Origin of the sequence: Enterobacter cloacae complex sp. S2 (assembly GCF_015159675.1) — a bacterium.
GTDB classification, from domain to species: domain Bacteria; phylum Pseudomonadota; class Gammaproteobacteria; order Enterobacterales; family Enterobacteriaceae; genus Enterobacter; species Enterobacter intestinihominis.
Genome location: NZ_JADDTS010000041.1, coordinates 57,672 through 101,925, shown reverse-complemented (window position 1 = coordinate 101,925; position 44,254 = coordinate 57,672). Strand labels below are relative to the sequence as shown.

Sequence of the window (44,254 nt, the reverse complement as noted above, 5' to 3'; positions counted from 1 at the left end):
CTTGGTATTCATTTTTCGTCTTGCGACGTTAAGAATCCATGTCACTTTGAGTGCCCACACAGATTGTCTGATAAATTGTTAAAGAGCAGTGCCGCTACGTTTTCGCTGCGGCTCGGGGTGTGCATATTACGCTTTCCCGCTTCAGAGTCAAGCGTTTATTTTGCTTTTCTCTGCTGACCCGGCGGCTTGCGTGCCGTTGTTCCGTGTCAGTGGAGGCGCATTATAGGGAGTTATTCTGAGGCTGCAAGTGCAAAGTGAAAATTATTTACTGACTGCTCACTTTCCAGGCAAAACACATCTCAGACCTTAATTCTTGCCTGGTTTTTAAACAAAAACGAGCCGCAAGCGGCCCGTTTTTGCGTTTTGTGACTTACTGCACTGCCACAATTCGGTCTTCGTTGGCTTCCAGACGGATAACTTTGCCCGGAACCAGCTCCCCGGAAAGGATTTGCTGCGCCAGCGGGTTTTCGATCTGCTGCTGGATTGCACGTTTTAACGGACGCGCGCCATAAACAGGATCGTAACCATTCTCGCTCAGCAGTTTCAGCGCATCATCCGAGATGTGGATTTCATACCCACGCTCTTCCAGACGCTTGTACAGACGCTGCAACTGGATCTGCGCAATCGACGCAATGTGTTTCTCACCCAGCGGATGGAACACGACTACTTCATCAATACGGTTGATGAACTCCGGACGGAAGTTTTGGCTGACCACACCCAGCACCAGATCTTTCATATGGCTGTAATCCAGCTCACCGAAGCGTTCCTGAATCAAATCGGAACCCAGGTTCGAGGTCATGATCACCACCGTGTTACGGAAATCGACCGTTCTTCCCTGCCCGTCCGTCAGGCGTCCATCATCCAGCACCTGCAACAGAATGTTAAACACGTCAGGATGAGCCTTTTCCACTTCATCCAGCAGGATGACGGAATAAGGACGACGACGAACCGCTTCCGTCAGGTAACCGCCCTCTTCATAACCGACATATCCCGGAGGCGCACCGACCAGACGCGAGACAGAGTGTTTCTCCATAAACTCGGACATATCGATACGCACCATCGCGTCATCGCTGTCGAACATAAAGTTAGCCAGCGCTTTACACAGCTCGGTTTTACCGACACCGGTTGGCCCCAGGAACAGGAACGAGCCGATGGGACGATTCGGATCGGACAGCCCCGCACGGCTACGACGAATGGCGTTAGATACCGCTTCGACCGCTTCGTTCTGGCCAATGACGCGCTGATGCAGATCCTGCTCCATACGCAGCAGTTTTTCGCGTTCACTTTCCATCATGCGAGCTACAGGAATCCCCGTCCAGCGCGCCAGCACTTCGGCAATCTCGGCGTCCGTCACTTTATTACGCAACAGACGCATGGTTTTGCCTTCCGACTGCGTGGCGATCTCAAGCTGTTTTTCCAGCTCAGGGATCTTGCCGTACTGTAGCTCGGACATCCGCGCCAGGTCCCCTACGCGACGCGCCTGCTCAATGGCAATTTTCGCCTGCTCCAGCTCCGCCTTGATTGTCTGGGTGCCAGAGAGGGAGGCTTTCTCTGCTTTCCACTCTTCTTCCAGCTCAGAATACTGACGCTCTTTCTCATCCAGCTCTTCGTTGAGCATATCGAGGCGTTTCTTACTCGCTTCATCAGACTCTTTGTTCAATGCCTGCTGTTCCAGCTTGAGCTGAATAATGCGGCGATCGAGTCGGTCCAGCTCTTCCGGTTTCGAGTCAATCTGCATACGGATGCTGGACGCCGCTTCATCGATAAGGTCGATGGCTTTATCCGGCAACTGACGGTCGGCAATGTAACGATGCGAAAGCGTCGCCGCCGCAACGATGGCCGGGTCAGTGATCTGCACATGATGGTGCAGCTCATAACGCTCTTTCAGACCACGCAAAATCGCGATGGTATCTTCAACGCTTGGTTCTGCGACAAACACCTTCTGGAAGCGTCGCTCCAGCGCGGCATCTTTTTCAATGTACTGACGATACTCGTCCAGCGTAGTGGCACCGACGCAGTGAAGTTCACCACGTGCCAGCGCAGGTTTCAGCATGTTCCCTGCATCCATTGCGCCGTCAGCTTTACCTGCCCCCACCATAGTGTGCAGTTCGTCAATAAACAGGATGACGTTGCCTTCCTGTTTCGCCAGATCGTTCAGCACGCCTTTCAGACGCTCTTCAAATTCACCGCGGTATTTCGCCCCGGCCACCAGCGCGCCCATATCCAGCGCCAGTACGCGACGGCCTTTCAGCCCTTCGGGCACTTCGCCATTAACGATACGCTGCGCCAGCCCTTCAACGATGGCGGTTTTACCGACGCCAGGCTCACCAATCAGCACCGGGTTGTTTTTGGTACGGCGTTGCAGTACCTGAATAGTCCGGCGAATTTCTTCGTCGCGACCGATTACCGGGTCAAGTTTGCCCTGCTCGGCACGTTCGGTCAGATCGACCGTAAATTTTTTCAAAGCCTGACGTTGGTCTTCGGCTCCCTGGTCGTTCACGCTTTCACCTCCGCGCATTTTCTCAATCGCCTGGGTCACATTAGCGGTGGTTGCACCGGCGGATTTCAGCAGGTCGGTTAAGGTACCGCGTGATTCAAGCGCCGACAGAACAAACAGCTCTGACGAAATAAAGTTGTCCCCACGTTTTTGCGCCAGCTTGTCGCAAAGGTTCAGTACACGCACCAGATCCTGTGACGGCTGTACGTCGCCACCGGTACCTTCTACCTGCGGTAAACGACTCAGCGCCTGATCGATGGCGGTGCGTAACTGGCCGGCATTAATGCCAGCGGACGTTAACAAAGGACGTATCGATCCCCCTTCCTGATTCAGCAAGGCGCTCATTAAATGAAGAGGTTCGATAAATTGGTTGTCGTGCCCCAGTGCGAGGGACTGGGCATCGGCGAGAGCAAGCTGGAATTTATTAGTAAGACGATCCAGACGCATAACTCCTCCCATAACAGGTCAAATTTGCTACTGGAGATTAAATGAGGTCATCCCTCAATTATTCAAGGTTAATAACCTGAATTATGTGAAAAGAAAACGGCGCGTACCGGATCGTCTTGATTCTTTAGGTTATATCAGCCAAATGAAACTTGCCATACGGCCTGTCGTCTTGTCACGGCGCCAGGAGAAAAAATCACCCTTTTCGGTGAATGTACAGCGATCGCCGCCGAAGATCTGGGTCACGCCGACATTATTAAGGCGCTGGCGGGCAAGCTGATAAATATCGGCCAGATATTTATCGCCGGATGCCACAAACGCATTAACCGCCTGAGGATCTTTTTCCATAAAAGCTTGCCGAACCTCAGGCCCCACTTCAAATGCCTGCGGGCCAATCGCCGGGCCAAGCCAGGCGATGAGATTTGCAGAATCGTCCTGGAAGCAGGCAACGGTCTCTTCAAGTACGCCTTCACACAGGCCACGCCAGCCCGCATGCGCTGCTGCAATCTCCGTACCGGCACGGTTACAAAACAACACCGGCAGGCAATCAGCGGTCATCACCGCGCAAACCGTTCCCGGCGTATTGCTGTACGAAGCATCGGCGCGTTTAGACGCATAGGGCTCACCCGTAAGCTTCAGCACCGCTTTACCGTGCACCTGCTCAAGCCAGACCGGTTTTGAAGGAAGGTTTCCCGCAGCAAAGAGGCGTTTACGGTTCTCTTCGACGTGCTCCAGGTTATCGCCACAGTGCGCACCGAGGTTCAAAGACGCCCACGCACCCTGGCTCACGCCACCGATACGGGTCGAGCTACAGGCGGCCACGCCTTCAGGCAGCGGCCACTCCGGGACAATCAGTTTGGTCATAACCAGTCCACGTGATCCTTATGTTCTTCGAAATCTGCGCGCATCGCGTCGATAAGTTCCACCATATCCTGTGGGATAGGCGCATGCCATTCCATCTGAATTCCGGTGATTGGGTGGTAAAGACGGAGCATCGTCGCATGCAGCGCCTGGCGATCGAATTTACGCAGTACGGAGATGAATTCATCCGATGCGCCCTTTGGTGGACGCGGACGACCGCCGTAAACAGGGTCACCCACCAGTGGATGGGTAATATGCGCCATGTGCACGCGGATCTGGTGAGTACGCCCGGTTTCCAGACGCAGACGCAGGCGTGTATGAATACGGAAATGTTCCATGATGCGGTAGTGGGTCACCGCCGGTTTACCCATCGGGTGCACGGACATATGCGTACGCTTGGTTGGATGACGACTAATCGGCTCTTCCACCGTGCCGCCAGAGGTCATATGACCAATGGCCACCGCTTCATACTCACGGGTGATTTCGCGCAGCTGCAAAGATTCCACCAGTCGAGTCTGGGCGGGGATCGTCTTCGCCACCACCATCAGACCCGTGGTGTCTTTATCCAGACGGTGAACGATACCGGCACGCGGTACGTCAGCTATCGGCGGGTAATAATGAAGGAGTGCGTTAAGTACCGTACCGTCAGGATTACCCGCGCCCGGATGGACGACAAAGTCACGCGGTTTGTTGATGACCAGAATATCGTCATCTTCGTAGACGATATCCAGCGGGATATCCTGCGGCTCGAAGCGGACTTCCTCTTCGATTTCAGCATTGATGGCGACAGCTTCCCCACCAAACACTTTCTCTTTTGGTTTGTCCCAGATCTTGCCGTTTACCAGCACGCGCTGGTCAAGGATCCATTCTTTTATACGTGAACGCGAATAATCAGGGAACAATTCGGCCAAAGCCTGATCTAAGCGTTGACCGAGCTGATTTTCGGAGACTGTTGCGGTGAGTTCTACTCGTTGTGCCATAAACTGCTTCTTCGTTTAACGTTGGGTTTTACGGCTTTGCCGTTTAATATAGTGTGCTATTGTAGCTGGTCTTAATCGGGAGCAGGAACTGAGTTTCTCCCGGACAAACATTTGAGGAAAGTCAAAACGTCATGACGCGCATGAAATATCTGGTGGCAGCGGCCACGTTGAGCCTGGCTTTGGTGGGCTGCTCCGGTTCGAATGAACAGGTCCCTGACAATCCGCCGAATGAAATCTATGCGACTGCACAACAAAAGTTGCAGGACGGTAACTGGAAACAGGCGATAACGCAACTGGAAGCGTTGGATAATCGCTATCCGTTTGGTCCGTATTCACAGCAGGTACAGTTAGATCTGATCTACGCCTACTATAAAAATGCCGATCTGCCGCTGGCTCAGGCAACGATCGATCGTTTCATGCGTCTGAACCCTACCCATCCTAACATCGATTACGTGATGTACATGCGCGGCCTGACTAACATGGCGCTGGATGACAGTGCATTGCAGGGCTTCTTCGGGGTGGATCGTTCTGACCGTGACCCGCAACATGCGCGTGATGCTTTCAATGACTTCTCCAAACTGGTGCGTAGCTACCCGAACAGCCAGTACATTACCGATGCCACTAAGCGTCTGGTGTTCCTGAAAGATCGTCTGGCGAAATACGAGTACTCCGTCGCGGAATACTACACTCGCCGTGGCGCATGGGTTGCCGTGGTTAACCGTGTAGAAGGCATGCTGCGTGATTATCCGGATACCCAGGCCACGCGTGATGGCCTGAAGCTGATGGAGAATGCGTATCGCCAGATGCAGATGACGGCTCAGGCTGACAAAGTGGCGAAAATCATTGCCGCGAACAGCAGCAATACCTGATACCGCTACAACGCATAACGGCAGCCCGCAGGCTGCCGTTTTTTTGTTCTTTCAGACTTACGCTGAAGCGGTTTAGCTTCAACACATCCAGTCAACTATGACCGCAATTGCTGGCTTCGACAAGGTAAATCTCACCTCTTCCTGCCCTGCCTCACAAAAAAGATTCCCTGACAAAAACCGACAAAATAACGTGATCTAAATCACACATTTTGACATTAGGTCGGGTATGCTGGAATCACCAAGACGGAAAGACAAGAGGTAAAATTTATGACAATGAACATTACCAGTAAACAAATGGAAATTACTCCGGCAATCCGCCAGCACGTCGCAGACCGTCTCGCCAAACTGGATAAATGGCAAACACATTTGATTAATCCACATATCATCCTGTCCAAGGAGCCGCAGGGTTTCGTCGCTGATGCAACTATCAATACTCCAAACGGCCATCTGGTCGCCAGCGCTAAACACGAGGATATGTACACTGCAATTAACGATTTGATCAACAAGCTGGAACGGCAGCTCAATAAAGTGCAACACAAAGGTGAAGCCCGTCGCGCCACAACATCGGTGAAAGACGCCAGCTTCGCGGAAGAAGTTGAAGAAGAGTAATCCTTTAAATTGAGTGTACCGACAACGCGCCTTCGGGCGCGTTTTTTATTGACAGGATCAAAACAGTACAGGTACTTTAACCCTATCAATTTCAGGATGACCTAATGAAACAGACGCCGTTTTTCTTCGCATTCTTTTTTACCTTCCCCTGACTGGGAGGCGTTTCGTCGTGTGATAAAGAATGCGAAGACGAACAACAAGGCCTCCCACACCGGGAGGCCTTTTTTATTGATAACGATAAAATGAGACAGACAACACTATGACACCGGAAAACCCGCTCCTGGATTTACGCGTAAAAATCAGTGCACTCGACGAAAAGTTACTGGCCCTGCTGGCAGAACGCCGCGCGCTCGCCATTGAAGTGGGCAAAGCCAAGCTGGATTCTCATCGGCCGGTGCGCGATATCGATCGCGAGCGTGATTTACTGGAACGGTTGATACAGCTCGGCAAAGCGCATCATCTTGATGCCCACTACATCACCCGCCTGTTCCAGCTCATCATTGAAGATTCCGTTCTGACGCAACAGGCCCTGCTCCAGCAGCATCTGAACAAAACCAACCCGCACTCTGCTCGGATCGCTTTCCTCGGCCCGAAAGGTTCTTATTCTCACCTGGCGGCTCGCCAGTACGCAGCCCGTCATTTCGAAGAGTTCATTGAGAGCGGTTGTGCAAAATTTGCAGACATCTTCAACCAGGTCGAAACCGGCCAGGCAGATTACGCCGTGGTGCCTATTGAGAACACCAGTTCCGGCGCCATCAACGATGTTTACGATCTGCTCCAGCACACCAGCCTGTCGCTGGTCGGTGAGCTGACTATTCCTATCGATCACTGCGTGCTGGTCTCTGGCTCAACCGATCTGAGTCAGATCGAAACGGTGTACAGCCACCCGCAGCCGTTCCAGCAGTGCAGCCAGTTCCTGAACCGTTATCCGCACTGGAAAATTGAGTACACCGAAAGCACCTCGGCGGCGATGGAAAAAGTGGCGCAGGCAAACTCTCCTGCCGTCGCGGCACTCGGTAGCGAAGCGGGCGGCGCGCTGTATGGCTTACAGGTGCTGGAACGCAATCTGGCCAACCAGACGCAAAATATCACCCGTTTCGTGGTTCTTGCCCGCAAGGCCATCAACGTGTCGGACCAGGTCCCGGCGAAAACCACCCTGCTGATGGCGACCGGCCAGCAGGCGGGTGCGCTGGTTGAAGCGCTGCTGGTGCTGCGTAATCACAACCTGATCATGACGAAGCTGGAATCCCGCCCAATACATGGCAACCCGTGGGAAGAGATGTTCTATCTCGACGTTCAGGCCAACCTGGAGTCTGCATCCATGCAGAAAGCCCTGCGCGAACTGGGCGAGATCACACGCTCCATGAAAGTACTGGGCTGCTATCCGAGCGAAAACGTGGTCCCGGTCGATCCGGCTTAATGTTCGATAAAGCGGCTTTTCTTCATCCCTGCCACATTTACAGGCAGGGTGAAGATGGCACCGGAAAGCGGGTATTTCGCCAGCTCCTCCGCCTCCATATTTTCCCGCGTGGTGGTGATAAACAGCGTTTTCATATCGTCGCCGCCAAAGCAGACCATTGTCGGGCAGCGTACCGGCAGCCGGTATTCTTCCAGCTGTACGCCTTGCGGTGAAAACCGTGCGATACGCCAGCCGTCAAACAGTGCGCTCCAGTAGCAGCCTTCCTCATCCATTGCCGCTCCGTCGGGTATACCCTCTCCCTCACTAAAACGGCGAAACTCTTCGCGCTTACCGGGTTCCCCCTGCTTATCAAGCGGCGTACGGTAGATCACACCGTTCGGCGTATCAGAAGTAAACATCCACCGTTTGTCAGGACTAAACGCTAAACCGTTATGCCCCTGAATATCGCACTGGATCACTTTCGGTGTCAGGTCGTTGTCGATACGCATCAACATGGCGCCGTTATAATCTCCCGGCCCCCAGAACGTGCCCGCATAAAACCGTCCCTGATGGTCGGTGCCTCCATCGTTAAAGCGTGCAAGCTGCGGGTTGGACGGGTTATCGCAAACCTTACGCTGGAGCAGGCCGTGTTTATCGGTCAGCCAGATGGCGTTTCGCATCGCGACGATAAATCCGCCGCGTTCACGCAGGGCAAAACACCCAACTTCTTCATGGAATGAGAGCACCGAGTGTTCCGCGGTGGGCAGATGGTACCGATGAATCTCCCCTTCCAGAATATCCGCCCAGTAGAGCGCCTTCTCTTCAGCACTCCACGTCGGGCATTCGGGCAGATGCCCGGTATAGTTCAACAGCAGCTGTGGTTCAGCCATGACAGTTCCCCAAAATGAAAAAAGCCAGCATTGCTGGCTTTCAGTATATACATCATCAGATTACTGGCGACTGTCATTTGCCTGGCGCAACAGCGTGCGGCTTTCACTCTGGAATCGCGTGGCGTAATCACCGAACCAGTGCTCCACTTTACGGAAACTGTCGATAAACGCTTGTTTATCGCCGTGTTCCAGCAAGGTGATCGCTTCGCCAAAACGCTGATAGTAGCGCTTGATCAGCGCCAGGTTATTTTCAGACGACATGATGATGTCGGCGTAAAGCTGTGGATCCTGGGCAAACAGTCGCCCGACCATCGCCAGCTCCAGACGATAAATTGGCGAGGAAAGCGCCAGCAATTGTTCAAGCTGAACGTTCTCTTCCGCCAGGTGCAGACCATAGGCGAAGGTTGCAAAGTGGCGCAGCGCCTGAATAAACGCCATGTTCTGATCGTGCTCAACCGCACTGATACGGTGCAAACGTGCCCCCCAGACCTGAATCTGTTCCAGGAACCACTGATACGCTTCCGGCTGACGACCGTCGCAGTAAACCACTACCTGCTTCGCCAGGCTGCCGCTGTCCGGGCCAAACATCGGGTGTAACCCAAGCACGGGCCCGGTGTGCGCCGCCAGCATTGCCTGTAGAGGGCCATTTTTAACGGACGCCAGATCCACCAGAATGCAATCTTCCGGCAGCGGAGGAAGTTTCGCGATAATCTGCTCCGTCACATGAATCGGTACGCTGACGATAACCATTCCGGCATCCTTAATGAGCTCCGGCGCATGCGGCCAGTCCTCTTTTTCCAGGATGCGCACCTGATAGCCAGAAAGCGTCAGCATTTTTTCAAACAGACGCCCCATCTGGCCGCCGCCACCGACAATCACCACCGGACGCAGCGACGGACAGAGAGTTTTGAAGCCCTTGTCGTTTTCGCTGGAATAGGATTCCCGCATCACACGACGCAGGACATCTTCAATTAAGTCCGGTGAAACGCCCAGCGCCTGTGCCTCTTTACGGCGGGAGGCGAGCATAGAGGCCTCACGCTCCGGAACGTAAATTGGCAGGCCGTATTTGCTTTTAACTTCGCCGACCTCAGCAACCAGTGCCATGCGGCGCGCCAGCAGGTCCAGCAACGCCTTATCCACTTCATCAATTTGATCGCGTAATGCGGTCAATTCAGCAACCATAACTATCCTCTTATGCCAGACGCGTCGCCAGCTGGCCGTTCAAATCTTTGTGGATCTCACGCAGTAGCGCATCAGTGGTTTCCCAGCTGATGCAAGCATCCGTGACCGAGACGCCGGGCTTCATCGCGCTACGCGGCTGTTCCGATGACTGATTGCCTTCATGAATATTACTTTCAATCATCAGGCCGATAATTGAACGGTTACCATCTTTAATCTGTGCAATCACAGATTCTGCAACCGCAGGCTGGCGACGGTAATCTTTATTCGAATTACCATGACTGCAATCTACCATCAGCGCCGGACGCAGTCCCGCCTGTTCCATCTCTTTTTCACACTGCGCGACATCCGCCGGGCTGTAGTTTGGCGCTTTACCACCGCGCAGGATCACATGCCCGTCCGGATTGCCCTGCGTTTGCAGCAGGCATACCTGGCCCGCCTGGTTGATCCCGACAAAACGATGGGGCATAGCGGCGGCGCGCATGGCGTTAATCGCCGTGGCCAAGCTGCCGTCGGTACCGTTTTTAAAACCAACCGGCATAGACAGGCCAGACGCCATCTCGCGGTGGGTTTGTGACTCGGTGGTGCGCGCCCCAATCGCAGACCAGCTAAACAGATCGCCGAGGTACTGCGGGCTGTTCGGATCCAGCGCTTCGGTTGCCAGCGGCAGCCCCATGCTGACCAGCTCCACCAGCAGGCGACGCGCAATCTTCAGGCCCGCTTCCACATCAAACGAGCCATCCATGTGCGGATCGTTAATCAACCCTTTCCAGCCAACCGTTGTACGTGGCTTTTCAAAATAGACGCGCATCACCAGATAGAGGCTATCGCTGACCTCCTCCGCTAATGCTTTAAATCGACGAGCGTACTCAATGGCGGTTTCAGGATCGTGAATGGAGCAAGGACCACATACCACCAGCAGGCGCGGATCGCGGCCTGCGATAATGTCAGAAATGGTCTGGCGAGAGTGCTCAATCTGAGCTTCCTGCGCGACGCTCAGCGGGAATTCCGCCTTCAGTTGATCCGGGGTGATTAACACCTGTTCGTCAGTGATATGTACGTTGTTCAGCGCGTCTTTTTGCATGATTGCGATCCTGTAAAACTCGTTTGCGATAGTGGTTTTCCTCGAAGAGGTGACACAACGATAACACATCAAGTAAAGATTTCAATCCAAAATACGTACAGATTATTTTACAGCAGCCATTTAAATGCCAAATCACAGGTTAAAATCGTAAACATAAAATTACACATACGCTTTTAACGCCAGTCTACGCTCACACCAGGCACGCTATCCCGGCGCTGGCCGTTAGCTTAATTATCCTCGGGTGAATTGAGGGAAAGTTGCGTGGCTACATAAATCCTGGCAACAAAAAATGAATAAAAGTATGAATTCCAGCAGACTTAATTGAGCCTGCCTAAATTACTTTGAATATCGTGCTCTGTAAGATTTAGCTTAGGTCAAGACAGGGATATTTCTGACATAATGACGGCTTTGAGAAAGAATGGTATTCTGCCGGAAATTCATAAGGGCATCTATTTCCGGGGCGGTTTGGCGGATTCTGATGAGAAATACATTCTTGATCGCTTTGCTTCACCTCCCCCTGGCGCTAATGCTGTTCATTTTGGTGAGCCCTGCAAGGGCAGGCTCGCTCACGGAAACGGATAAATCGGTACGTTCGATTGTTTCTGGTATTGTGAGCTACACCCGATGGCCAGCACTTTTCGGCCAGCCTAAGCTCTGTATTTATGCCTCTTCCCGTTACAGACAGGCGCTCAGCAGTGAAGATGTAAATAACCCGTTGCCCTATAGTCCTGTCATTGTGCATAGCGATCGGGAAGCACTCACAGCAAGGTGCGATGCCCTCTATTTCGGGAGCGAATCACCGGCAAAACAACAGGAAATAATAAATCAATATCAGGGCCAGGCGTTGCTATTAATGTCAGAGCAAAATCCTGAATGCGTTATTGGCAGCGCATTTTGTCTGATAATAGAGCACAATAAGGTCAGGTTTTCCGTAAATCTGGATGCGCTGACGCGCAGTGGCGTAAGAGTCAATCCGGATGTATTAATGCTCGCACGGAATAAGAAGCATGAATAAGGAAGTCACACCAACACCGCGTCCGACGTTTAAAAGAACGTTGCGGCGAATCAGCATGATAAGCGTCATTATAACGATGACGTTTATATGGTTGCTGCTGTGTTTCGCTTCCGTGGTGACATTAAAGCAATACGCGCAAAAAAAACTCGAACTCACCGGCGCCACCATGAGCCACAGCCTTGAGGCCTCTCTGGTGTTCAACGATGCCGTGGCGGCAAATGAAACGCTGGCGACCCTCGGCAAGCAGGGGCAATTTGCCGTGGCGGAAGTGCTTAATGCACATCATAAACGGTTTGCCTGGTGGTCGTGGAACCCGGCGGATAATACCGACACGCTGGGCGCGCTGGTCAACCGGTGGTTGTTCCCTGTTCCTGTCGCACAGCCCATCATACATAACGGTAATGTGATTGGCGAAATTCGTCTGACCGCACGAGACAGCCTGATTAGCCACTTTATCTGGCTCTCATTTGCGGTCCTCACCGGCTGCATTCTTTTTGCCTCTGCCGTCGCATTGACCATCACCCGCTCGCTACATCATGGCATGGTTGTTGAAATGCAAAACATCACTGACGTTGTGCATGACGTCCGTACCAACCGCAACTTCTCTCGCCGGGTAACGGAAGGCCGCATTGAAGAGTTCCACCAGTTTGGTGAAGACTTCAACAGCCTGCTGGATGAAATGGAAGAGTGGCAGCTCAAGCTACAGGCGAAAAACGCTCAACTGTTGCGTACCGCCATGCACGATCCGCTCACGGGGCTTGCAAACCGCGCCGCGTTTCGCAACAACATTGCGGCCTTAATGAATGACGCTTCGGCAAAGACCAATTCTGCCCTGCTCTTCCTGGACGGTGATAACTTCAAGTTTATTAACGACACCTGGGGCCATGCCGCGGGCGACTGCGTACTGATCGAAGCCGCAAAAAGGATGGTCGAATTTGGCGAAAAACGTCATCAGTCTTACCGTCTTGGCGGCGACGAGTTTGCCATGATCCTTTATGGCGTCCACACCGCGCGTGAGGTCGAATATATTTGCGCTGCGCTGTCGCAGCAATTTATCCGTCCGTTTGATCTGCATAACGGACACACAGCATCAATGTCACTCAGCATTGGCTTTGCTCTGGCGTGGGAAAATGCCTCCGTCGAGGCATTGCTTGAGCAAGCCGATCGCAATATGTACCTGGTCAAAAACCAGCGTTCGAAAACAATACCCTGAAAGGAAGACGATATGTTGAAGCGATACTTCGCGCCGTTGTTACTGGCATCTCTGTTTATGTCCGGGTGCCAGACGCCGGAGGGTAAATTCACACCAGAGCAAATCGCGGCCATGAAGTCCTACGGCTTTAACGAACTGAATGGCGACTGGTCCCTGGGCCTGTCGGATAAGATCCTGTTTGATAAAAATGACGCCAGACTGCGTCCGGAAAGTGAAACGCAGATCCAGACTATGGCCTCACGTCTGGCGGCAACCGGTCTGAATCATGCCCGGATGGACGGCCATACTGATAACTATGGCGAAGAGAGCTACAACGAAGCGCTTTCGTTAAAACGTGCCAATGTTGTAGCGGATGCCTGGGCGAAGGGCGCGAACATCCCGCGCAGCAACCTCACTACGCGGGGTTTAGGCAAAAAATATCCTGTCAGCAGCAACCGTACTGCGCAAGGGCGCGCTGAAAACCGCCGTGTTGCGGTAGTTATCAGTACGCCTTAAGGCTATTTAGCGGATGTGCCGGCGAGCGACACGCCTGAAGCCGCTCGCCAGCGCAGCCAGTCAATCACGATAAATACCGCCAGACTGACGCCCATTACCGGCAACGCCAGCCCCAGCAGGAGGCTTATCATGAACGTCACTCCCCTTCCCCACAGCGGCAATGCCAGCCAGCTTTGACAGAGCGTCTGTACCGGGTTCGCGGCTGACATCGCAGGACGACGCATCCACCACATCCGGTATCCCCAGATAATCAGCACGCACAGCGCAACGCCAAACGCGATGAGCAGCAGCTGATTTGCCAGACCAAACAGGATCCCCATATGGAAATCCACGCCCCAGCGGGTGAGTTTAGCCATCAGCGGGAAATCCCCAAAGCGAGTCCTGTCCAGCACATTCAGAGATTGAGGGTCCACGGCAACGGCATCAACCTGCGTCGGCCAGCGGCGATCGATTTCCGTCACCGTCCAGGCCTGGTCGACCCTGCTTGCCGGACGGATCTCAACGTTGTTCGCATCAATTCCTGACTGGCGGGCGGCCTGCAATACGCTGTCAAAAAGCGACAGTTCAACAGGCATTTCAGGCATCGACATTCCGCCGTGATGACCACGATGTTCGGCGTGTTCATCCATCATTTCCGGCGCACCGGAAAGGGTGGTGTTTACCTGCGGCGTCAGCCAGTTCATCTCTGCACGCAGCTTATCGACGTTGCCACCGGCCCATTGTGACCAGGTTAACCCGGTGACTGAGAACAGCAGCATTCCCGCCAGTAACGTCCAGCCTAAGATCACATGCAGGCGACGACGATTCTGGAAACGATTGTTAATACGGCGCTTCGGTCGGGTATAGAACCACAGCGCGATCCCGCCCAGGGCAGCAACCCACATCCACGAGGCGGCTAACTCGCTATAGAGGCGCCCGAGGTTGCCCAGCATCAGCGAGGTATGCAGATAATCGATAGTCTGACGCAGCGGTAAAATCCCGCTGGTGCCGTATACGGTCATATCCCCTCGAACCTCAAGGCTGGCGGGATCAATAAAAATAGCCCGATGCTCGGAGGGACCCAGCGCCGGGTCGGCAAACATCACGCGGGTCGTTTCGCCCTCTTCCAGCCCCGGACGAACGGCATGCAGACGCAGATCTGATTCTACGGCCTTTTCGGCCGCGGCAATTTGTGCAGCAAGAGGCTGCGCCTCACCCACGGCATCCGTGTGGAGTGCATGATGGTACAGCGCATTTTCAAGCTGCGGCGTGGCGACATACAGCGTACCGGTCAGCGCTGCGAAGAAAATAAACGGACCAACAAACAGCCCGATATAGAAATGGAGGCGACGCAGCAGGTTTCCCCATGCCGCGCGCGGAGTGCAGGTAGTCATACTTTTCCTTTTTAAGGCAAAAAGTGAGTGATTTTGTTTTAAAGGGAGAAAGCAGACCGACGCGGCGGCGCGCGGGTATCGGGGTAAAGCCAGGGGAAAAAGTGCCAGTGGCTGACCGCCTGACGAGGCGGCTTCATGCGCAACCGCTGCAACACCACGCTGAGCAGAACGATAAGCGCCAGCATCACGCCCGGCACATGCGCTAACAGCACGCAGTAGCCGCAGGCTTCCGCATGGTCAACTGGTGGCATGGAATGCGGCATATCCCCATGATGCTCGTCCATCGACATCATGCTCATGTCATGGTGCATGCCCGGCATGGCGCTCATGGGATCTTTTTGCAGCGAGACGGAGATCAGCGGCGCCACGACGATCAGCAGGATCGCAAACAGCGCGGTCAATGCCGCTGCGCGTTTCCAGCTATGCTGATGCAGTACGTTATCCACTTACCCTCCCCCCAAGAGGCGAACATTGTAAATGATTTATGACGGAAGGGTTAACGCGAGAGGTGCGATGGGATAAAAAAAGGGCCAGCCTTTCGGCCAGCCCTTTCTGACAGGATGTCGCTTAAGCGAATCTTAGTTCAGACGCTCTTTAATACGAGCAGACTTACCAGTACGCTCACGCAGGTAGTACAGTTTAGCTTTACGTACAGCACCACGACGTTTAACAGCAATGCTGTCAACTACCGGAGAGTGAGTCTGGAAGACACGCTCAACGCCTTCGCCGTTGGAAATTTTACGAACAGTGAATGCAGAGTGCAGACCGCGGTTACGAATAGCGATAACCACGCCCTCGAATGCCTGCAGACGTTTTTTGGAACCTTCAACAACCCATACTTTCACTTCCACGGTGTCACCTGGACGGAAGGAAGGTACGTCCTGCTTCATCTGCTCTTGTTCAAGTTGCTTAATAATGTTGCTCATAATTTAATCTCTTATCCTGGGTAAACTGATATTCGGGAGCGTATTACGCTTTCCCATCATGTTCATGCTGCTGATGCGCGTGTTCGGTTTTGAACTCGGCCAGCAACTTTGCTTGCTCTTCAGTCAGAGCCAGGTTTTCCAGAAGTTCAGGTCTTCTAAGCCAGGTCCGGCCCAGCGACTGCTTCAAACGCCAGCGACGTATCTCGGCATGGTTTCCAGACAGTAACACTGCCGGGACTTCCATCCCTTCTAACACTTCAGGACGAGTATAGTGTGGACAGTCCAGCAATCCATCGGCAAAGGAATCTTCCGTTGCCGAAGCTTCATGGCCCAGAACCCCCGGAATAAACCGGGCGACGGAGTCAATCAACGTCATTGCTGGTAGCTCACCACCGCTGAGAACGTAATCGCCGATAGACCATTCTTCGTCAATCTCGGTTTGAATTACGCGCTCATCTATCCCTTCGTAGCGACCACAGACCAGAATCAGCTTTTGATTCGTCGCCAGTTCGCTCACGCCCGCTTGATCAAGCTTGCGTCCCTGAGGTGACAGATAAATCACCTTCGCGCCTTCACCTGCCGCGGCTTTTGCTGTGTGAATGGCGTCCCGTAAGGGTTGCACCATCATCAACATCCCCGGTCCGCCGCCGTAAGGACGATCGTCCACGGTACGGTGCCGGTCATGCGTGAAGTCACGAGGACTCCAGCTCTGGATGCTCAGCAGGCCATTCTTTACTGCCCGGCCAGTTACCCCGTAATCGGTAATCGCGCGGAACATTTCAGGAAACAGGCTAATTATGCCAATCCACATAGCGCCGTCTTTTACCGTTTATCCGGAGAATTTAAAAACCAGGATCCCAATCTACTTCAATGGTTTGAGTAGTGAGATCGACTTTCTTGATAACCTGTCCATCGAGGAACGGGACCAACCGCTCCTTGATGCCAAATGCATCTTTCAGGTTTGCCTTAATGACGAGAACGTCATTTGACCCGGTTTCCATCATGTCGATGACTTTCCCCAGGCTGTAGCCTTCAGTGGTCACTACCTGGCAACCCATAAGGTCTTTCCAGTAGTAGTCACCCTCTTCCAGTTGCGGCAACTGCGACGAATCCACGACAATTTCACAATTAGTCAGCGCATTCGCGGCATCTCGATCGTCAATGCCTTTCAGCTTGATGATGATGTCCTGATTGTGGTGACGCCAGCTTTCCAGCTCGACCTCTTCCCACTTACCGGCTTTCTGGATAAACCAGGGCTGGTAATCAAAAATGCTATCAGCGTCTTCAGTGGAGGAAAACACTCTGAGCCAACCACGGATACCGTAGCAAGAACCCATTTTTCCCAATACGATCGGTTCAACAGGTGCTTTATTGCTCATCATGACCACCGTGACAGATTAAGCTGCTTTGTTTGCTGCTTTGATCAGCGTAGCAACGCGATCGGAAACAGTAGCGCCCTGGCCAACCCAGTGAGCGATACGATCCAGATCCAGACGAGTTTCTTCTTCTGCGCCAGAGGCCAGTGGGTTGAAGAAACCAACGCGCTCAATGAAGCGACCGTTGCGTGCATTACGGCTGTCAGTCACAACAACCTGGTAGAACGGACGCTTTTTAGCGCCGTGACGTGCTAAACGAATAGTTACCATAACATCCTCTTGTGTGAATAAAACAACCGGGCCCCATCGAGGAACGGAGCCCGGGTGTCATATTAAAAGCCCGAAAATTTTACTCATTTTCGGGCAAAAAGCAATCTCAAAAGCGATTATCGCCCAGGAAAACCGGGCGGCATCATGCCTTTCATGCCGCGCATCATCTTCGCCATGCCGCCTTTCTTCATTTTCTTCATCATGCGCTGCATGTCGTCGAACTGTTTCAGAAGGCGGTTAACGTCCTGGACCTGCATGCCGCAACCGGCTGCGATACGGCGCTTGCGGGAACCTTTGATGATTTCTGGCTTCGCGCGCTCTTTCAGCGTCATCGAGTTGATGATTGCCTCCATACGCACCAGCACTTTGTCATCCATCTGGGATTTGACGTTGTCCGGGATCTGCCCCATACCCGGCAGTTTACCCATCAGGCTTGCCATACCGCCCATGTTTTTCATCTGACGCAGTTGCTCAAGGAAGTCGGTCAGATCGAAACCGTCACCTTTTTTCAGCTTGCTGGCGAGTTTTTCAGCCTGCGCGCGGTCAACCTTGCTTTCGATATCTTCGATCAGCGACAGCACGTCGCCCATGCCGAGGATACGGGAGGCAATACGATCCGGGTGGAACGGCTCCAGCGCTTCGGTTTTCTCGCCCACGCCGAGGAACTTAATTGGCTTACCAGTAATATGACGAATAGACAGCGCCGCACCGCCGCGAGCGTCACCGTCGACTTTGGTCAGCACCACGCCGGTTAACGGCAGGGCTTCGTTAAACGCTTTCGCGGTGTTCGCCGCATCCTGACCGGTCATGGCGTCGACAACAAACAGGGTCTCTACCGGATTGATAGAAGCATGAACCTGCTTGATTTCGTCCATCATCGCTTCGTCAACGTGCAGTCGACCGGCGGTATCCACCAGCAGCACGTCGTAGAATTTCAGCTTCGCCTCTTTCAGCGCCGCATTAACGATGTCAACAGGCTTCTGCGCCACGTCGGACGGGAAGAAGTCTACGCCAACCTGCTCGGCCAGCGTTTCCAGCTGTTTGATCGCCGCCGGGCGATACACGTCCGCCGAAACCACCAGCACTTTTTTCTTGTGCTTTTCGCGCAGGAATTTCCCCAGCTTACCGACGCTGGTGGTTTTACCCGCACCTTGCAGACCCGCCATCAGCACGACGGCCGGTGGCTGAGCCGCCAGGTTAAGCACCTGATTCTCTTCGCCCATCGCCGAAACCAGCTCGTTACGGACGATTTTGACGAACTCCTGACCCGGAGTCAGGCTCTTGTTAACTTCATGACCAACCGCTTTCTCTTTCACGCGGTTGATAAAATCACGCACGACCGGCAACGCAACGTCTGCTTCCAGCAGCGCCATGCGCACTTCGCGCAGCGTTTCCTTGATGTTCTCTTCGGTGAGGCGTCCACGGCCGCTGATGTTGCGCAGCGTGCGCGACAAACGATCGGTTAAATTATCAAACATTGTCTCTCGCCTGGGGTAGAAACGTTAGGTCGCCTGGGCGACACATACACAGAATTTTGCCGGAGTATAACATGAAGGCGCCTTTGTTGTTATGCAACGGTTGGAGCAGGCGTCACGTAACGTTATACTGCTTCTCTTTCTTATTAAGACAACTGTCGACGCCTATATGCCTGTTTTCGCACTGATCGCCCTTGTTGCCTACTCTGTCAGCCTCGCGCTGATCATTCCTGGCCTGCTGCAAAAAAACAGCGGCTGGCGGCGCATGGCTATTCTTTCGGCAGTGATCGCACTGATTAGCCATGCGTTTGCGCTGGAATCACGCATCATTCCCGGCGACGGCAGCGTGCAAAATCTAAGCGTGCTGAACGTCGGCTCGCTGGTCAGCCTGATGATCTGTACGGTCATGACCATTGTCGCGTCTAAAAATCGTGGCTGGCTGCTGCTGCCGATAGTCTACGCCTTTGCGCTGATCAACCTGGCGTTAGCCACGTTCATGCCCAATGAGTTTATTACCCATCTGGAAGCCACGCCGGGGATGCTGGTGCATATCGGCCTGTCTCTATTCTCCTACGCGACGCTGATCATCGCCGCCCTTTACGCCATGCAGCTCGCCTGGATCGACTACCAGCTGAAAAATAAAAAGCTGGCGTTTAACCATGAAATGCCGCCGCTGATGGTGATTGAGCGTAAGATGTTCCACATCACCCAGGTCGGCGTGGTTTTGCTGACGCTGACGCTGTGCACGGGCTTGTTTTATATGAAGAACCTGTTCAGCGTGGAGAATATCGATAAAGCGGTCCTCTCCATCATCGCGTGGTTTGTCTATATTGTCCTGTTATGGGGCCATTATCATGAAGGCTGGCGCGGTCGTCGCGTGGTCTGGTTCAACGTTGCGGGTGCGGGCATTCTCACGCTTGCCTATTTTGGTAGCCGCTTCATACAGCAATTTGCTGGCTAAGTAACAAAAGGAGTTCCCCCTGGAACACATCTCTACCACCACGCTGATCGTCATTCTGGTCATCATGGTGGTCATCTCCGCTTATTTCTCTGGCTCTGAAACCGGCATGATGACGCTGAACCGCTACCGGTTACGTCATCGCGCCAAGCAGGGTAACCGTGCCGCGCGTCGTGTCGAAAAGCTTCTGCGTAAGCCGGACCGTCTGATTAGCCTGGTGCTTATCGGTAACAACCTGGTCAATATTCTCGCCTCTGCACTGGGCACCATCGTCGGGATGCGTCTGTACGGCAACGCAGGCGTGGCGATTGCCACAGGTGTGCTCACGTTTGTGGTGCTGGTGTTTGCGGAAGTGCTGCCCAAAACCATCGCGGCGCTTTACCCGGAAAAAGTCGCCTACCCGAGCAGCTTCCTGTTAGCACCGCTGCTTATTCTGATGATGCCGCTGGTCTGGCTGCTGAATATGGTGACACGGGTGCTGATGCGCATGGTTGGTATAAAGGCAGACGTCACCATCAGTAGCGCGCTCAGCAAAGACGAACTGCGTACCATCGTGAACGAATCCCGCTCGCAGATCTCCCGTCGCAATCAGGACATGCTCCTGTCGGTGCTGGATCTGGAAAAGGTCAGCGTTGACGACATCATGGTGCCGCGCAATGAAATCGTCGGGATTGATATTAACGACGACTGGAAGGCCATTGTCCGCCAGCTGACGCACTCCCCGCACGGGCGTATCGTCCTCTATCGCGATTCTCTCGACGATGCCATCAGCATGCTGCGCGTGCGCGAGGCCTATCGTCTGATGACTGAGAAAAACGAGTTCACCAAAGAGGTGATGCTGCGCGCCGCCGACGAAATTTACTACGTGCCGGAAGGCACCCCACTGAGCACGCAGCTGGTGAAGTTCCAGCGAAACAAGAAGAAAGTCGGTCTGGTGGTGGATGAATACGGCGACATACAGGGGCTGGTGACGGTCGAAGATATTCTGGAAGAGATTGTCGGGGACTTTACCACGTCAATGTCGCCTTCCCTTGCAGAAGAAGTCACCCCGCAAAACGACGGGTCAGTGCTTATCGACGGCAGCGCCAACATTCGTGAAATCAATAAAGCGTTTAACTGGCATTTGCCGGAAGACGAAGCGCGGACGATGAACGGAATGATCCTGGAAGCGCTGGAAGAGATCCCGGCGGCAGGCACGCGCGTGCGCATTGAGCAGTATGATATTGATATTCTGGACGTTCAGGACAACATGATTAAGCAGGTGAAGGTCCTGCCCGTTAAACCTTTACGCGAAAGTATCGCCGAGTAATGTTGTAGGCCGGGTAAGGCGAAGCCGCCACCCGGCACTACGGGTCGGCAAATTACGCTTTCGCTTTCGCCACGGTCACCATCGCAGCGCGAATAGTACGACCGTTCAGGGTATACCCTTTCTGCATCACGCCCAGCACGTTACCCGCGGCAACGTCTTCGGATTCCACCATCGCAATGGCCTGGTGAACGTTTGGATCCAGTGGTACATCCGTATCGGCAATCACTTCAACACCGAACTTACGCACCACATCCAGCATGGATTTCAGCGTCAGCTCGATGCCTTCAATCATCGCCGCATTATCCGGATTAGCTTTATCCGCCACTTCCAGCGCGCGATCCAGGCTGTCGATCACCGGAAGCAGTTCGTTGACGAATTTCTCCAGCGCAAATTTGTGCGCCTTTTCAACGTCCAGCTCGGTACGACGGCGCAGGTTTTCCATTTCCGCTTTGATACGCAGTACGCCATCGCGTTCGCGATTCTGCGCTTCTACCAACTGAGCTTCCAGATTGGCAATTTTTTCATCGCGCGGGTCCACCTGCTCAGCAGACGTGTCTGGCTCTACTGCCTCAACTTCATCGTGCTGTTCCGTGATAATTTCTTCAGGGGCTTGCCCCTCAGGCGTTTTCTGTTCTTTACTACTCATGAATTTCTCCGCGTTTTTCTGCATTCATCTCGCTAACTTCGCTTATTATGGGGATCAGTTTCCTGGATTCAAGGGAACAAGGCAGATTGTCATCATTCATCAGGCACAAGGACCTCCAGAAAATGAATAATCATTTCAGGTGTATTGGGATCGTCGGCCATCCGCGTCACCCTACCGCATTGACGACACATGAAATGTTGTATCGCTGGCTGTGTGGTAAAGGCTATGAAGTGATGGTCGAGCAGCAGATCGCCCAGGAGTTGCAGCTTAAAAGCGTCAGAACCGGCACGCTGGCGGAAATTGGCCAGCAGGCGGATCTCGCCGTGGTGGTCGGCGGCGACGGCAATATGCTGGGCGCGGCGCGAACGCTGGCTCGCTATGATATTAAGGTTATTGGTATTAACCGTGGCAATCTTGGTTTCCTGACCGACCTCGACCCGGACAATGCGCAACAGCAGCTGGCGGACGTGCTGGAAGGTCACTATATCAGTGAAAAACGGTTTTTACTTGAAGCCCAGGTCTGCCAGCAGGACTGCCAGAAGCGCATCAGCACCGCTATTAACGAGGTGGTTCTCCACCCTGGTAAAGTGGCGCACATGATCGAGTTCGAAGTCTATATCGACGAAATCTTCGCTTTCTCGCAGCGCTCTGACGGGCTGATTATTTCAACCCCGACGGGGTCAACTGCCTACTCGCTTTCAGCCGGAGGCCCAATCCTGACGCCCTCGCTGGATGCGATCACCCTGGTGCCGATGTTCCCGCATACGCTCTCGGCGCGTCCGCTGGTGATAAACGGCGACAGCACCATCCGCCTGCGTTTTTCACATCGCCGCAGCGACCTGGAGATCAGCTGCGACAGCCAGATTGCGCTTCCCATTCAGGAAGGAGAAGATGTCCTCATTCGCCGCTGCGATTATCACCTGAACCTTATCCATCCAAAAGATTACAGTTATTTCAATACATTAAGCTCAAAACTCGGCTGGTCAAAAAAATTGTTCTGATTTTACATCCAGCGCTTTACTGTATATAAAACCAGTTTATACTGTATACAAACACAGTTATGGTTTTTCATACAGGAAAACAATTATGCTGGCACAACTGACCATCAGCAACTTTGCCATTGTTCGTGAGCTTGAGATCGACTTCCATAGCGGAATGACGGCGATTACCGGTGAAACCGGTGCAGGTAAATCCATTGCCATTGATGCCCTCGGCTTGTGCCTCGGCGGTCGTGCAGAGGGTGATATGGTGCGCACAGGTGCGGCCCGTGCCGATCTCTGCGCCCGCTTCTCGTTAAAAGACACGCCTGCCGCCCTGCGCTGGCTGGAAGCGAACCAGCTGGAAGATGGACGTGAGTGTTTACTTCGTCGCGTCATCAGCAGTGATGGCCGCTCCCGCGGTTTTATCAATGGTACAGCGGTTCCCCTTTCCCAGCTTCGCGAGCTGGGCCAGCTGCTCATCCAGATCCATGGTCAGCACGCGCACCAGCAGCTAATCAAACCCGAGCAGCAGAAAGCCTTGCTCGATGGCTACGCGGGTGAGTACGCGCTTACTCAACTCATGGCTGAGCACTATCGTCAGTGGCATCAAAGCTGCCGCGAACTTGCGCAGCATCAACAGCAAAGCCAGGAGCGTACCGCGCGCGCCGAGCTGCTGGAATATCAGTTGAAAGAGCTGAACGAATTTAACCCTCAGGCGGGTGAATTTGAGCAAATCGACGAGGAGTACAAGCGTCTGGCCAACAGCGGTCAGCTGCTTTCCATCAGTCAGAATGCCCTGAACATGCTGGCGGATGGCGAAGACGTGAATTTGCAGAGCCAACTATATACCGTGCGTCAGCTTGTGACCGAACTGACCGGCATGGACAATAAGCTTTCTGGCGTACTGGAAATGCTGGAAGAGGCCGCAATTCAGATTTCAGAAGCCGGGGATGAGCTACGCCACTACTGTGAACGTCTGGATCTCGACCCGAACCGTCTGTTCGAGCTTGAGCAACGCATCTCCCGTCAGATTTCACTGGCGCGTAAGCATCAAGTTACCCCGGAAGAGCTGCCGAATTACTATCAGTCTCTGCTGGAGGAACAGCAGCAGCTGGACGATCAAGCCGATTCCCTCGAAACCTTGTCTCTGGCGGTTAATCTGCATCATCAGCAGGCGCTGGAAACGGCGAAACGGCTGCACGACGTGCGACAGCACTATGCTCTGGAGCTTAGCCAGCATATTACCGACAGCATGCATACGCTGGCGATGCCGCATGGGGTGTTCACTATTGATGTTCGCTTTGAAGAGCATCACCTGACGGCGGAAGGCGCAGACCGCGTAGAATTCCGCGTCACCACCAACCCAGGCCAGCCTTTACAGGCGATTTCGAAAGTGGCTTCCGGCGGTGAACTGTCGCGTATCGCCCTGGCCATTCAGGTGATTACCGCCCGTAAAATGGAAACCCCGGCGTTGATTTTCGATGAAGTGGATGTGGGTATCAGCGGCCCGACCGCGGCCGTTGTCGGCAAACTGCTGCGTCAGTTGGGTGAATCGACGCAGGTTATGTGTGTGACTCACCTGCCGCAGGTCGCCGGCTGTGGTCATCACCACTTTATCGTTAGCAAGGAAACCGATGGCGAAATGACGGAAACGCACATGAAGCCGCTGGATAAACGCTCACGCTTGCAGGAGCTGGCACGCCTGCTGGGGGGCAGTGAAGTCACCCGTAATACGCTCGCGAATGCGAAAGAACTGCTGGCGGCATAAACTTTTTCGGGATCTCAGGGTCATACAGAACAACAAAAACGCCGCCAGACCAGTTTCAAAGTGGGGCAAGGTCTATTATCATCGGCATATTACATATGAGCCGCGTACTGCTCGGGCCCGAAAAGGAATCAAATCACTATGCGCTGTAAAACGCTGACCGCTGCCGCAGCGGTTCTTCTGATGTTGACCGCAGGCTGTTCCACTCTGGAGAAAGTGGTTTACCGTCCTGACATCAACCAGGGGAACTACCTTACTCCTAACGATGTGTCCAAAATCCGCGTAGGTATGACACAACAGCAGGTCGCTTATGCCCTGGGAACCCCGATGATGTCCGATCCGTTCGGCACAAACACCTGGTTCTATGTATTCCGCCAGCAGCCTGGTCATGAAGATGTGACCCAGCAAACCCTGACGCTGACCTTCAGCAGTGCCGGAGTGCTGACCAACATCGACAACAAGCCTGCCCTGACCAAATAATCAGGCGTCAGCAACGCAAAAAGGTGCTCAATGAGCACCTTTTTTGTGTATGTTTATTTGGCTACTTACCGGATTTCTCTGCTCGCTGACGGCGCAACTCTTTCGGGTCGGCAATCAGCGGACGATAGATTTCAACCCTGTCGCCCTCTTTCAGCACATCACCGAGCTTAACCGGACGGCTATAAATGCCGACTTTATTCTTCGCCAGGTCAATATCACGGCGAAGTTCAAGGATGCCGGAGGCCCGGATAGCCGCCTCAACGGTGGCGCCCTCTTCAAGCGTCACGCGCTGCAAATACTGCCTCTCCGGCAGCGCATACACCACCTCAACAGCAATCTTATGCGACACTGTAAACCTCTTTGGCGCGCGTGGTGAACGCCTGAACCATATTCGAGGCCAGCTCTTTAAATATTCGACCAAACGCCAGTTCGATCAGCTTATTGGTAAATTCAAAATCCAGATGAAACTCAATGCGGCAGGCGTCAGCGCTCAGTGGCGTAAACTTCCACCCTCCCATCAGTTTTTTAAACGGACCATCCACCAGATGCATCAAAATACTCTGATTGCTCGTCAGGGTATTGCGCGTGGTGAACGTTTTGCTGATCCCCGCTTTGGAGACATCCACGGCCGCAGTCATCTGAGTCGGGCCGGATTCCAGCACCCGGCTACCGGTGCATCCTGGAATAAATTCCGGATAGGACTGAACGTCGTTCACTAACTGATACATTTGTTCCGCGCTGTAGGGAACAAGCGCAGTACGGCTAATCTGAGGCATAGCATTTTCCATGGTCACACAACAGACAAATAATAACATTTATCACCTGTTAAAAAAACGCTAAGCCTTATCTCGTGCTAAGATAGCGCGTTAGACCTCACAGGACGCAATGAGGTGACTTTTTAAAATCAGATTACCGACGGCTTTACGACACTTATGACGAAGAAAAAAGCACATAAACCTGGTTCGGCGACCATTGCGCTCAACAAGCGTGCTCGCCACGAGTATTTCATCGAAGAAGAATTCGAGGCTGGCCTTGCGTTGCAGGGCTGGGAAGTAAAATCGCTGCGTGCCGGGAAAGCCAATATCGGCGACAGCTACGTGATCCTGAAAGACGGTGAGGCCTTCCTGTTCGGCGCGAACTTTACGCCGCTGACCGTCGCCTCTTCACATTACGTCTGCGATCCAACCCGCACCCGTAAGCTGCTGCTGAACAAGCGCGAACTGGAATCCCTCTACGGACGCATCAACCGCGAAGGCTTCACCGTGGTGGCGCTCTCTTTGTACTGGAAAAATGCCTGGTGCAAAGTGAAAATCGGCGTGGCGAAAGGTAAGAAACAGCACGACAAACGTACTGACCTGAAAGCACGCGAGTGGCAGCTCGACAAAGCACGTATCATGAAAAACGCAGGACGTTGATTCTGCGCGCTTATTGTACTATTCAATAAGTTAGCGTTTCGGGCTGGTATCGAGGAAGTGAAATCTGGTATACTGAGTTCAACACTATTGGGGCTGATTCTGGATTCGACGGGATTTGCGAAACCCAAGGTGCATGCCGAGGGGCGGTTTGCCTCGTTAAAAGCCGCAAAAAAATAGTCGCAAACGACGAAAACTACGCTTTAGCAGCTTAATAACCTGCTAAGAGCCCTCTCTCCCTAGCTTCCGCTCTTAAGACGGGGATCAAAGAGAGGTCAAACCCAAAAGAGATCGCGTGGAAACCCTGCCTGGGGTTGAAGCGTTAAAACTAATCAGGCTAGTTCGTTAGTGGCGTGTTTGTCCGCAGCTGGCGTGCGAATGTAAAGACAAACTAAGCATGTAGTACCGAGGATGTAGAAATTTCGGACGCGGGTTCAACTCCCGCCAGCTCCACCAAATAAAACAAGGGGTTACGTGAAAACGTAACCCCTTTTTTTGCCCATGTCCACATTACGTCCACTCGGCAAAACTTTGGCCAGCGCTAACTTCAGTAACCCCAGTTTTACATTTTTGCATCCAGTGCCCATATGCCGCTTGCCACGCCTCTTGTTCATCGGCAAAAGATGTTCTGCAATAGGCAACTACTCAATGCCTTTTGAACCAAACTCCGAGTACAAGGATGACCAGCTCTGTCGCTATATCCTTACAGCATTCCCGACCCCATAGGACAAATGGATTATGCAAAATTTCTATCATATTGATCAGCTGATTCAGGGTTATTTCAATCAGGATCATGACCTCATAAATGAGGGAGAGGATACTATTGAGGGCACTATTGAACGCTATAAAAAAACAGCCCCAGATTGGATGTTAAAAGAGTTAGCCGAAGAGGTCGATTGTTTTCTTAAGCTTTACGAAGACAGGCTGGATGAGCAATTCAAAAGCCGGTATGGATTTGATTTCTCACCTGAGTTGTGGGATTCAACCCCATTCGATTTCCTGATGACTGTGCGCAGACTTGCCCTTTCTTAGAAGTAGCTACAGGAAGACAAACCCGTAACGGCTTAACCGACCTCAGACCGGCAACAGCCGGTCTTTTTCTTTCTAAATATAAGTTAAGGGTGAACAGTTAAATCCAAAAAAGCTTTTTCTTGATGTGATCCATTCAAAAAACAGGTTTGCTTAACCACAGGAAACACTGCAACAAATCGCCATTGGCATACCCGTGAAAGTAGAATTTATAAATTATCAAAAAAAAACAGCCTATTAATGAATTTATTCAGACTCCACCAGCCCAATAATCCTCCATCGGTGATTACCAGAGTCATCCGATGAAGTGCTGAAAGCCCGCACGGCGCAAGCTCTGCGGGCTTTTTATATCTGTCCCTTCTAGCCCAGCGCCCCCTCACACGCCAGCGCCAGCACCATCAGCGCCGTCTCATTCTCCCGCACCGATAACATCTCCATCCCCACCGGCAGACCGATACGGCTTACGCCGCACGGCAACGTTATAGCTGGCAGGCCGCTGATGGCGGCCAGTTCCGGCGCGCAGCCTGGCGGCATCTTCGCCATACTTTCTGGTAATCGTTGTACGGTGGGATACACAAATCCGTCGATGCGCTGCACCTCCGCCACCTGGCAAAGGTTCTGCCGCAACAGGCGCTGAAAGCGACGCCCCGCCAGCCAGAGCGGAGTTTTCAGCGTGCTACTCGCCAGCATCTGACGTAGAAACGGCGCAAACTCTGGCAGGTAAGCGCCGGAGTCCACAATGCTTGTCAGTCCGGAGGGAGCGCCAGGCTGTTTGCTAAGCCAGTCGTCAATCGCCACGCGAAATTCATACAGGCTCAGGCATGTCGCCTGACTTACGTCGTCCAGCAAAGGTAATGATACCTCCACCAGCGTTGCTCCGGCACGACGCAACGAGTGCAGCGCCGACTGCCAGACCTCCAGCTGTACCTCATCTTCTCCCTGTAACGCGGTTACCACACCAAAGCGAACGCCTTTCAGCGAACGCACAGGAAGCGCAACCGGTGGCAAACCATGGATCACCGCATGCAGCAAGGCGGCATCTTCAACGCTATGTACCATTGGCCCAACGGTATCTTTGCTGGGCGAGAGCGGCGCCACGCCATCCAGCTGTGAACGGCGAAAAGCAGGCCGTAGCCCCACCAGCCCGGTATAGCTACAGGGAATGCGGATAGAGCCGCCGGTATCGGTACCCAATGCGCCATCCGCCATCCCCGCCGCCACCGCCGCGGCGCATCCTCCGCTGGAACCTCCGGCGGTGAGTGACGGGCGAAGCGGGTTTGCCACATCGCCCCCCAGCGAGCTTCGCGAGCGCACGTCAAAAGCAAACTCGGACATATTCGCTCTGGCGAGGATAATCGCTCCTGCCCTGCGCAACCGCTGTATAACAAGCGCATCCGACGTCGCGTTAAGTGAGGCCAGCGCCCGGCAGCCAAGAGTAATAGGCATCGGTGCGCAGGCAATATTATCTTTGACGATCAACGGCACGCCGTGCAGGGGGCCGATCGGCTCCCCGCGTCGACGCTGCTGCTGATGCTGTTCCGCCTGAGACATGGCGTCAGGGTTAACCCCGAGGATCGCGTTGAGCGCCCGGTGCTGCTGAATGACGTCGAGACGGCGGGCAATTTCCTCCGGGCAGTCGTCTGGCGGTATCAGGCGCTTCATAGTCTCAGGCTCCCTCGTGATGAAAACCGGGCAGAAGGCTGCCCGGGATACGTTTTAGTCCCGCATGCCGGTAGTAATGGCATCAATGTCCTGCGGACGCAGACGAATTTCCGCCGCCCGTCGGTGCCCCTGCATCCCCTCGGTACGGCTCTGGCGGATCGCCGGTTCTGCGATTGCCGGGATACCCTGCTCGTCAATCCACTGATGGGTACAGATTTTGACGTACGCCCCAACCCACAGACCGCCGGTATAGCGTGCCGCCGCCATCGTCGGTAACGTGTGGTTGGTGCCGCAGCATTTATCAGAGAACACCACGCTGGCGTTCTGACCAATAAACAGCGAGCCATAGTTGCGGATCTTCGCCGCCGTCGCGTGCGGATCGCGGGTATGCACCTGCAAATGCTCCGTCGCCATATGGTCAGCAAACGCAATCAGCTGCGCTTCATCTTCGCAAAGCGCAATCTCACCCTGCCGGCGCCACGCCTCCCCCGCCGTGGCGGCCGTTGGCAGGCTGGCAAGCTGACGCTCAACCTCCGCCAGGGTACGCTCAGCGATATCCCGGCTGGTTGTCGCCAGCCCGACGCGGGTATGAATATCGTGCTCTGCCTGCGCCAGCATATCGGCGGCCAGAATGCGCGGATCGGCGCTGTCGTCAGCGATAGTGAAAATCTCGCTCGGCCCGGCGAGGGCATCAATGCCGACTCGACCAAACACCTGGCGTTTCGCTTCGTTAACGAAGGCGTTGCCTGGCCCAACGATTTTGTCCACCGATGGAATGCTCTCCGTTCCCCAGGCCATGGCCGCAATGGCCTGCGCGCCACCTACCCTGAAAATGCGGTGCGCGCCCGCCAGATGGCAAACCGCGATCATCGCCGGATGCGCTCCCGGCGGCAGACAGGCGATGATCTGTTCGCAGCCCGCCACCGTCGCAGGGACAATCGACATCACCGGCGCAGAGAGGATCGGGTAACGCCCACCCGGCACGTAGCAGCCCACCGTCTGCACCGGGATGATCCGGTGACCGAGATGTACGCCAGGCAGCGTCTCAACTTCCAGCGGCTGCATGGTCGCCAGCTGCGCCTGCGCAAAACGACGCACCTGATTAATAGCAAACTCGCTGTCGCGGCGCGTCTGGGCATCCATCCCCTCCAGTGCTTCGGCGATCTCCTGCTCGCTCACCTCAAAGTGCGTCGGCACGACGTTATCAAACTGCTGCGAAAAGGCTCTCAGCACCGTATCGCCTTCGGTTTTCACGCGCTCGATAATGGCGCTGACCTTCTCCGTCAGAGAACGATCGGCCTGCGCATCCTGCCCCTGCGGGCGCTTAATCCAGCTCACCTGATTTAACATTTACGCGTCCTCCATCTGGCCGAGTTTGATTTGCGCCAGCAGCGCCAGGTGGTCATACACGACCCATTCATCAACAATTTTGCCGTTGACGATGTGGTAGTGCGACATGCCCATCACGAACAGTCGTTCTCCGGTCGGCTTGCCCAGTTCGCCGTAACCCAGGTGATGCCCTTCGATGATCCAGCGAACCGCCACTTTGACGCCGCCTTCATCGCACGGGTTGGAACAGATATGCTGCGGCAGCCACGCGCCGTCAGGGATCATCCCCACCAGCGCCAGCGTCTGATGGGTTACCGCCGCGGTGCCGTACAGCTCTTTCATCAGCGGGCCATGCCACTGCACGTTAGGGGCGTAAACCTCTTTGATTTTGCCGAACATCCGACGATTGTAGATCTCATGCAGCCAGCGCAGGCACTGCTCTTCCGTATCGGTGTGTGCAATGGATACATCGCACTCCATCTCCGGCGGATATTGTCCCAGCATGCGGCCATTTTCGCCGATGTCCATCACGCGGAAGCCTTTATCGAACTGCTCTTTTGCCATATTAAATGCGATTTGATCGGTATTCAGGCCAAGCTGTTTCATTAACGACATGTTGTCGCTGACCACCCACTCCCGGTAAATTTTATTCTCGTGGATCATGCAATCTGCCACGGTACGGGTAACGAAGGTGCGGTTGGTCGGCTTGCCTAAATGGCTGTGCTGGGTATGCCGCCCGCTTCCCGTCACCAGGTGAGAGGTATAAAAACCGTCAACATCATTTCCGTTCCAGATAACCTGGGTTGCCATGCCGCGCCGCTCCGGGAAGGCAATTAAGCGTTGCAGCGTATCCTGTACCACCTGCTCACGGTTATAGAGTGTCCCCAGCGCGTTATACAGCACGCAGTTATGGGTATAGTGAGAATAAATTAAGCCGACATCGCGCTCGTCCCATATTTTATGGGTGCAGCGAACTATATAATCGACAATATCGGTATAGCAGTCATCAAAGCCGCGTAATGATTGCACGCGCGGTCTTTTTTCCGGTACCAGATCGACAAAATCACGACGTTCCACCTGTAATACAGGTTCCTCTTTCAGCGATTTCACGCTGCTTTTTTCGGGTACGGCTGGTGCTTTATTTGTTGCTTCGGTGGAAGACATATAAACTCCTGCTCTGTTTTCAGACAATAAGAACCCGCACCCGTAAGTGAGGGTGAATGAAACTCGATTATTTTCGGCAGCCAGAATAAGGGGGCTGCCGCCCCTGTTAATTTACTATTTGCGACCAGATCGCTAATTCATCGATCCCCAGATATTCACGGAAAATTAAACCATCACGTAATTCAAGCTGGCTGATACCGGTAATTGATATGGGTTTACGGGTTGGCGCACCAAATTTGCCGTAACCGTCATGCCAGGTTAATAACGACCAGCGCAGGGAAAGCCGAATCGGCTCGTTAGGATCTTTACGCACAATCAGATGATGGAGCTGCGTTTCGCTGTCGGCAAATGAAGCGCGGTAGCCAGAAAGCTGTGCGCCAATTTCCTGCTCACCGGTGCAGAGGCAATGACCCGGCGCGTAAAGCGTCGCCGCCGGGTGATAGAGACCGGGCACCACGCCACTGTTACCGCCCGCCCACATGGTTAAGTAGCGCTCAACGACGCCTGCCAGCGCCCCTTCTACGTCGTCGCCCTCGGGCCCGCCCGCCCAGCGGGCATCCAGCGTCTCGGCAGAGACCGCCTCCACGCCAAGCTGCTGGCGCATGGTCGCCAGGTTAAAGGCAAATTCGCGGATATCCAGCCCCAGTTGCGCCACAATCGCTGCACGATCCTGAAGCAGCCACTCCTGGCGTACGGCCCCATCAACACAGATGCGATCGGCCCAGGTGCGGACCCAGACATTTTTCCCGGTCGGCGGGCCAAAAAACCCCTCCCCCTGATGCTGAATGCGGGCTACGGTACGCTGAGCCGCATAGTACTCGTCCCCCGGGTTCTGGCTGCACAGAATATCCTCCGTCAGCACCGCTCGCTGCGGGAAGCTGTGCATCGCCTCAAGCGTCAGGCGCATAAACTGGGAAAGCTCATGCAGCTGTTTTTCGGGGGTAGTGAAAACCACCGGCGTGGCGTAAATATCCGCCAGCTGGCCGATATCTTTCTGCTCCCACACCACGTGCGTCAGCGTCAAAATGAACTGCTGGATAGAGTCGAATTGAGGGCTGAAGCCCCGCAATCTGGTCATGTGCGCTCCTTAGACTGGAATAGCGTTAAACCATTGGTTTCGATAACGCCGCTGCGTGGGCGACGCGCCGAATGGCGTATCACCAGCGTACCGGGCACCGTAATCTGTTCAGGCTCTATGGTTCCGCTGTCAATTTGCTTCATTAACAGTTCCACCGTGGCATCTACCATCGCGCCGACCGGCTGCGACGCCGAGGTCAACGCATAAGAGGGCCAGCCGGAAGGGCCGATGTCGTCATACCCGACAATGGAGACCTCCTCCGGAATGCGCAAACCAAACTCATAGCGCGCCACATCCATTACCGTGACGGCCATATGATCGTTGGCGACAAAGACCGCATCCGGCGCTGGCGACGCCGAAAACAGGGTATAAGCCGCCCGGGTGGTTTGCTGAGCGTCGTAATTCCCGTGCACCACCCGCACATCGGTGATGCCATGTTCTTCCAGCGTGGAGATGAACCCGTGCTGGCGGGCGATATTGACCGGGGAATCAGCCACGCCGCCCACGTAGGCAAAACGCTTGTGCTCCCCCGCCAGCAGAAACTCGGCAATCTGCCGCGCGGCCGCTTCGTTATTACTGTTGACGCTGGAGGCCATGCCACTCTCTTCGCTGCGGTTAAACAGCACTACCGGGATCCCGGCGGCAAGACACTCCTCGGACAACTCCAGCGACAGCGTCACCGAGGCCAGCACAATGCCATCCACCCGGTACTGCATAATCTGGTCAAAAATACGGTCAACGTTACCGTCCCGGTCGCCAACGAACAGCAGCAGGTGATAGTTCAGCGTATCCAGCTTTTGTGCCAGCGCCTCCAGCACCTGCGAGTAAAAGGGGTTATCAAAGTAAGAAATGACGACACCGATAATGCGCGAACGCGCCGTGTTGAGCGAACGGGCTATCGCATTCGGGCGATAGCCCAACTCGCGCGCCGCCTTCAGCACTTTTTCACGCGTTGCCGGTGAAATGCTGGCCCCCGGCGTGAACGTTCGCGACACCGCAGATTGTGATACCCCCGCCAGTTGAGCGACCTGTTGGGATGTGACTGCTGCAAAAGTCTTACGTTTCATTACCCCTGATTCCTTATCAACGTCCTGCCCATTTGCGCGTGCTTCAAACGCCTCAGCAAGTGGGTGTTTTTTATACTTACACCACCTTTGCATGCGTATGCAACACAAAAAATTAAAATTCTCACAACAAGATCGAGATCACTTTACAAACATGAAACCTTTTCGTAACTTCAAATCTTGAATACGTATGCAAAGAGTTTTCATACCGTCAAAGATACCGGAGAGAACAGGAGTCGCCCAAAGGATTGAACCGGTAAACGTCGTCCCTGACTGGTTATAACCCATTAATTCTTAAGAGGTTCAAAACCATGTTTCAAGCACTGTTACGCCGTCGGGAAGCCCGGCTCTTTTTCATCATCAGCATCCTGTTCTTTATCTGCATCCATAGCATTGATGCATTCCTGGCCCCCATGATGATCAACCAGGGCATTGAGCCACAGATCATGGGCATCATCATGGGCGCATCCGGGCTGGCAACCCTTCTGATACGCTTCCCGTTAGGCATTATTTCCGACGTGGTTAAAAGCCGCAGGATCTTCATCCAGATTGGCCTGCTGCTGCCAATTATCGCCTGGCCAATTGCCTGGCTTGAACCCAATGCCATTACGCTGTATCTGGCGAAAGCGGCAGACGGCGTCACGGCGGCGACATGGGTGCTGTACAACATCCTGTTCATGCGTTACTTCGGTCGCAACGAAGCCCCTGCCGCCGTCGCGCTGCTGGCGCTGGCAGGGCCCATCGGCGTGTTTCTCGGCAACTGTATTGGCGCGGTGCTGATCCACTATTTTGCCAATAACATCGCCTTTTTTGTCTCCTGCATCTCCGCCCTGGTGGCGTTGATCCTGACGACCCGCATTCAGGACGTGCACGACCCGGTGCAGGCCCCCACGCTTAAAGCCTGCATCACCGGCGCGCGCCAGCAGCTGGCCGACCGTTCCGTCTGGCTGATTGGCATCCTGGCGACCGTCGTCATTCTGGTGCCCTTCGCCACCCGGGACACCCTGACGCCGGTCTACGCCGAACAGCTCGGCGCCCGGGCGGGGATCCTCGCGGTACTCGGAAACATCCACCTTCTGTTTTACGGGCTGGCCATCGCCCTGTGCAGCTCGGTGTTTTATCAGCGCCTTGGGCTGGTAAAAACCGCCGTGCTCGGCATCGTTTTACAGGTGATCTCCACCTTCGGCATTCCCTTTACCAGCAATATGTACGTCATTTACCTGTGGCAGGCGCTGGCAGGTTTTTCGTTCGGTATGGCCTTTGCCGCATTCATGTCGCTCAGCGTAGTGAATACCTCGTCTGATGAACAATCCACGCGAATGGGACTATTCCAGACCATTTATTCCTGCGGGATGTTTGTCGGGCCGGTAATGATGGGCGTAATGATGCAACATATTAACCTGTCGTCCGGTTATATATTGATTGCCGCCCTTTCCGTTGTGGCCGCTATTGCCACGCCGCTGTCCGCTCGATGGGTATATGCCCGTAAAACGCAAACCTCAGCCCAATTATTAAAAAACGGTGCGTACGCCGCCGCGCCGGATCAATAACCCACTCTGAAGTAAACACCCTTTCCCGGACTGCCGGGAGGACAACTGACATCTAAAAAAGGTAAGGAGAAGCGTGTGTCCTGGAAATTAAAAACCGGTAAATCTACCGAAGAGCGCCAGCAAGCCAACCAGCAAATAAGAGAAACGGTTGAGCAAATACTTGCGGATATTGAAAAGCGTGGAAATAAAGCCATTCGCGAATTATCCATTAAATTCGATCGTTATGACCGTCAGGATTATCGTCTGACCCCCGCGGAGATCGACCGCTGCATAAAACAGTTAAGCCGCCAGGATATTCAGGATATTGAATTCGCCCAACAGCAGGTGGCGAATTTTGCCCGCGCGCAGAAAGAATGCCTGCGTGATCTGGAAATTGAAACGCGTCCCGGCGTTATTCTCGGGCATAAAAATATTCCGATTAACGCCGTGGGATGTTACGTGCCTGGCGGAAAATATCCCCTGCTCGCCTCCGCGCACATGTCGATTATCACCGCCAGCGTGGCGGGGTGCTCAAGAATTATCAGCTGTGCCCCGCCGTTTAACGGTCAGCCCGCCCCGGCGATTGTCGCGGCGCAAAAAATGGCTGGCGCAACGGAAATCTATGCCCTTGGCGGCATTCAGGCGATAGGCGCCATGGCGCTGGGCACGGACTCGCTGGCACCGGTCGACATGCTGGTCGGCCCCGGTAACGCCTTCGTCGCGGAGGCCAAACGCCAGCTGTTCGGCCGGGTAGGTATCGATCTGTTTGCCGGTCCGACGGAAACGCTGGTGATTGCCGATGACACCGTTGACGCGGAAATGTGCGCCACGGATCTGCTGGGCCAGGCCGAACACGGCGTCACCACCCCTGCCATCCTGCTGACGAACTCGCTCCAGCTTGCCAAAGAGACGCTCAGCGAAGTGGAACGGCTGCTGGAAAAGCTCCCTACCGCCGACATTGCCCGCCAGTCCTGGCAGGACTACGGGGAAATCATCGTCTGCGACAGCTACGAAGAGATGCTGCTGGAGGCAGATCGTATCGCTTCCGAACATGTTCAGGTGATGACCGACCGGGACGACTGGTTCCTGGCTAACCTGACCAATTACGGCGCGCTGTTCCTTGGGCCGCGTACTAACGTGGCCTACGGCGATAAGGTGATCGGAACCAACCACACCCTGCCGACGCAAAAAGCCGCACGCTATACCGGCGGCCTGTGGGTGGGCAAGTTCATGAAAACCTGCACCTTCCAGAAAGTCCTCAGCGACGAAGCCACTGCCGAAATCGGCAGCTATTGTTCGCGTCTGTCGTTGCTGGAGGGTTTCGCCGGACATGCCGAGCAGGCCAATATTCGCGTGCGCCGTTATGGCCAGACGGAGGTTCCCTACGCCACACCGGCCCCGGTCAGGGAAAAGGTGTAAGCCATGACGCTTTTGCAAACGCCCTCTTTCACCCTGCACGGCAAACGCGCGCTGGTAACCGGCGGGTCAAGAGGGATTGGCTTCGCTGCCGCCGTCGCCCTCGCACAGGCGGGCGCAGAGGTATGGATCGCCGCCCTGGGCCGCGAGGCGCTGGCGCATGCCGCAAGTCTGGCAGCGGAACACAGGCTCGCATTTCACCCGCTGGAGCTGGATATTACCGACGCTCAGGAGGTGGAGCGTGTGCTGGCGACATTGCCCACGCCCGACATTCTGGTGAACAGTGCCGGGCTGGCACGCCACCAGCCGTTTCTTGAGGTGAACGAGGACAATTTCGATGCGGTGATGGCGCTTAACCTGCGCGCCACCTTTTTTGTCAGCCAGCGCGTGGCGCGCAGAATGCGGGCGGGCGGTAAGGGAGGGTCGATTATTCACATCTCATCGCAAATGGGACACGTTGGTGGCCCCGAGCGTAGCGTGTACTGTGCCTCCAAATTCGCGCTTGAAGGGTTAACCCGAACGATGGCGCTGGAGCTGGGCGATGCGGGGATCCGCGTTAATACGCTGTGCCCGACCTTCATTGAAACCGACCTGACGCGCCCGGCGCTCGCCGATCCGACGTTCTGCCAGTACGTGCTGGACAACATCAAGCTGCGCCGGTTAGGCAGGCTGGAGGACATTATGGGCCCGGTAGTGTTTCTCGCCTCAGACGCCGCCGGGCTGATCACCGGCAGTGCCCTGATGGTTGACGGCGGCTGGACGGCTACGTGAGGGATGCAATGGAATATCCGCTTCTGGACAATACCGATCTGCCACTGGTGCTGCTTGGTGGCACGCTTTGTAACGCCCGGCTCTGGCAGCCCGTTATTGAACGGCTGAATGTCGCAGCGGTGTCGTGTATTACGCTGACGGGTGCGGAGTCCGCGCCGCAGGCGTCACGGCGGTTATTAGAGGTTCTGCCGCCGCGCTTTCTGCTGGCAGGGTTTTCTCTCGGTGCCATAGTCGCGCTGCAAATGGCCGCCGACGCGCCAGAAAGAGTGAACGGGCTGACGCTGATTTCCGTTAATCCGTTGCCCGTTGCGCCAGACACCCTCGCTTCACGCCGGGAAGCGGTACGCACCGCACAGGCGCGGGGCCTGGCCGACTGGCTGGTCTCCTCGCTGTGGCAGAGCTATGTCGCCCCGTCACGTCTGTCCGATCGGATCCTGCAAGAGACTATTTGCCGAATGGCGCAAGAGTGCGGCATTGAGACCTTTGCCGGGCAAACGGAAATGGCCATTCACCGGCAGGACAACCGGACTGCGTTTAACGCCCTCTCCTGCCCCACATTACTTCTAAACGGCGCGCAGGACGTTATCTGTACGCCCCATCATCATCAGCTACTGGCAGCAGGCAACGCGAACGTGACCAGGCATACGGTGGAGGCTGGCGGGCATTTTATTCCGCTGGAAACCCCGGATGAGATCGCGCCGCTGCTGCGTCAGTGGATAACGGAGTGCATACAGTGCGCAAAAACAGTTTAAAGACCGCATTTCTGGAAAATACTCCCATCATAAACGGCTGGCTGGCGATCCCGTCCGGTTATAGCGCGGAAATTATGGGCCATCAGGGTTACGACGCCGTCACCGTCGATTTGCAGCACGGCATGATTGATTTTGCCAGCGCGCTGTCAATGCTACAGGCGCTATCGGCCACGCCTGCCGTGCCGCTGGTGCGGGTGGCAGATAACGATCCGGCGCAAATCATGCGCGTATTAGACGCAGGAGCCTACGGCGTAATCTGCCCGATGATCTCCAGCGCGGAACAGGCTCGCCGTTTTGTCGCTGCCTGTCGCTATCCACCGCTGGGTGTTCGCTCCTTTGGTCCGGCCAGAGGTCTACTCTACGGCGGCAGTGATTATCCACAGCACGCTAACAACGAGATCCTGACGCTGGCGATGATCGAAACCCGCGAAGGGCTGGCTGATCTTGACGCCATCCTTGATACCGAAGGGCTGGACGGTGTGTTTATTGGCCCCAACGATCTCTCACTGACGCTGACCGGCAGCGCCAGCGCCGAATCCCAACATCCCGAAATGCTTGCTGCTATTGAGCGGGTGATTCACTGCTGCCGCCAGCAGCAGAAGATTGCCGGAATTTTCTGCACTTCCGGCGCGGCCGCCGCAGCGCGCATTGATCAGGGTTTTCAGTTTGTTACCCCTGCAAACGACGTTATGCAACTGGGTCGCGCCTCGCGTGAAGCCATTGCTCTCGCCCGCGGCAACGCTATCCCTACCACCGGTGCATCCGGTTATTAAAAGGAGAAATAATGAAAACCATCCATCTTACCCAGAGTCAGGCACGAACACGGTTAATCGCCCCCGAGGACATGGTTTCCTGTAATCTTGCTTTTATTGATTGCAAGCTACCCGGCTCGCATCTCAAACAAAACTATTCCTTCATCGGCCCGGGTGTAACCCAGTCCAGCGAGCAGGTCGTCAATATTCCCGAGCCGCACGGCTTTAACATTGGCGCGGCGGCTATGCCGAAAGGGGTGACAAATAATCTGCATCTGCATTTCACCGCCGAGGTGTTCCTCATCCATGAAGGAACATGGCGTTTTCGCTGGGGCGCCAACGGCGAGCATGAAGCTGAATTTAGCGCACCCACTATCCTTTCAATACCGACCTGGATCTTCCGCGGTTTCACCAACGTCAGTAAAGAAGAGACCAGCGGTATGGTGTTTACGGTGCTCGGCGGGGACAACACGGGCGGCATCATCTGGCATCCTTCCGTGCTGGCGGCAGCCAGCGAATACGGAATGTATTTGAGTAAAGACAACATGCTTATCACACAGGAAACCGGCGATCCGCGGCCTGACCCCGCCGCGCTGCTGACGCCGCTGTCAGAGGAATATATTGCCGGGCTGCGTGACTACAGCGTTGAGGAGATGCGCCAGCGTGCGGTAACCGGCGATGACCGCTGCTGGTCAGCCCAGGGACTGCTGGATTCGGTGCTGCCAGGACACGGCGGCGAAATTGCGCCGGTTATCGGTTTCGGCATTTCACAGGATCGGGATTCCGCTCCCGCTATCGTGAGCCCGCACGGTTTTTCCGTCGAATGGCTGCGTCTCGCCGAGGATCACGTTGTGGGCCGCCATCTCTGCCCGGATATTCAGGTCATTATGGTCTTTAAAGGCCAGCTGGAGATCACCTGGAACGAGGCGGGCGAAGAAGTGAGCGTTATCGCTCCGGAACGTTCGGTGATCTCTGTTCCGGCAAACAGCTGGCGTCGCTACCGCGCGGTTGACGGCAAAACGGAGTTTATTCTGACGACCCGCGGCGATCAGCGTAAGCGCCTCTACTGGGATGAAGCGATCCTGCAACAGGCGAGAGAACACAATCGCTGTCTCGATCCCGATGGCTACGTAGCCGATGCCGACATCCTGCCTGCCACGGCCCGTCGGGCCGGTGCGATACTGGAGACATGCAACAGCAACAAAACCTGAATTATCCGTTGAGCTCACTTGCCGGATCCGCTGCGTTCGTTGAGAGGCATGCCAGCCTGCATTTTCAGCCTGTTAACGAACCAGCGTCCGGCCGGGCCGGGCGGATGTTCCTCCAGGTGCACCGCCTGCATGGAAAAACCGGGCCCGACGTCGGGCTGCATCGGCACGTTCAGCGTAACCAGTTTTCCCGCTGCGAGATCTTCCTCGACCATTGGCAGCGGCATATAACCCCACCCCAGTCCGGCACGCAGGAAGGCGTGCTTCGCGCCCATATCCGCTAAATGCCATGTCTTTGACGACATGACGCCAAAGCTTCGGCCCACGGTGAGAGAGGAGCGATCGGTCAGCACCAGCTGGACGTGTTCCTGTAAAAGTGAACGAAGGATCGGACCGGACGCGTTCGCCAGCGGATGCTCAGGGGAGACAACGGCCACCGCAGGCACGCTGAGAAGGAATTCTGAGATGCATCCCGCCGGAAGATGCGGCAGCGATCCGGTTATCGCCACCCGGCAATGACCGTCCAGTAAAGGCTGGAACACCGCCCCCAACGCTTCCACATACAAACGCAGCGGGGTGTCAGGAAATGCCTGCTGAAACGCCTGCACCGCAGCGGTGAGCTGCGCTACGGGAAACATCACGTCGACGGACACCGCCAGTTCAGGCTCAAGACCTTCGGCTAAGGTGCGCGCCTTAGCCTTAAAGGCGTCCATCCCGGCAGTGGCAAGACGCGCCGCTTCCAGCATGGCGACGCCCGCCTCCGTCAGCGTCGGATAACGCCCGGTACGATCGAATAATGGAAACCCGACCTGTGCCTCAAGGTTTGCCAGCGTCGCGCTGACAACCGACTGCGCGCGCCGCAGCCTGCGACCGGCGGCGGAAAAACTCCCTTCATCAACGGCAGCAATAAAGGTGCGGAGTTGATCAACAGACATACCGTCCAGCATGTATCGCTCCAGCAGATGGATTCCATCTAATTATATAGGCTATTCAGATAGGTCAAAGATTACTACTCTCAGTGCATGTTCACTACTCTTCAATGAAGGAAATACAATATGAAAACGACTACTGTAGGTATCATCGGCGCTGGCGCTATCGGGCAAGCCTTTGCAGAACAACTGGTTAAAGCGGGCATGAACGCTATTCTGAGTAACAGCCGCGGGCCGGAAAGCCTGACTGCGGTGGTTGAGAAACTGGGCCACGGGGCTCGCGCTGGCACCGTAGAACAGGCCGCCCAGGCCGACATCGTTTTTGTCAGCACAAACTGGGACAAAACCGAGGCCGCGTTACGCGGCATCAACTGGGAGGGGCGTATCCTGATCGACGCGACCAACCCGGTCATACTGCCGGGCTTCACGCTGGCTGAACTGGGCGGAAAAAACTCAAGCCAGGTGGTGACACAGTGGGCTCCGGGTGCACGCGTCGTTAAAGCCTTCAATACTCTCCTTGCAGGGGTGCTGGCTCAGGATCCGGCGCAGGCGGGTGGCCGTCGTGTCGTCTTTATCTCCGGAGACCATCCTGACGCAAAGGCGGAAATAACAGCCTTAGCCGGGCAACTGGGCTTCGCAAGTATTGATTTAGGCAACCTGGAGGTTGGCGGTACGCTACAACAATTCCCCGGAGGGCCTCTTCCGGCGGTGAACCTGGTGCAACTGGCATAGCTAAAGGCAACGATAAATATGACGCAGCGTACTTCCGCAGAGACCTTTGAAGAATACCTTCCCGGCAAGCTGATCAGGGAACATCGGGCGCAATCTTCCCGGGATGTATTCGTGCAAATTCTGGCGCGCAGACACGTGCAGGAAAACGTCATTATTCCGGCAGTGCCGGAGCCTTTTATCGTCTGGATCCTCTCAGGTAATGCCGTCGTTGAGGAGCGTTCCCCCGGTGAGCCGTGGTTAGCAAACCGCGTTACCGCAGGCGATTTCTTTCTCACAACGGCGGCTTCTCCTACTGAAATGCGCTGGCACGCCGGGCCAGATACGCCTTTCGTCGTTATGCATGTTTATATGGGAGTGGCTATGATGCAGGAGTATGAACTGCGGGAAGTCTCCGGCGCGCGCGACGACACGCTATCCGCCCTGCTGGAGCAGATACGTCAGGAGCTGTATCTGCAAAATCCACACAGCGGCCCGTTTATCCAGGGCATTGCGCAGGCGCTGGCAGTACATCTGATTCGCACCTATGGCACACATGCGAAACGACACCGCGGGGGCTTGCAGGCATTTAAGCTGCACCGGGTCTTCACGGCAATGCGTGAAGGGTTAGCCCAGCCGTTTGACCTGGCACGCCTGGCTGAACTGACCGATCTTAGCGAATACCATTTTAGCCGCGCCTTTAAACAGTCAACCGGACTTTCCCCTTCTCACTACTTTATCCGGCTACGCATGGAGGAGGCGCGTCGCATGCTATCGGAAAGCAATGATTCCATTATCAATATTGCACTGAACGTCGGATACACCAGCCCCAGCCACTTTGCTGCCGTATTCCTCAGGCATAACGGCGTGACGCCCTCCCACTATCGCAGCGATGCCGTTCGCAGCAAAAGCCCGACAGTTTGAGCAAAAGCCCGCGCGAAGCGATTGCCAGAAAGATCCATTATTGACCCGTACTTCAGACATTCTTTCTGAAGCGTTGAAATTAACTCTCAAGAGGATCAACTATGGAACTCAACGGTAAAGTCGCGCTCATCACCGGTGCTTCAAGCGGAATTGGTGCCTCCACGGCCAAAAAGTTAGCGGAACAGGGCGTCAGGGTGGGTCTCGCTGCCCGCCGTCTGGATCGTCTTCAGGCGCTGGTGTCTGAAATTGAGGCTGCTGGCGGGGAAGCCATGGTGCTGGCCATGGATGTCACTGACCCGGCCTCAGTTAATAAAGGGGTGGAGGCACTGCACAAACGCTATGGCCATATTGATATCGCCTTTAATAACGCCGGGCTGATGCCGATTTCGGATATCGCCAGCCTCCGGGTTGACGAGTGGCATCGAATGGTAGATGTAAACGTAAAGGGCCTGTTTAACACGGTCGCGGCCGTACTGCCGATTATGCAGTCACAGCGCTCGGGTCATATCATCAATACCTCGTCGATCGCCGGGCGTAAAACGTTTCCCGGACTGGGCGTATACTGCGCGACGAAGCACACGGTTGCCGCCTTCTCGGATATTTTGCGTATGGAGCTGGCCCCTCAGTTCAACATTCGCGTCACCTCGCTTCAGCCGGGTGCCGTTGAAAGTGAATTATTCGAGCATATCAGTGACGAAAATTATCGTGCACAGATGGAACAGCTGAAGGAGAAGATGACGTTCCTGAAAGCCGATGATATCGCCGACTCGATTCTTTACGTATTGCAGGCACCGGAACATGTGGACGTGGCAGAGCTGTTTATTATGCCGACCGAACAGCCGTGGTAAGAGGGTGAAGCGGGTCAGGCTGGTGCCTGACCCGCTACGTTAGTTTGCAGAGGCCGTAGGTCTGATGGTGATTTCGGTGGTATCGACACTCTCAGGCGCCTCGATGATGTGGCGCACGGCGCGAGCGATATCAGCCGGTTTGAGAGCAATAGCCCGGTACGCATCCATCACCGCCATGGTTTCTTCGTGCGTAATGGTCGAGGCCAGTTCGCTTTCCACTACCCCAGGGTTGACGCAGGTCACACGGATGTTCGAACTTTCCTGACGTAAACCATCGGAAATGGCCCGTACCGCAAATTTGGTCGCGCAATAGACGGCGGCCGTGGGCACGACGGACAAGGCACCAATCGAGCCTATATTGACGATCTGCCCCGAGCCCTGGGCTTCCATAATCGGCAAAACAGCACCAATACCCCACAGTACGCCCTTGATATTTACGTCAATGGTGCGTTCCCACTCATCCTGCTTGCCAGCCGAAAGCGGAGACAGAGGCATAATGCCCGCGTTGTTAATAAGAACGTCAATGCGGCCCCACTTTTCCAGTGCAGCCTCAACGAAGGCAGCCATCGACTGGCGGCTGGTAACG

The 44,254-nt window shown here is 54.8% G+C and carries 46 protein-coding genes, 1 other RNA gene and 1 other annotated feature (1 of these 48 running past the window's edge); of the genes, 24 read left to right on the top strand and 23 right to left on the bottom strand.

Going from position 1 to position 44,254, the window contains the following annotated elements; all coding sequences use genetic code 11:
- Positions 1-370: 370 nt before the first annotated feature.
- From clpB to rluD, 3 genes are all read right to left on the bottom strand, one after another.
- Positions 371-2,944 carry an ATP-dependent chaperone ClpB gene (clpB, locus tag IPZ49_RS18990; RefSeq protein WP_063146945.1) on the bottom strand — a complete coding sequence of 858 codons (2,574 nt, stop codon included), beginning with the start codon at positions 2,942-2,944 and terminating at the stop codon, positions 371-373.
- 129 nt (positions 2,945-3,073) lie between these two features.
- Positions 3,074-3,805, bottom strand: coding sequence for a purine nucleoside phosphorylase YfiH (yfiH, locus tag IPZ49_RS18985; RefSeq protein ID WP_023298396.1), 732 nt, complete (start codon positions 3,803-3,805; stop codon positions 3,074-3,076).
- A complete protein-coding gene (rluD, locus tag IPZ49_RS18980; protein WP_022649057.1) occupies positions 3,802-4,782 on the bottom strand; it encodes a 23S rRNA pseudouridine(1911/1915/1917) synthase RluD in 981 nt (326 codons plus the stop codon). The genes yfiH and rluD overlap by 4 nt, the downstream gene beginning before the upstream one ends.
- A gap of 131 nt (positions 4,783-4,913) precedes the next feature.
- Here rluD and bamD point away from each other — a divergent pair, with 131 nt between their 5' ends.
- From bamD to pheA, 4 genes are all read left to right on the top strand, one after another.
- Positions 4,914-5,651 (top strand): outer membrane protein assembly factor BamD, encoded by a 738-nt coding sequence (bamD, locus tag IPZ49_RS18975; protein ID WP_003863164.1) that lies wholly within the window; start codon positions 4,914-4,916, stop codon positions 5,649-5,651.
- A gap of 267 nt (positions 5,652-5,918) precedes the next feature.
- Complete coding sequence (gene raiA / locus IPZ49_RS18970; protein ID WP_006811628.1) at positions 5,919-6,260, top strand: ribosome-associated translation inhibitor RaiA; 342 nt, start codon at positions 5,919-5,921, stop codon at positions 6,258-6,260.
- Positions 6,261-6,363: 103 nt separating this feature from the next.
- Positions 6,364-6,489, top strand: a sequence feature (Phe leader region).
- Positions 6,365-6,412 carry a pheA operon leader peptide PheL gene (pheL, locus tag IPZ49_RS18965; protein WP_100229775.1) on the top strand — a complete coding sequence of 16 codons (48 nt, stop codon included), beginning with the start codon at positions 6,365-6,367 and terminating at the stop codon, positions 6,410-6,412. It overlaps the preceding feature by 48 nt.
- Positions 6,490-6,519: 30 nt before the next feature.
- A complete protein-coding gene (pheA, locus tag IPZ49_RS18960) occupies positions 6,520-7,680 on the top strand; it encodes a bifunctional chorismate mutase/prephenate dehydratase (RefSeq protein WP_023306733.1) in 1,161 nt (386 codons plus the stop codon).
- Here the strand turns inward: pheA and IPZ49_RS18955 are convergent.
- The 3 genes from IPZ49_RS18955 to aroF are packed head-to-tail and all read right to left on the bottom strand — an operon-like array spanning position 7,677 to position 10,812.
- A complete protein-coding gene (locus IPZ49_RS18955; protein ID WP_063146944.1) occupies positions 7,677-8,549 on the bottom strand; it encodes an SMP-30/gluconolactonase/LRE family protein in 873 nt (290 codons plus the stop codon). The two genes, pheA and IPZ49_RS18955, sit on opposite strands and share 4 nt — an antisense overlap.
- 60 nt (positions 8,550-8,609) lie before the next feature.
- Positions 8,610-9,731, bottom strand: coding sequence for a bifunctional chorismate mutase/prephenate dehydrogenase (gene tyrA, locus IPZ49_RS18950; RefSeq protein ID WP_023298402.1), 1,122 nt, complete (start codon positions 9,729-9,731; stop codon positions 8,610-8,612).
- A gap of 10 nt (positions 9,732-9,741) precedes the next feature.
- The gene (gene aroF / locus IPZ49_RS18945; protein ID WP_006811632.1) at positions 9,742-10,812 is read right to left on the bottom strand and encodes a 3-deoxy-7-phosphoheptulonate synthase AroF; all 1,071 of its coding nucleotides are present in this window, start codon (positions 10,810-10,812) and stop codon (positions 9,742-9,744) included.
- Between the two features lie 478 nt (positions 10,813-11,290).
- On the opposite strand from aroF, the gene IPZ49_RS18940 reads away from it, so the two are divergent.
- From IPZ49_RS18940 to IPZ49_RS18930, 3 genes are read left to right on the top strand one after another with little or no spacing between them, the layout of a single operon-like run.
- The gene (locus tag IPZ49_RS18940; RefSeq protein WP_063146946.1) at positions 11,291-11,827 is read left to right on the top strand and encodes a YfiR family protein; all 537 of its coding nucleotides are present in this window, start codon (positions 11,291-11,293) and stop codon (positions 11,825-11,827) included.
- Positions 11,820-13,040 (top strand): diguanylate cyclase DgcN, encoded by a 1,221-nt coding sequence (gene dgcN, locus IPZ49_RS18935; protein WP_063929143.1) that lies wholly within the window; start codon positions 11,820-11,822, stop codon positions 13,038-13,040. The genes IPZ49_RS18940 and dgcN overlap by 8 nt, the downstream gene beginning before the upstream one ends.
- A 12-nt stretch (positions 13,041-13,052) precedes the next feature.
- Positions 13,053-13,535 carry an OmpA family protein gene (locus IPZ49_RS18930; protein WP_063146942.1) on the top strand — a complete coding sequence of 161 codons (483 nt, stop codon included), beginning with the start codon at positions 13,053-13,055 and terminating at the stop codon, positions 13,533-13,535.
- 2 nt (positions 13,536-13,537) lie between these two features.
- Here IPZ49_RS18930 and IPZ49_RS18925 read toward each other — a convergent pair whose 3' ends face one another.
- The 7 genes from IPZ49_RS18925 to ffh form a co-directional block, all read right to left on the bottom strand.
- Entirely contained in the window at positions 13,538-14,908 is a 1,371-nt protein-coding gene (locus IPZ49_RS18925) for a PepSY domain-containing protein (protein WP_063146941.1), read from the bottom strand.
- Positions 14,909-14,946: 38 nt separating this feature from the next.
- A complete protein-coding gene (locus IPZ49_RS18920) occupies positions 14,947-15,354 on the bottom strand; it encodes a DUF2946 domain-containing protein (protein ID WP_063146940.1) in 408 nt (135 codons plus the stop codon).
- A 132-nt stretch (positions 15,355-15,486) separates the two neighbouring features.
- On the bottom strand, positions 15,487-15,834 hold the full coding sequence (rplS, locus tag IPZ49_RS18915) for a 50S ribosomal protein L19 (protein WP_002914145.1): 348 nt from the start codon (positions 15,832-15,834) through the stop codon (positions 15,487-15,489).
- Between the two features lie 43 nt (positions 15,835-15,877).
- Positions 15,878-16,645 (bottom strand): tRNA (guanosine(37)-N1)-methyltransferase TrmD, encoded by a 768-nt coding sequence (trmD, locus tag IPZ49_RS18910; RefSeq protein WP_003863138.1) that lies wholly within the window; start codon positions 16,643-16,645, stop codon positions 15,878-15,880.
- A gap of 31 nt (positions 16,646-16,676) precedes the next feature.
- The gene (gene rimM, locus IPZ49_RS18905; protein ID WP_003863136.1) at positions 16,677-17,216 is read right to left on the bottom strand and encodes a ribosome maturation factor RimM; all 540 of its coding nucleotides are present in this window, start codon (positions 17,214-17,216) and stop codon (positions 16,677-16,679) included.
- Between the two features lie 15 nt (positions 17,217-17,231).
- Positions 17,232-17,480, bottom strand: coding sequence for a 30S ribosomal protein S16 (gene rpsP, locus IPZ49_RS18900; protein WP_022649067.1), 249 nt, complete (start codon positions 17,478-17,480; stop codon positions 17,232-17,234).
- Positions 17,481-17,596: 116 nt separating this feature from the next.
- Positions 17,597-18,958 (bottom strand): signal recognition particle protein, encoded by a 1,362-nt coding sequence (ffh, locus tag IPZ49_RS18895; protein ID WP_003863132.1) that lies wholly within the window; start codon positions 18,956-18,958, stop codon positions 17,597-17,599.
- Between the two features lie 166 nt (positions 18,959-19,124).
- Here ffh and IPZ49_RS18890 point away from each other — a divergent pair, with 166 nt between their 5' ends.
- On the top strand, positions 19,125-19,916 hold the full coding sequence (locus IPZ49_RS18890) for an inner membrane protein YpjD (RefSeq protein ID WP_014832951.1): 792 nt from the start codon (positions 19,125-19,127) through the stop codon (positions 19,914-19,916).
- A gap of 19 nt (positions 19,917-19,935) precedes the next feature.
- Positions 19,936-21,222, top strand: a complete 1,287-nt coding sequence (locus IPZ49_RS18885) for an HlyC/CorC family transporter (RefSeq protein WP_026094274.1) — start codon at positions 19,936-19,938, stop codon at positions 21,220-21,222.
- 52 nt (positions 21,223-21,274) lie between these two features.
- Here the strand turns inward: IPZ49_RS18885 and grpE are convergent, their stop codons facing one another.
- Complete coding sequence (gene grpE / locus IPZ49_RS18880; protein WP_003863126.1) at positions 21,275-21,868, bottom strand: nucleotide exchange factor GrpE; 594 nt, start codon at positions 21,866-21,868, stop codon at positions 21,275-21,277.
- A gap of 122 nt (positions 21,869-21,990) precedes the next feature.
- Here grpE and nadK point away from each other — a divergent pair, with 122 nt between their 5' ends.
- From nadK to bamE, 3 genes are all read left to right on the top strand, one after another.
- The gene (gene nadK / locus IPZ49_RS18875; protein WP_022649070.1) at positions 21,991-22,869 is read left to right on the top strand and encodes an NAD(+) kinase; all 879 of its coding nucleotides are present in this window, start codon (positions 21,991-21,993) and stop codon (positions 22,867-22,869) included.
- An 85-nt stretch (positions 22,870-22,954) separates the two neighbouring features.
- A complete protein-coding gene (gene recN, locus IPZ49_RS18870; protein ID WP_063146939.1) occupies positions 22,955-24,616 on the top strand; it encodes a DNA repair protein RecN in 1,662 nt (553 codons plus the stop codon).
- Between the two features lie 138 nt (positions 24,617-24,754).
- A complete protein-coding gene (bamE, locus tag IPZ49_RS18865; protein ID WP_003863121.1) occupies positions 24,755-25,093 on the top strand; it encodes an outer membrane protein assembly factor BamE in 339 nt (112 codons plus the stop codon).
- Between the two features lie 61 nt (positions 25,094-25,154).
- Here the strand turns inward: bamE and IPZ49_RS18860 are convergent, their stop codons facing one another.
- Positions 25,155-25,442 carry an RnfH family protein gene (locus IPZ49_RS18860; protein WP_063146938.1) on the bottom strand — a complete coding sequence of 96 codons (288 nt, stop codon included), beginning with the start codon at positions 25,440-25,442 and terminating at the stop codon, positions 25,155-25,157.
- Positions 25,432-25,869 (bottom strand): type II toxin-antitoxin system RatA family toxin, encoded by a 438-nt coding sequence (locus IPZ49_RS18855; RefSeq protein WP_003863117.1) that lies wholly within the window; start codon positions 25,867-25,869, stop codon positions 25,432-25,434. Before IPZ49_RS18855 ends, IPZ49_RS18860 begins: the two co-directional genes overlap by 11 nt.
- Before the next feature lie 156 nt (positions 25,870-26,025).
- Between IPZ49_RS18855 and smpB the strand changes: the two genes are divergently transcribed.
- The 3 genes from smpB to IPZ49_RS18840 all read left to right on the top strand — a co-directional run bounded on the left by smpB (position 26,026) and on the right by IPZ49_RS18840 (position 27,537).
- Positions 26,026-26,508: an SsrA-binding protein SmpB gene (gene smpB, locus IPZ49_RS18850; protein ID WP_003863115.1), complete on the top strand. Its 483-nt coding sequence runs from the start codon at positions 26,026-26,028 to the stop codon at positions 26,506-26,508.
- Positions 26,509-26,597: 89 nt separating this feature from the next.
- Positions 26,598-26,961, top strand: a transfer-messenger RNA (tmRNA) gene (gene ssrA / locus IPZ49_RS18845).
- 282 nt (positions 26,962-27,243) lie between these two features.
- Positions 27,244-27,537: a contact-dependent growth inhibition system immunity protein gene (locus IPZ49_RS18840; RefSeq protein WP_023298414.1), complete on the top strand. Its 294-nt coding sequence runs from the start codon at positions 27,244-27,246 to the stop codon at positions 27,535-27,537.
- Positions 27,538-27,894: 357 nt separating this feature from the next.
- On the opposite strand, the gene IPZ49_RS18835 is transcribed toward IPZ49_RS18840, so the two are convergent.
- The 5 genes from IPZ49_RS18835 to IPZ49_RS18815 form a co-directional block, all read right to left on the bottom strand.
- Positions 27,895-29,196, bottom strand: coding sequence for an amidase (locus tag IPZ49_RS18835; protein WP_063146937.1), 1,302 nt, complete (start codon positions 29,194-29,196; stop codon positions 27,895-27,897).
- Positions 29,197-29,250: 54 nt separating this feature from the next.
- Complete coding sequence (gene hisD / locus IPZ49_RS18830) at positions 29,251-30,546, bottom strand: histidinol dehydrogenase (RefSeq protein WP_063146936.1); 1,296 nt, start codon at positions 30,544-30,546, stop codon at positions 29,251-29,253.
- On the bottom strand, positions 30,547-31,689 hold the full coding sequence (locus IPZ49_RS18825) for an ester cyclase (RefSeq protein ID WP_015571629.1): 1,143 nt from the start codon (positions 31,687-31,689) through the stop codon (positions 30,547-30,549). It lies immediately after the preceding gene.
- 106 nt (positions 31,690-31,795) lie between these two features.
- Positions 31,796-32,767, bottom strand: coding sequence for a nuclear transport factor 2 family protein (locus tag IPZ49_RS18820; protein WP_063146935.1), 972 nt, complete (start codon positions 32,765-32,767; stop codon positions 31,796-31,798).
- Positions 32,764-33,834, bottom strand: coding sequence for a LacI family DNA-binding transcriptional regulator (locus IPZ49_RS18815; RefSeq protein WP_032625871.1), 1,071 nt, complete (start codon positions 33,832-33,834; stop codon positions 32,764-32,766). Before IPZ49_RS18815 ends, IPZ49_RS18820 begins: the two co-directional genes overlap by 4 nt.
- 308 nt (positions 33,835-34,142) lie before the next feature.
- Between IPZ49_RS18815 and IPZ49_RS18810 the strand changes: the two genes are divergently transcribed.
- The 6 genes from IPZ49_RS18810 to IPZ49_RS18785 all read left to right on the top strand — a co-directional run bounded on the left by IPZ49_RS18810 (position 34,143) and on the right by IPZ49_RS18785 (position 40,262).
- On the top strand, positions 34,143-35,381 hold the full coding sequence (locus tag IPZ49_RS18810; protein ID WP_022649095.1) for an MFS transporter: 1,239 nt from the start codon (positions 34,143-34,145) through the stop codon (positions 35,379-35,381).
- Positions 35,382-35,456: 75 nt separating this feature from the next.
- Positions 35,457-36,779: a histidinol dehydrogenase gene (gene hisD, locus IPZ49_RS18805; protein ID WP_022649096.1), complete on the top strand. Its 1,323-nt coding sequence runs from the start codon at positions 35,457-35,459 to the stop codon at positions 36,777-36,779.
- Positions 36,780-36,782: 3 nt separating this feature from the next.
- Positions 36,783-37,547, top strand: coding sequence for an SDR family NAD(P)-dependent oxidoreductase (locus IPZ49_RS18800; RefSeq protein WP_063929135.1), 765 nt, complete (start codon positions 36,783-36,785; stop codon positions 37,545-37,547).
- Between the two features lie 8 nt (positions 37,548-37,555).
- Positions 37,556-38,299 (top strand): alpha/beta fold hydrolase, encoded by a 744-nt coding sequence (locus IPZ49_RS18795; RefSeq protein ID WP_023298422.1) that lies wholly within the window; start codon positions 37,556-37,558, stop codon positions 38,297-38,299.
- Positions 38,281-39,072 (top strand): HpcH/HpaI aldolase/citrate lyase family protein, encoded by a 792-nt coding sequence (locus IPZ49_RS18790; protein ID WP_022649099.1) that lies wholly within the window; start codon positions 38,281-38,283, stop codon positions 39,070-39,072. The genes IPZ49_RS18795 and IPZ49_RS18790 overlap by 19 nt, the downstream gene beginning before the upstream one ends.
- Before the next feature lie 11 nt (positions 39,073-39,083).
- A complete protein-coding gene (locus tag IPZ49_RS18785) occupies positions 39,084-40,262 on the top strand; it encodes a hypothetical protein (RefSeq protein WP_058676718.1) in 1,179 nt (392 codons plus the stop codon).
- Positions 40,263-40,276: 14 nt separating this feature from the next.
- Here the strand turns inward: IPZ49_RS18785 and IPZ49_RS18780 are convergent, their stop codons facing one another.
- The gene (locus tag IPZ49_RS18780; RefSeq protein ID WP_022649101.1) at positions 40,277-41,206 is read right to left on the bottom strand and encodes a LysR family transcriptional regulator; all 930 of its coding nucleotides are present in this window, start codon (positions 41,204-41,206) and stop codon (positions 40,277-40,279) included.
- Positions 41,207-41,314: 108 nt separating this feature from the next.
- Between IPZ49_RS18780 and IPZ49_RS18775 the strand changes: the two genes are divergently transcribed.
- The 3 genes from IPZ49_RS18775 to IPZ49_RS18765 all read left to right on the top strand — a co-directional run bounded on the left by IPZ49_RS18775 (position 41,315) and on the right by IPZ49_RS18765 (position 43,668).
- Entirely contained in the window at positions 41,315-41,920 is a 606-nt protein-coding gene (locus IPZ49_RS18775) for an NADPH-dependent F420 reductase (RefSeq protein WP_063146933.1), read from the top strand.
- A gap of 18 nt (positions 41,921-41,938) precedes the next feature.
- On the top strand, positions 41,939-42,820 hold the full coding sequence (locus tag IPZ49_RS18770) for a helix-turn-helix domain-containing protein (RefSeq protein ID WP_063146932.1): 882 nt from the start codon (positions 41,939-41,941) through the stop codon (positions 42,818-42,820).
- Positions 42,821-42,921: 101 nt separating this feature from the next.
- A complete protein-coding gene (locus IPZ49_RS18765) occupies positions 42,922-43,668 on the top strand; it encodes an SDR family oxidoreductase (RefSeq protein WP_063146931.1) in 747 nt (248 codons plus the stop codon).
- A gap of 39 nt (positions 43,669-43,707) precedes the next feature.
- Here the strand turns inward: IPZ49_RS18765 and IPZ49_RS18760 are convergent, their stop codons facing one another.
- Positions 43,708-44,254 carry the 3' portion of an SDR family oxidoreductase gene (locus tag IPZ49_RS18760; RefSeq protein ID WP_046621224.1) on the bottom strand. Its footprint extends 176 nt past the window's final position, so 547 of the gene's 723 nt are visible here — the last part of the coding sequence; the start codon falls outside the window, past its right edge — the gene reads right to left on this strand; its stop codon occupies positions 43,708-43,710.

Coding starts and splice junctions, on each gene's coding strand:
- clpB (WP_063146945.1), bottom strand. CDS start 2,944: ATGCGTCTGGATCGTCTTACTAATAAATTCCAGCTTGCTCTCGCCGAT.
- yfiH (WP_023298396.1), bottom strand. CDS start 3,805: ATGACCAAACTGATTGTCCCGGAGTGGCCGCTGCCTGAAGGCGTGGCC.
- rluD (WP_022649057.1), bottom strand. CDS start 4,782: ATGGCACAACGAGTAGAACTCACCGCAACAGTCTCCGAAAATCAGCTC.
- bamD (WP_003863164.1), top strand. CDS start 4,914: ATGACGCGCATGAAATATCTGGTGGCAGCGGCCACGTTGAGCCTGGCT.
- raiA (WP_006811628.1), top strand. CDS start 5,919: ATGACAATGAACATTACCAGTAAACAAATGGAAATTACTCCGGCAATC.
- pheA (WP_023306733.1), top strand. CDS start 6,520: ATGACACCGGAAAACCCGCTCCTGGATTTACGCGTAAAAATCAGTGCA.
- IPZ49_RS18955 (WP_063146944.1), bottom strand. CDS start 8,549: ATGGCTGAACCACAGCTGCTGTTGAACTATACCGGGCATCTGCCCGAA.
- tyrA (WP_023298402.1), bottom strand. CDS start 9,731: ATGGTTGCTGAATTGACCGCATTACGCGATCAAATTGATGAAGTGGAT.
- aroF (WP_006811632.1), bottom strand. CDS start 10,812: ATGCAAAAAGACGCGCTGAACAACGTACATATCACTGACGAACAGGTG.
- IPZ49_RS18940 (WP_063146946.1), top strand. CDS start 11,291: ATGAGAAATACATTCTTGATCGCTTTGCTTCACCTCCCCCTGGCGCTA.
- dgcN (WP_063929143.1), top strand. CDS start 11,820: ATGAATAAGGAAGTCACACCAACACCGCGTCCGACGTTTAAAAGAACG.
- IPZ49_RS18930 (WP_063146942.1), top strand. CDS start 13,053: ATGTTGAAGCGATACTTCGCGCCGTTGTTACTGGCATCTCTGTTTATG.
- IPZ49_RS18925 (WP_063146941.1), bottom strand. CDS start 14,908: ATGACTACCTGCACTCCGCGCGCGGCATGGGGAAACCTGCTGCGTCGC.
- rplS (WP_002914145.1), bottom strand. CDS start 15,834: ATGAGCAACATTATTAAGCAACTTGAACAAGAGCAGATGAAGCAGGAC.
- trmD (WP_003863138.1), bottom strand. CDS start 16,645: ATGTGGATTGGCATAATTAGCCTGTTTCCTGAAATGTTCCGCGCGATT.
- rimM (WP_003863136.1), bottom strand. CDS start 17,216: ATGATGAGCAATAAAGCACCTGTTGAACCGATCGTATTGGGAAAAATG.
- rpsP (WP_022649067.1), bottom strand. CDS start 17,480: ATGGTAACTATTCGTTTAGCACGTCACGGCGCTAAAAAGCGTCCGTTC.
- ffh (WP_003863132.1), bottom strand. CDS start 18,958: ATGTTTGATAATTTAACCGATCGTTTGTCGCGCACGCTGCGCAACATC.
- IPZ49_RS18890 (WP_014832951.1), top strand. CDS start 19,125: ATGCCTGTTTTCGCACTGATCGCCCTTGTTGCCTACTCTGTCAGCCTC.
- grpE (WP_003863126.1), bottom strand. CDS start 21,868: ATGAGTAGTAAAGAACAGAAAACGCCTGAGGGGCAAGCCCCTGAAGAA.
- nadK (WP_022649070.1), top strand. CDS start 21,991: ATGAATAATCATTTCAGGTGTATTGGGATCGTCGGCCATCCGCGTCAC.
- recN (WP_063146939.1), top strand. CDS start 22,955: ATGCTGGCACAACTGACCATCAGCAACTTTGCCATTGTTCGTGAGCTT.
- bamE (WP_003863121.1), top strand. CDS start 24,755: ATGCGCTGTAAAACGCTGACCGCTGCCGCAGCGGTTCTTCTGATGTTG.
- IPZ49_RS18855 (WP_003863117.1), bottom strand. CDS start 25,869: ATGCCTCAGATTAGCCGTACTGCGCTTGTTCCCTACAGCGCGGAACAA.
- smpB (WP_003863115.1), top strand. CDS start 26,026: ATGACGAAGAAAAAAGCACATAAACCTGGTTCGGCGACCATTGCGCTC.
- IPZ49_RS18840 (WP_023298414.1), top strand. CDS start 27,244: ATGCAAAATTTCTATCATATTGATCAGCTGATTCAGGGTTATTTCAAT.
- IPZ49_RS18835 (WP_063146937.1), bottom strand. CDS start 29,196: ATGAAGCGCCTGATACCGCCAGACGACTGCCCGGAGGAAATTGCCCGC.
- hisD (WP_063146936.1), bottom strand. CDS start 30,546: ATGTTAAATCAGGTGAGCTGGATTAAGCGCCCGCAGGGGCAGGATGCG.
- IPZ49_RS18825 (WP_015571629.1), bottom strand. CDS start 31,689: ATGTCTTCCACCGAAGCAACAAATAAAGCACCAGCCGTACCCGAAAAA.
- IPZ49_RS18820 (WP_063146935.1), bottom strand. CDS start 32,767: ATGACCAGATTGCGGGGCTTCAGCCCTCAATTCGACTCTATCCAGCAG.
- IPZ49_RS18815 (WP_032625871.1), bottom strand. CDS start 33,834: ATGAAACGTAAGACTTTTGCAGCAGTCACATCCCAACAGGTCGCTCAA.
- IPZ49_RS18810 (WP_022649095.1), top strand. CDS start 34,143: ATGTTTCAAGCACTGTTACGCCGTCGGGAAGCCCGGCTCTTTTTCATC.
- IPZ49_RS18800 (WP_063929135.1), top strand. CDS start 36,783: ATGACGCTTTTGCAAACGCCCTCTTTCACCCTGCACGGCAAACGCGCG.
- IPZ49_RS18795 (WP_023298422.1), top strand. CDS start 37,556: ATGGAATATCCGCTTCTGGACAATACCGATCTGCCACTGGTGCTGCTT.
- IPZ49_RS18785 (WP_058676718.1), top strand. CDS start 39,084: ATGAAAACCATCCATCTTACCCAGAGTCAGGCACGAACACGGTTAATC.
- IPZ49_RS18780 (WP_022649101.1), bottom strand. CDS start 41,206: ATGCTGGACGGTATGTCTGTTGATCAACTCCGCACCTTTATTGCTGCC.
- IPZ49_RS18775 (WP_063146933.1), top strand. CDS start 41,315: ATGAAAACGACTACTGTAGGTATCATCGGCGCTGGCGCTATCGGGCAA.
- IPZ49_RS18770 (WP_063146932.1), top strand. CDS start 41,939: ATGACGCAGCGTACTTCCGCAGAGACCTTTGAAGAATACCTTCCCGGC.
- IPZ49_RS18765 (WP_063146931.1), top strand. CDS start 42,922: ATGGAACTCAACGGTAAAGTCGCGCTCATCACCGGTGCTTCAAGCGGA.